General features: G+C 72.2%; 48 protein-coding genes and 1 pseudogene (2 of these 49 running past the window's edge). 22 read left to right on the top strand and 27 right to left on the bottom strand.

The genetic code is table 11. From position 1 onward, the window contains the following. Positions 1-974 carry the 5' portion of a helix-turn-helix domain-containing protein gene (locus ACRRSS_RS12540; protein WP_435971276.1) on the bottom strand. Its footprint begins 490 nt before the window's first position, so only the first 974 of its 1,464 coding nucleotides appear in the window; the start codon lies at positions 972-974; its stop codon lies off the left edge, out of view. Positions 975-1,160: 186 nt separating this feature from the next. Between ACRRSS_RS12540 and ACRRSS_RS12535 the strand changes: the two genes are divergently transcribed. The 3 genes from ACRRSS_RS12535 (at position 1,161) to ACRRSS_RS12525 (ending at position 4,752) form a co-directional block, all read left to right on the top strand. Next, a complete protein-coding gene (locus ACRRSS_RS12535) occupies positions 1,161-2,639 on the top strand; it encodes a long-chain-fatty-acid--CoA ligase (protein ID WP_435971275.1) in 1,479 nt (492 codons plus the stop codon). 90 nt (positions 2,640-2,729) lie between these two features. Beyond that, on the top strand, positions 2,730-4,271 hold the full coding sequence (locus ACRRSS_RS12530; protein ID WP_435971274.1) for a carboxylesterase/lipase family protein: 1,542 nt from the start codon (positions 2,730-2,732) through the stop codon (positions 4,269-4,271). A 40-nt stretch (positions 4,272-4,311) separates the two neighbouring features. Next, the gene (locus ACRRSS_RS12525) at positions 4,312-4,752 is read left to right on the top strand and encodes a CoA-binding protein (RefSeq protein ID WP_435971273.1); all 441 of its coding nucleotides are present in this window, start codon (positions 4,312-4,314) and stop codon (positions 4,750-4,752) included. Positions 4,753-4,945: 193 nt separating this feature from the next. Here the strand turns inward: ACRRSS_RS12525 and ACRRSS_RS12520 are convergent, their stop codons facing one another. After that, on the bottom strand, positions 4,946-5,518 hold the full coding sequence (locus tag ACRRSS_RS12520) for a helix-turn-helix domain-containing protein (protein WP_435971272.1): 573 nt from the start codon (positions 5,516-5,518) through the stop codon (positions 4,946-4,948). Positions 5,519-5,623: 105 nt separating this feature from the next. Here ACRRSS_RS12520 and ACRRSS_RS12515 point away from each other — a divergent pair, with 105 nt between their 5' ends. Then, positions 5,624-6,487: an EamA family transporter gene (locus ACRRSS_RS12515; RefSeq protein ID WP_435971271.1), complete on the top strand. Its 864-nt coding sequence runs from the start codon at positions 5,624-5,626 to the stop codon at positions 6,485-6,487. A gap of 31 nt (positions 6,488-6,518) precedes the next feature. Here ACRRSS_RS12515 and ACRRSS_RS12510 read toward each other — a convergent pair whose 3' ends face one another. Further along, complete coding sequence (locus tag ACRRSS_RS12510; RefSeq protein ID WP_435971270.1) at positions 6,519-7,265, bottom strand: acyltransferase; 747 nt, start codon at positions 7,263-7,265, stop codon at positions 6,519-6,521. A 131-nt stretch (positions 7,266-7,396) separates the two neighbouring features. Here ACRRSS_RS12510 and ACRRSS_RS12505 point away from each other — a divergent pair, with 131 nt between their 5' ends. Beyond that, positions 7,397-7,924 carry a gamma carbonic anhydrase family protein gene (locus tag ACRRSS_RS12505; protein ID WP_435971269.1) on the top strand — a complete coding sequence of 176 codons (528 nt, stop codon included), beginning with the start codon at positions 7,397-7,399 and terminating at the stop codon, positions 7,922-7,924. A 75-nt stretch (positions 7,925-7,999) separates the two neighbouring features. Here ACRRSS_RS12505 and ACRRSS_RS12500 read toward each other — a convergent pair whose 3' ends face one another. Together ACRRSS_RS12500 and ACRRSS_RS12495 are read right to left on the bottom strand one after the other, a co-directional pair. Further along, complete coding sequence (locus ACRRSS_RS12500) at positions 8,000-8,653, bottom strand: DedA family protein (protein ID WP_351898100.1); 654 nt, start codon at positions 8,651-8,653, stop codon at positions 8,000-8,002. A gap of 196 nt (positions 8,654-8,849) precedes the next feature. Continuing rightward, positions 8,850-9,287, bottom strand: coding sequence for a DUF4442 domain-containing protein (locus ACRRSS_RS12495; protein WP_435975310.1), 438 nt, complete (start codon positions 9,285-9,287; stop codon positions 8,850-8,852). Positions 9,288-9,408: 121 nt separating this feature from the next. On the opposite strand from ACRRSS_RS12495, the gene ACRRSS_RS12490 reads away from it, so the two are divergent. Together ACRRSS_RS12490 and ACRRSS_RS12485 are read left to right on the top strand one after the other, a co-directional pair. Continuing rightward, positions 9,409-10,560, top strand: a complete 1,152-nt coding sequence (locus tag ACRRSS_RS12490; RefSeq protein WP_435971268.1) for a hypothetical protein — start codon at positions 9,409-9,411, stop codon at positions 10,558-10,560. Positions 10,561-10,717: 157 nt separating this feature from the next. After that, entirely contained in the window at positions 10,718-12,037 is a 1,320-nt protein-coding gene (locus ACRRSS_RS12485; RefSeq protein ID WP_435971267.1) for an MFS transporter, read from the top strand. Here the strand turns inward: ACRRSS_RS12485 and ACRRSS_RS12480 are convergent. Next, positions 11,999-12,844, bottom strand: coding sequence for a spermidine synthase (locus tag ACRRSS_RS12480; RefSeq protein WP_435971266.1), 846 nt, complete (start codon positions 12,842-12,844; stop codon positions 11,999-12,001). The genes ACRRSS_RS12485 and ACRRSS_RS12480 overlap by 39 nt on opposite strands. A gap of 25 nt (positions 12,845-12,869) precedes the next feature. After that, complete coding sequence (locus tag ACRRSS_RS12475) at positions 12,870-13,595, bottom strand: DNA alkylation repair protein (protein ID WP_435971265.1); 726 nt, start codon at positions 13,593-13,595, stop codon at positions 12,870-12,872. A gap of 95 nt (positions 13,596-13,690) precedes the next feature. Between ACRRSS_RS12475 and ACRRSS_RS12470 the strand changes: the two genes are divergently transcribed. Together ACRRSS_RS12470 and ACRRSS_RS12465 are read left to right on the top strand one after the other, a co-directional pair. Beyond that, positions 13,691-14,440, top strand: coding sequence for a TVP38/TMEM64 family protein (locus ACRRSS_RS12470; RefSeq protein ID WP_435971264.1), 750 nt, complete (start codon positions 13,691-13,693; stop codon positions 14,438-14,440). A 337-nt stretch (positions 14,441-14,777) separates the two neighbouring features. Further along, positions 14,778-15,650, top strand: coding sequence for an undecaprenyl-diphosphate phosphatase (locus ACRRSS_RS12465; RefSeq protein ID WP_351898020.1), 873 nt, complete (start codon positions 14,778-14,780; stop codon positions 15,648-15,650). A 127-nt stretch (positions 15,651-15,777) separates the two neighbouring features. Here ACRRSS_RS12465 and ACRRSS_RS12460 read toward each other — a convergent pair whose 3' ends face one another. Then, positions 15,778-16,320: a GNAT family N-acetyltransferase gene (locus ACRRSS_RS12460; RefSeq protein WP_435971263.1), complete on the bottom strand. Its 543-nt coding sequence runs from the start codon at positions 16,318-16,320 to the stop codon at positions 15,778-15,780. A 75-nt stretch (positions 16,321-16,395) separates the two neighbouring features. Then, positions 16,396-16,989 carry a flavin reductase family protein gene (locus ACRRSS_RS12455; RefSeq protein ID WP_435971262.1) on the bottom strand — a complete coding sequence of 198 codons (594 nt, stop codon included), beginning with the start codon at positions 16,987-16,989 and terminating at the stop codon, positions 16,396-16,398. Positions 16,990-17,184: 195 nt separating this feature from the next. On the opposite strand from ACRRSS_RS12455, the gene ACRRSS_RS12450 reads away from it, so the two are divergent. Beyond that, positions 17,185-17,631, top strand: a complete 447-nt coding sequence (locus tag ACRRSS_RS12450; RefSeq protein WP_435971261.1) for a nuclear transport factor 2 family protein — start codon at positions 17,185-17,187, stop codon at positions 17,629-17,631. A 163-nt stretch (positions 17,632-17,794) separates the two neighbouring features. Next, the gene (gene lnt / locus ACRRSS_RS12445; RefSeq protein ID WP_435971260.1) at positions 17,795-19,441 is read left to right on the top strand and encodes an apolipoprotein N-acyltransferase; all 1,647 of its coding nucleotides are present in this window, start codon (positions 17,795-17,797) and stop codon (positions 19,439-19,441) included. Here lnt and ACRRSS_RS12440 read toward each other — a convergent pair. Together ACRRSS_RS12440 and ACRRSS_RS12435 are read right to left on the bottom strand one after the other, a co-directional pair. After that, on the bottom strand, positions 19,365-20,270 hold the full coding sequence (locus ACRRSS_RS12440; RefSeq protein WP_435971259.1) for a Gfo/Idh/MocA family protein: 906 nt from the start codon (positions 20,268-20,270) through the stop codon (positions 19,365-19,367). The genes lnt and ACRRSS_RS12440 overlap by 77 nt on opposite strands. A gap of 58 nt (positions 20,271-20,328) precedes the next feature. Next, the gene (locus tag ACRRSS_RS12435; RefSeq protein ID WP_435971258.1) at positions 20,329-21,516 is read right to left on the bottom strand and encodes an FAD-dependent monooxygenase; all 1,188 of its coding nucleotides are present in this window, start codon (positions 21,514-21,516) and stop codon (positions 20,329-20,331) included. Positions 21,517-21,607: 91 nt separating this feature from the next. Here ACRRSS_RS12435 and ACRRSS_RS12430 point away from each other — a divergent pair, with 91 nt between their 5' ends. The 3 genes from ACRRSS_RS12430 (at position 21,608) to ACRRSS_RS12420 (ending at position 23,574) form a co-directional block, all read left to right on the top strand. Beyond that, complete coding sequence (locus ACRRSS_RS12430) at positions 21,608-22,396, top strand: TetR/AcrR family transcriptional regulator (protein ID WP_435971257.1); 789 nt, start codon at positions 21,608-21,610, stop codon at positions 22,394-22,396. Positions 22,397-22,447: 51 nt separating this feature from the next. Next, positions 22,448-22,975, top strand: coding sequence for a DinB family protein (locus tag ACRRSS_RS12425; RefSeq protein WP_435971256.1), 528 nt, complete (start codon positions 22,448-22,450; stop codon positions 22,973-22,975). Between the two features lie 116 nt (positions 22,976-23,091). After that, a complete protein-coding gene (locus tag ACRRSS_RS12420) occupies positions 23,092-23,574 on the top strand; it encodes a hypothetical protein (RefSeq protein ID WP_435971255.1) in 483 nt (160 codons plus the stop codon). Between the two features lie 130 nt (positions 23,575-23,704). Here the strand turns inward: ACRRSS_RS12420 and ACRRSS_RS12415 are convergent, their stop codons facing one another. From ACRRSS_RS12415 to ACRRSS_RS12350, 14 genes and pseudogenes are all read right to left on the bottom strand, one after another. Further along, a complete protein-coding gene (locus ACRRSS_RS12415; RefSeq protein ID WP_435971254.1) occupies positions 23,705-24,178 on the bottom strand; it encodes a hypothetical protein in 474 nt (157 codons plus the stop codon). Between the two features lie 70 nt (positions 24,179-24,248). After that, complete coding sequence (gene ung / locus ACRRSS_RS12410; protein ID WP_435971253.1) at positions 24,249-24,932, bottom strand: uracil-DNA glycosylase; 684 nt, start codon at positions 24,930-24,932, stop codon at positions 24,249-24,251. An 82-nt stretch (positions 24,933-25,014) separates the two neighbouring features. Continuing rightward, positions 25,015-26,592 carry an ABC transporter substrate-binding protein gene (locus ACRRSS_RS12405; RefSeq protein ID WP_435971252.1) on the bottom strand — a complete coding sequence of 526 codons (1,578 nt, stop codon included), beginning with the start codon at positions 26,590-26,592 and terminating at the stop codon, positions 25,015-25,017. A gap of 148 nt (positions 26,593-26,740) precedes the next feature. Then, positions 26,741-27,508, bottom strand: coding sequence for an SDR family oxidoreductase (locus ACRRSS_RS12400; RefSeq protein WP_435971251.1), 768 nt, complete (start codon positions 27,506-27,508; stop codon positions 26,741-26,743). 29 nt (positions 27,509-27,537) lie between these two features. Beyond that, positions 27,538-28,299 carry a 3-oxoacyl-ACP reductase FabG gene (gene fabG, locus ACRRSS_RS12395; protein ID WP_030316526.1) on the bottom strand — a complete coding sequence of 254 codons (762 nt, stop codon included), beginning with the start codon at positions 28,297-28,299 and terminating at the stop codon, positions 27,538-27,540. 194 nt (positions 28,300-28,493) lie between these two features. Continuing rightward, the gene (locus ACRRSS_RS12390) at positions 28,494-28,877 is read right to left on the bottom strand and encodes a DUF3037 domain-containing protein (RefSeq protein WP_351898051.1); all 384 of its coding nucleotides are present in this window, start codon (positions 28,875-28,877) and stop codon (positions 28,494-28,496) included. Next, positions 28,874-29,716 carry a HipA family kinase gene (locus tag ACRRSS_RS12385; protein WP_435975309.1) on the bottom strand — a complete coding sequence of 281 codons (843 nt, stop codon included), beginning with the start codon at positions 29,714-29,716 and terminating at the stop codon, positions 28,874-28,876. Before ACRRSS_RS12385 ends, ACRRSS_RS12390 begins: the two co-directional genes overlap by 4 nt. A gap of 1,059 nt (positions 29,717-30,775) precedes the next feature. After that, positions 30,776-31,312, bottom strand: coding sequence for an SMI1/KNR4 family protein (locus ACRRSS_RS12380; protein ID WP_435971250.1), 537 nt, complete (start codon positions 31,310-31,312; stop codon positions 30,776-30,778). 35 nt (positions 31,313-31,347) lie between these two features. Continuing rightward, complete coding sequence (locus ACRRSS_RS12375) at positions 31,348-41,874, bottom strand: LamG-like jellyroll fold domain-containing protein (protein ID WP_435971249.1); 10,527 nt, start codon at positions 41,872-41,874, stop codon at positions 31,348-31,350. A gap of 1,127 nt (positions 41,875-43,001) precedes the next feature. Then, positions 43,002-43,112, bottom strand: a pseudogene (locus ACRRSS_RS12370) (HipA family kinase); the annotation flags it as partial. A 300-nt stretch (positions 43,113-43,412) separates the two neighbouring features. Then, entirely contained in the window at positions 43,413-45,431 is a 2,019-nt protein-coding gene (locus ACRRSS_RS12365; protein WP_435971248.1) for an ATP-binding protein, read from the bottom strand. 109 nt (positions 45,432-45,540) lie between these two features. After that, the gene (locus ACRRSS_RS12360; protein WP_435971247.1) at positions 45,541-46,323 is read right to left on the bottom strand and encodes an anti-sigma factor; all 783 of its coding nucleotides are present in this window, start codon (positions 46,321-46,323) and stop codon (positions 45,541-45,543) included. Continuing rightward, complete coding sequence (sigK, locus tag ACRRSS_RS12355) at positions 46,320-46,886, bottom strand: ECF RNA polymerase sigma factor SigK (RefSeq protein WP_435971246.1); 567 nt, start codon at positions 46,884-46,886, stop codon at positions 46,320-46,322. Before sigK ends, ACRRSS_RS12360 begins: the two co-directional genes overlap by 4 nt. 167 nt (positions 46,887-47,053) lie before the next feature. Next, entirely contained in the window at positions 47,054-47,659 is a 606-nt protein-coding gene (locus tag ACRRSS_RS12350) for an ATP-binding protein (protein ID WP_435971245.1), read from the bottom strand. A 279-nt stretch (positions 47,660-47,938) separates the two neighbouring features. On the opposite strand from ACRRSS_RS12350, the gene ACRRSS_RS12345 reads away from it, so the two are divergent. From ACRRSS_RS12345 to ACRRSS_RS12315, 7 genes are all read left to right on the top strand, one after another. After that, the gene (locus ACRRSS_RS12345; RefSeq protein ID WP_435971244.1) at positions 47,939-48,325 is read left to right on the top strand and encodes a hypothetical protein; all 387 of its coding nucleotides are present in this window, start codon (positions 47,939-47,941) and stop codon (positions 48,323-48,325) included. A gap of 339 nt (positions 48,326-48,664) precedes the next feature. Continuing rightward, positions 48,665-49,201, top strand: a complete 537-nt coding sequence (locus tag ACRRSS_RS12340; protein WP_435971243.1) for a GtrA family protein — start codon at positions 48,665-48,667, stop codon at positions 49,199-49,201. 87 nt (positions 49,202-49,288) lie between these two features. Continuing rightward, positions 49,289-49,849 (top strand): hypothetical protein, encoded by a 561-nt coding sequence (locus ACRRSS_RS12335; RefSeq protein WP_435971242.1) that lies wholly within the window; start codon positions 49,289-49,291, stop codon positions 49,847-49,849. A gap of 108 nt (positions 49,850-49,957) precedes the next feature. Continuing rightward, a complete protein-coding gene (locus tag ACRRSS_RS12330) occupies positions 49,958-50,794 on the top strand; it encodes a DUF4097 family beta strand repeat-containing protein (RefSeq protein WP_435971241.1) in 837 nt (278 codons plus the stop codon). Positions 50,795-51,196: 402 nt separating this feature from the next. Beyond that, on the top strand, positions 51,197-52,207 hold the full coding sequence (locus tag ACRRSS_RS12325) for an ATP-binding cassette domain-containing protein (RefSeq protein ID WP_435971240.1): 1,011 nt from the start codon (positions 51,197-51,199) through the stop codon (positions 52,205-52,207). After that, positions 52,204-52,995, top strand: coding sequence for an ABC transporter permease (locus ACRRSS_RS12320; protein ID WP_435971239.1), 792 nt, complete (start codon positions 52,204-52,206; stop codon positions 52,993-52,995). Before ACRRSS_RS12325 ends, ACRRSS_RS12320 begins: the two co-directional genes overlap by 4 nt. A 166-nt stretch (positions 52,996-53,161) precedes the next feature. Beyond that, positions 53,162-53,356 carry a lipopolysaccharide assembly protein LapA domain-containing protein gene (locus ACRRSS_RS12315; RefSeq protein ID WP_435971238.1) on the top strand — a complete coding sequence of 65 codons (195 nt, stop codon included), beginning with the start codon at positions 53,162-53,164 and terminating at the stop codon, positions 53,354-53,356. Positions 53,357-53,455: 99 nt separating this feature from the next. Here the strand turns inward: ACRRSS_RS12315 and ACRRSS_RS12310 are convergent, their stop codons facing one another. Further along, on the bottom strand, positions 53,456-55,666 hold the full coding sequence (locus ACRRSS_RS12310; protein ID WP_435971237.1) for a hypothetical protein: 2,211 nt from the start codon (positions 55,664-55,666) through the stop codon (positions 53,456-53,458). A 127-nt stretch (positions 55,667-55,793) separates the two neighbouring features. Here ACRRSS_RS12310 and ACRRSS_RS12305 point away from each other — a divergent pair, with 127 nt between their 5' ends. Then, positions 55,794-56,522 (top strand): adenosylcobinamide amidohydrolase, encoded by a 729-nt coding sequence (locus tag ACRRSS_RS12305; protein ID WP_435971236.1) that lies wholly within the window; start codon positions 55,794-55,796, stop codon positions 56,520-56,522. A gap of 34 nt (positions 56,523-56,556) precedes the next feature. Here ACRRSS_RS12305 and ACRRSS_RS12300 read toward each other — a convergent pair whose 3' ends face one another. After that, positions 56,557-56,904, bottom strand: the 3' portion of a protein-coding gene (locus ACRRSS_RS12300) for an alpha/beta fold hydrolase (protein WP_435971235.1). Its footprint extends 300 nt past the window's final position; 348 of the gene's 648 nt are visible here — the last part of the coding sequence; its start codon lies beyond the right edge, outside the window; it ends in the stop codon at positions 56,557-56,559.

Raw genomic sequence — 56,904 nt, 5'->3', positions numbered from 1 at the left:
GCCGCGAGGAGCGCGCGCGTGGCCGGGTCGGTTCCGCCGCCCGGACGAGCCCCGGGGGTCCGTCCGGCGGGGGCGTCGCGGCGGGGCAGCCGGACGATGCCCGCGTACCGGCCGGAGCGGGGACGCCAGTACGACCACATGCCCTGGGCCTCCAGGGCGGGAGCCAGGTGCGGGGGCGCGGCGGGGTCCTGGGCGGCGACCACGACGACGTACCGGTCGACCGGGGGCACGCCGAGCGCCGCCGCGGCCGCCGAGGCGACGGCGGGGTCGTCGGCGCGGCCGTCGAGCAGCGCCTCGAAGAGGGCGACGCGCCGGGTGTCCTGGCGGCTCTGGAGCTCCAGCTGGGCGATCCGGTAGGCGTCGGCCATCGCGACCGAGTAGCGGTCGATGGTCTCCCAGACTCCGCCGGCCATGTCGAGTTCGATGTCGCGGCCGTCGGACTCGCGGCCCGCCCGGACGCGCAGGTGCTCGGCCATGACCTGCCAGAGGACCCGGCCGCCGCGCCGGTAGGCCTGGAGCACGGTGTCGAGCGGCACGCCCTGCTCGGCGCGGCGGCGGCCGGTCTCCCGGGCCGCCCACTCGAAGTCGCCGCCGGTCGCCGCGAGGCCGCCGAAGTCCTCCAGGGCGCGCAGCAGGTTGTCGCGGCAGATCTCCCAGAGGTCCTCGCGGGTGACGGGGGCTCCGGAGGCGTACGTACCGGAGTGGGCGCGGATGTCGTCGACGGCGCGGTCGGTGAGCCGGTCGACGTCGGCGAGCATCGCCGTGGCGAGGGCGCGGCGGAGCGCGCCGGAGCCGCCGGCGCCGCTCAGGGGAGTGTGGGTCCCACCGGTGGCGCTCAAGGAGGTGCGGCCCGCGCCGGTGGCGCTCAGGGGGGTGCGGCCCGCGCCGGTGGTGCCGCTTCCGCTCGGGGAGGTGCGGCTCGCGCCGGGGCGCGCCCCCGAGGGCTCGCCGGGTGCCGCCGGGCTGTGGGTCATGGCTGGCACCGTAACGTTGGGATTTGGCGAATGCCACGGGGCGGACGTGACGGCGGGGCCGCTGCCCAGCTCGGCGGGCCGCATGGTGGGCACCCGCACATGGCGTCGGGGCGGGGTCGCGGCGGATTCTGTGCCGTGTCACCGATCGTCAACAGAGCTGTTGACTCCGCGTCCCTGGAGCGTGTCATGTCACTGAGCGTCGCCGGCGTGCTGGGCCAGTCCGCCCGCCACTTCCCCGACCGGATCGCGGTCGTCGAGGGGGCGACCCGGCTCACCTACGCGGAGCTGTGGACGGAGGCGCTGCGCTGCGCCGCCGGGCTGCGGGAGGCCGGGGTGAAGCCGGGCGACCGGCTCGCCGTGCTGCTGCCGAACACGACGGAGTTCCCGCGCGTGTACTACGGCGCGCTCGCGGCGGGCGCGACGGTCGTGCCGGTGCACGCGCTGCTCGTCGCCGACGAGGTGCGGTACGTCCTGGAGCACAGCGGCGCGGTGGGCATCGTGAGCGGCGGGCCGCTGTGGGCGGTCGCCGACGAGGCGGCGCGGGCGGCCGGAGTGCGCGCCTTCCAGGGGGCGCCCTCGGCGGCGGAGCCGCTGACGGCGGCCGAGCCCGCGGAGCCCTCGGACACCGCCGTGATCCTCTACACGAGCGGGACGACGGGCCGGCCGAAGGGCGCGCTGCTCACCCACCTCAACATCGTCATGAACGCCTCCGTGACCGCGCAGGACCTGCTCGGTCTCGGCGCGGGCGACGTGGTCCTCGGCTGTCTGCCGCTCTTCCACAGCTACGGGCAGACCTGTGCGATGAACGGCACGCTCCGGCAGGGTGCGACGCTCGTGCTGATGCCCCGGTTCAGCGGTCCGGCGGCGCTGCGGGTGCTCGCGGACGAGGGCGTGACGGTCTTCATGGGAGTACCGACGATGTACCACGCGCTGGTGGAGGCGGCGGCCGGCTCCGCGGTGCGCCCGGAGGCCCTGCGCGCCGCCGTGTCGGGTGGCGCGGCGCTGCCGGTCGCGGTTCTGGAGCGGTTCGAGGAGGCCTTCTCGACCCAGGTCCTGGAAGGGTACGGCCTGACGGAGACCTCGCCGGTCGCGACCTTCAACCAGCCGCACCTCGGCCGTCGGCCCGGGACGGTCGGGCATCCGGTCCGGGGCGTCGAGGTGGGGATCGCGGACGCCGCCGTCGAGCGGGAGATCGCGCTGCTCGCGGACGGCGTGATCGGGGAGGTCGTGGTGCGCGGGCACAACGTCTTCGCCGGCTACCTGGACGATCCGGAGGCGACGGCGGCGGCGGTCGTGGACGGCTGGTTCCGTACGGGTGACCTGGGCGTGCGGGACGAGGACGGCTTCCTGCGGATCGTGGACCGGAAGAAGGACCTGGTCATCCGGGGCGGCTTCAACATCTACCCGCGCGAGGTCGAGGAGGTGCTGGTGCGTCATCCCTCCGTCTCGGAGGTCGCGGTGATCGGCGTCCCCGACGAGGCCAAGGGCGAGGAGGTGTGCGCGGTGGTGGTACGCCGGGAGGGCGCCGCCCGCCTCTCCGAGGAGGAGCTGGTCGACTGGTCGCGGGAGCGGCTGGGCCGCCACAAGTACCCCCGGATCGTGCGGTTCGTGGAGGAGCTGCCGCTGGGTCCGACGGGCAAGGTCCTGAAGCGGGCGCTGGTCTGACCTGGTCCGACGGGGCAAGGTCCTGAAGCGCGCGCCGGTCCGACCTGGCCCGGCGGGACGACGAGAGCGGAACGAGGAAGGGTGGCGTCGATGGCGGAGCGGGGACCTGAGGTCCGCACGCGGTACGGGGTGCTGCGGGGCTCCCTGAAGGACGGTGTGGCGTCGTTCCTGGGCGTTCCCTACGCGCGGGCGCCCGTGGGCCCGCTGCGGTTCCGGGCGCCGGAACCGGCCGAACCCTGGGAGGGGGTGCGGGAGGCCAAGGCCTTCGGTCCGACGGCGCCGAAGCGTCCGTACGCGCCGCCGCTCGACGCGCTCCTTCCCGACCCCGACGTCCCGGGCGACGACTGCCTGAACCTGAACGTCTGGGCGCCGTGGGGAGACACCGGCTCGGGGCCCGACGGGGAGCCGGCCGGGGGCGAGGGTCCCGGGGCGGGCCGACGCCCGGTCATGGTCTGGATCCACGGAGGTTCGCTGATCCACGGCTCCTCGGCCGTCCCGGTCTACGACGGCACCGCCTTCGCCCGGGACGGGGTGGTCCTGGTCTCCGTCAACTACCGGCTCGGCGTCGAGGGCTTCGGGGTCTTCCCCGACGCTCCCGGCAACCTCGGCCTGCGCGACCAGATCGCCGCGCTGACGTGGGTGCGGGAGACCGTCGCGGCGTTCGGCGGGGACCCGGAGCGCGTGACGGTGTTCGGGGAGTCGGCGGGCGCGATCTCGATCGCCGCGCTGCTCGCCTCGCCGCTCACGAAGGGGCTGTTCACGCGGGCCGTGGTGCAGAGCGGCGCCCCGATGGCGCAGCCCCTCGCCGCGGCCCGCCGGACCACCGGGGCGGTGGCGGCGCGGCTGAAGGTGCCCGCCACGGCGGAGGCCTTCGCGCGCGTGGACCGGGATCGGCTGCTCGCGGCGCAGACGGAGGTGACCGGCAAGGGCTCGCCGCTGACCGGCGGCCACTCCTTCCAGATCGTCGTGGACGGCGAGGTGGTGCCGCGCGATCCGGCGGAGGCGCTGGCGGACGGGGCCTCGGCCGGGGTGGACCTGCTGATGGGCACGACCTCGGAGGAGTACCGGCTGTGGTTCGTGCCGAGTGGGGTCACGGACCGGGTGGGTCCCGTGGTCCAGCGGCTGCTGCTGCGGAAGGCGAGGGTGCCCGCCCGGACGGCTCGCGTGTACCGCGCGGGCCGGCCTGACGAGAAGCCGGGTGAGGTCCTGGGCGCGCTCGCCACGGACAGACTGCTGCGGATCCCGCTGAACAGGCTGGCGGACGCCCGGCTGCGGGCGGGCGGGCCCGGCGGAACGTATCTGTACGAGTTCGGCTGGCGCTCCCCCGTGCTCGGCCTCGGCGCCTGTCACGCGCTCGAACTCGGCTTCGTCTTCGACACGCTCGACCTGCCGGAGACCCGCGCCCTGACGGGCCCGGACGCGCCGGGCGACCTCGCCACGGCGATGCACGCGGCCTGGGTGGCCTTCGCGGCGACGGGTGACCCGGGGTGGCGCGCGTGGGACCCGGCCCGTCCGGTGATGACCTTCGGCCCGGGCCTCCCGGCCCTGGTCGAGGCGCCGAGGGAGGCCGAACGGCGCGCCTGGGAAGGCTCAGGCCCAGGGCGGGAATCAGGGCGCGGGGCGGCCCGTTGACCACGACGACGGGCCACCCCGAGGAGAGGCAGCAGCAGCGATGAGCGTCGACACCACGACCACCGGACCGACCGAGTACTCGGCGTCCGAGACGGTACGCCGGATCCTCACGTCCACGGGCGACACCTGGGCGGTGGTGGGCCTCTCCTCGAACCAGGCGCGGGCCGCGTACGGGGTGGCGGCGGTCCTGCAGCGCTTCGGGAAGCGGATCGTCCCGGTCCACCCGAAGGCGGAGACGGTCCACGGCGAGCAGGGGTACGCCTCCCTGGCCGACATCCCCTTCCCGGTCGACGTCGTCGACGTGTTCGTCAACAGCGAGCTGGCGGGCGGCGTCGCCGACGAGGCCGTGGCGATCGGCGCGAAGGCGGTCTGGTTCCAGCTGGACGTGATCGACGACGAGGCCTTCGCCCGCACCCGCGAGGCGGGCCTGGACATGGTCATGGACCGCTGCCCCGCGATCGAGATCCCCCGCCTGGGCTGACGGGGCGCGGTCCCGCGTCCGCCGATCCGGGTCCGGGCCTGAGCCGAGCTCCTCGCCGACGACGACCAGGTCGAGGCCGTCGGGGGCGGGCCGGGCGTCGCCGACGGCTCCGACGGGTGCGCGCATGGCCTCACGCTGACAACCCCCGCCCCTCGCACCGCGACAACCCCCGCCCCTCCAGCGGCCGCTCGTGTCAGCGTACGGGCGGGATGGAGACGGCCATGGTCATCTCGGCGGTCTCGGTGCCGTCGTTGCGGTAGGCGTGCGCCGTGTTGGCCTCGAAGACGGCGGAGGTCCCGGCCGGCAGGACGTGCTCCTCGCCGTCGACGACCAGGGTGAGGACGCCGGAGGTGACGTTCAGCAGCTCGACCGTGCCCTCGGGGTGCGGGTCGGAGGCGCTGCCGTCGCCCGGCATGAGGGTCCAGGACCACAGCTCCAGCGGGCCGCGGGCCTCGGTGCCGACGAGGAGGGTGGTGTGGCTGCCGGTGGAGGTGGACCACATGCGGACGGCCTGGTCCGGCGGGACGAGCCGGACCTGGGGGCCCTGTTCGTAGTCGAGCAGGGTGGTGATGGAGACGCCGAGGGCGTCGGCGAGCTTCACCGTGGTGCCGACGCTGGGGTTGGTCCGGGCCTGCTCGATCTGGATGATCATGCCGCGGCTGACCCCCGCCCGCGCGGCGAGGGCGTCCAGGGTGAGGCTCCGCTCCTTGCGCCAGCGCTTCAGGTTCCGGGCGAGCGACTGCGTGAGCTGATCGAGATCCGACACATTCCGTCCAATATTTTGGATGACAGAGTTCAATGAACTGAACTACGGTGGGATGCACCCGATGGTTCACCGAACTGTACTGCCGTCCGCGATCTGCGAGGACCCATGACCGCCCTGTTCGCCCTGGCCACCAGCCTTCTGTGGGGCCTCGCCGACTTCGGCGGCGGCCTCCTCACGCGCCGCATGCCCGCCCTCACCGTCGTGGTGGTCTCCCAGCTGATCGCCGTCCTCGTCCTCGGCTCCGTGGTCCTCGCGACCGGCGCCTGGACCGAGTTCGGCCCCCAGCTCTGGTACGCGGTCGGGGCGGGCGTCGTCGGCCCGGCGGCCATGCTCGCCTTCTACAAGGCACTCGCCCTCGGCCCGATGGGCGTGGTCTCCCCGCTCGGCTCGCTCGGCGTCGTCGTCCCCGTCTCGGTCGGCCTCCTCGTCGGCGACCGGCCCGGACTCGTGCAGTTCGCCGGGATCGGCGTGGCGATCCTCGGCGTGGTCCTCGCCGGCGGGCCGGAGCTGCGCGGAGCACCCGTCCAGCGCCAGGCGGTCCTGCTCACCCTGGTCGCGGCCTTCGGCTTCGGCTCGGTCATGGCCCTGATCGCCGAGGCCTCCACGACGGTCACCGGGCTCTTCCTCGCCCTGTTCGTCCAGCGCGTCACCAACGTCGTGGTGGGCGGCGGAGCCCTGTACGCCTCCGTGAAGCGCGGCGGCAGGGCCCTCCCCGAGGGCGGCTTCCAGGTGATCCGCGCGGCGCTCCCGGCCCTCGCCTTCGTCGGCCTCGCCGACGTCGCCGCGAACGGTACGTACGCGATCGCCGCCCAGCAGGGCCCGGTCACCGTCGCCGCCGTCCTCGCCAGCCTCTACCCGGTGGTCACCGCCCTCGCGGCCTACGGCGTCCTCAAGGAACGCCTCCGCGCGATCCAGGCGGCGGGCGCGGGGCTCGCCCTGGTGGGCACGGTCCTGCTCGCCACCGGCTAGCGCTCGCGGCTCCCGGCGGTGCCGGGCGGGCTCAGCCCGTCCGCTCGGCCTCCCAGGCCGCGAGCGCCGCCAACTGCTCCGACGTCACGTGTTCCGGGATCGGGACCGGGGCCGGGGTCCGCAGCGGCGGCTGCCACCCCTTCTCCGGGTCCCAGCCGCGTACGACCCGGGCCGGGGCGCCCGCGACCACCGAGTGGTCCGGCACCTCGCCGCGCACCACCGCGCCCGCCGCGACGACCACGTTCCGGCCGAGGCGGGCACCGGGAAGGATCACCGCGCCCGTGCCGAGCCAGCAGCCGGGGCCGATGGAGACCGGCTCCGAGCGGGGCCACTGGCGGCCGACCGGCTCGTCCGGGTCGTCGTAACTGTGGTTGGTCGAGGTGATGTAGACGTAGGGACCGCAGTACGTGTCCGAGCCGATGGTCACCTTCGCGTCGGCGATCACATGGCTGCCCCGGCCGAGGACCACCCCGTCGCCGAGCGTCAGGACCGTGTCCGCGCCGAGGTCAAGGCCCGGCAGCATCCCGGCCGTCAGCGTGACCTGCTCGGCGACTATGCAGCACTCGCCGATCTCGATCCACCGCTCCCCGAAGACCGTGCCCTGCGGGAAGGCCAGCCGGGTGCCCGCGCCGAGGCGGCGGAAGCGGAGCCCGCCCGGATGCTCGGCGGTGACGGAGCCGGTCTCCCGCACCCAGCGCCAGCCGCTCTGCACGGCACGGGCGAGGACCCTGCGGCGCCAGGCGGCGAGGGAGGAGAACGTGTTTCGGTTCCTGGGCACCCGGACACCGTAGTCGGCGCCGTCGTACCTGACTGGCGCGGTGCGCTGTGATGTCCGTCATGAGCACGGCATAGGCTGCGGCCGGGGCCACCCCCGGGCGTGACACGACGGCTGACGATCAGGAGCGAACCATGACAGAGGCGTTGATCAAGGGTGTGGGCGGCAAGGAGCCGCGGATCGACCCGAGCGCCTTCACCGCCCCGACCTCCGTGGTGCTCGGCGAGGTGACGCTCGGCGCCCGGGCCAGCGTCTGGTACCACGCGGTGCTGCGCGCGGACTGCGGTCCCATCGCGATCGGCGAGGACTCCAACATCCAGGACAACTGCACCGTCCACGTCGACCCCGGCTTCCCCGTCTCCATCGGTGACCGCGTGACCGTCGGTCACAACGCGACCGTGCACGGCTGCGTCATCGAGGACGACGTGCTCGTCGGCATGGGCGCGACCGTCCTCAACGGCGCGCGGATCGGCGCCGGCTCACTGGTCGCCGCGCAGGCGCTCGTCCCGCAGGGGATGCTGATCCCGCCGGGCTCCCTGGTCGCGGGCGTCCCGGCGAAGGTCCGCCGTCCGCTGACCGACGAGGAGAAGGCGGGCATCCAGCTGAACGCCGAGATGTACCTGCTGCTCGCCAAGGGCCACGCCGAGGCCTTCGAGGACTGAGCCGCACGGCGCCCGTACACGCCGGAGGGCGGCACCCGCTCACGGGTGCCGCCCTCCGCTCCGTACGTCGCGGGGTCAGTCCCCGACCGCGACCGGCTCCGGCGCGGGGGCCTCGGCCCGCTCCGCCGCCGCCTTCCTGGCGCGGTTCCTGATGACCAGCATCGAGCCGACACCGATCAGGACGGCGAGGACGAGGCCGAGCCAGGAGAAGCGCTTGAGCCAGGCCTCGGCGACGATCCCGACGGAGTAGATGACGGCCGTGGTGCCGCCGGCCCAGAGGATGCCGCCGAAGACGTTGGCGATGAGGAACTTCCAGTAGGGCATGTGCAGCACGCCCGCGAGCGGCCCGGCGAAGATGCGCAGCAGGGCGACGAAGCGGCCGAAGAAGACCGCCCACATGCCCCACTTCTGGAAGGAGCTCTCGGCGAGACCGATGTTGGCCTCGCTGAAGTGCCTGGGGAACTTCCCGCCGAGCCAGGCGAGCAGCGGTCGCCCGCCCTTGCGACCGATCGCGTAGCCGATCGAGTCGCCGATGATCGCTCCGGCGGTGGCGCAGGCGCCGAGCACCCACGGGTTGATGTCGCCGTGCTGGGAGGCGAGCAGCGCCGAGCTCACGAGCACGATCTCGCCGGGGAGCGGGATGCCCAGGCTCTCCAGCCCGATCACCACTCCCACAAGGACGTAGACGGCGACCGCGGGGATCGTCTCCAGCCACTCCTGGACGTGCAACGCGGTTTCCTCCCGTTCGGACTGCCCTGCCGCGTCCGGCCCGTGGTCGGGGGCCGTGGCGCCGGCGTGCACCTGCGGCGGGCACGCCGGGGCAGCCTACCCGGTCGGGAGGGGCGCCCCTCGACGCCCGCCGCGGGGGACACGGCCGCCCCCGCGCCCCTGGAGGGGTGCGGGGGCGGCGGCGGAGCCTTGCCGGTCAGGCATTCGGGCGGAGGGTCCAGACGACCGTCATCTCGCCGGTCACGGCGCCGTCCTCGCGGGTGATGTCGATCCGTACGGGGAACTCCGGCCGCTCACCCGCGTCGAGCTCCGCGACGACCTCGGCGGCCGGGCGGCCCAGGGTTGCGGTGGCGGTGACGACGCCCATGGCGAGCTTCTTGTAGCCGATCTCGGCCTTGACGGCGAGCGGCACCGCGCGGCTCAGCTGGTCACCGAACGCGGCGAGCACGATGGCGCCGCTGGCGGACTCGGCCAGCGTGAACATCGCTCCGGCGTGCGGTCCGCCGACGTGGTTGTGGTAGGCGGGCTGGTCCGGCAGGCGCACGACGGCACGCTCTGCGGTGGTCTCCAGGAACTCCAGGTTCAGGGTCCCGGCCATGGGAACCGTGGCGGCGAGCATCTCGCCGACGGTCATCTGGTCTGCGCTCATGGAGCGTGATGTTACCCGTGAGTAGCAGCCTTGGCCATCCCCCGCGCACCCGCGGTCCGGGGGCGGACGTGGTCGAGCGGCCTCCGCACCTCTATGGTTACTGGCCATGTGGCCAGGACAGCAGCCGCCCGGGGGCGAGCAGAACCCGCAGGACCAGAGTCAGAACCCCTACCAGCAGTCGGGGTACCAGCAGCCGAACCCGTATCAGCAGCCGCCTGCCCAGCCCGGGTACCCGCAGCAGCCGCCGACACAGCCCGGCTACCCGCAGCAGCAGCCGGGGTACGGCCAGCAGCCGCCCGCGCCGCCCGGCTACCCGCAGCAGGGGTACGGGCAGCAGCCGGGTTACGGCCAGCCGAACCCGTATCAGCAGCCGACCGTGGCGCAGCAGTACGGCGTGCCCGGCCCGGCCCAGCCCGGTGGCCCCGACGGCGGGAAGAAGAAGACGACGCTCGTGGCGATCGTCGCCGCGACCGCCGTCGTCGTCGCGGCCGGCGTCACCGGCTTCCTGGTGCTCGGCAAGGACGACGACAGGAAGCCGGTCGCCGACGACAAGAAGCCCTCCGCGACGGCCTCCGCGCCGACGGACCCGTCCGCGGTCCCGCCGGCGGACCCGAGCCAGTCCCCGTCCGGGATCGCCAACCCCCGCGACGGCGCCGCCCAGCAGCCGACGATCCCCGGCTGGAAGGTCGTCTACAACCCGAAGTACGGCACCCTCTTCGACGTACCGCCGGAGTGGGAGGTCCTGAAGCCCGGGATGATCACCTTCTTCGAGGACGAGAAGAAGAACGACGGCACCCCTCTGGTGACGATGTCGTCGCCGACGCGTCTGAAGAGCGAGTGGTGCACGTACGACAGCGACAAGAACGGCACGAACGAGACCTGGGGCCTCAGCACCGCCGGCACCAAGGGCGGCCAGGGCGCCAAGAACACGGCGGACGCCGCGTACAGCGAGGCCGGTACGTGGGTGTGGGGCGGCTACGCGCAGCACATGCCGCAGAAGACCATCAAGATCACCAAGGCGGTCCCCTACACGACCAAGTCCGGCCTCACCGGCCACATGGCGACCGCGACGGCGCCGGGCGTCAAGAAGCGCAACAAGTGCGAGTCGGACGGCAAGTCGATCGCCTTCACCTTCAAGAACGCCAAGGGGGACTTCTCCACCTGGGTGCTCTACGGCGCGAAGGGCGTCGCGGCCGAGCTGCCGGACGCCACCATCCGGCAGATCCTCTCCACGGTCCGCCTCGCCCCGGCGTCCTGACCGCACGCGACCCCCGTCCGGCCACCGGCCAACCGGCTCGTCCGGGGCCGGTGGCCGGACCGATGCCAACCCGATACACGGACGGCGACCGGCCACCGGACCCCGCCGTCCGTATATCGGGTTGGCATCGGGGAGGGTCGACAGGGATAGTCCCGAGGTGACCAGACCCGCCGCCTCCGCCCGCCGCGCCCCGCTCGGCTCCCGCCGCCCCGAGTGGGCCGGCCGCAACTACGTCCTCCTCACCGCCGCCACGATCGTGACGAACCTCGGCACGCACGGCGCGCTGATCGCCACGACCTGGGCGGTGTTCGAGGCCGGAGGCGACGCGGGCGACGTGGGGCTCGTGGCGATGGCCCGCTTCCTGCCGCTGGTCCTCTTCCTCCTGATCGGCGGCGCCGTCGCCGACCGGGTGCCCCGGCACCGGGTCATGGTCGCCGCCAACGCCCTCAACTGCGTCTCGCAGGCCGTGTTCGCCGCCCTCGTGCTCGGCGGCGAGCCCCGGATCTGGCAGATGATGGTGCTCACCGCGCTCTGCGGCACCGGCCAGGCCTTCTTCAACCCGGCCGCCGAGGGCATGCTGATGTCCAGCGTCACCGGGGAGCAGGCGAGCCGGGCCTTCGCCGTCTACCGGATGGCCATGCACAGCGCGACCATCGGCGGAGCGGCGCTCGGTGGCGCGCTCGTCGCCTTCGTGGGCCCCGGCTGGGTCCTCCTGATCGACGCCGTCGCCTTCGCCCTCGCCGCCGGACTGCGCGCCTTCCTGGACGTGAGCGGCATCCCCGAACGCGCGCCCGGCGGCGGTCTCTTCGCCGATCTGAGGGAGGGCTGGCAGGAGTTCGTCGGCCGCCCCTGGCTGTGGTCGATCGTCGCCCAGTTCTCCGTGGTGGTCGGCCTGCTCGGGGCGGTCGAGTCGGTGTACGGACCGCTGGTCGCGCGGGCCGAGCTGGGCGGCGCCCGTCCGTGGGGCATCGCGCTCGCCGCGTACGGCGTGGGAACGGTCGCGGGCGCCGTGCTCATGACCCGGTGGAAGCCGCGCCGGATGCTGCTGGTCGGAACCCTCGGCGTCTTCCCGATCGCGCTGCCCTCGGCGGCGCTCGCCGTTCCGCTGGACGCGGTGGGGCTCACGGCCGCGATGTTCGTGAGCGGCGTCGCCATCGAGATCTTCGGCGTCTCGTGGATGACGACCATGCACCAGGAGATCCCGGAGGAGAAGCTGTCCCGGGTCTCGGCCTACGACTGGTTCGGATCGACGGCGCTGCTGCCGCTGACGACGGCGCTCGCGGGCCCGGCGGAGAGCGCGTTCGGCCGGAGCACGGCGCTGTGGGGCGCGGCGGGCCTGATGGTACTCGTCACCGCGCTCGTCCTGCTGGTGCCGGACGTACGGAACCTGACCCGGCGCCCGCACTCCAAGGAGGTCATGGGCGCGCCCCGGACCGCCTCAGCCGATACCGAAGGCGCCCTCCGGGGGAACGGGTGACGGTACGGCCCCGCTGTCGAGGACCGGTTCCGCCCGGCCGGTGAACCGGGCGAGCGTCTCCCCGTGCTCCACGCGCGCGGGGAAGGCGTCCGCCGCGGCGCGGCGGACGAGACGGGCGATGTCGATCTCCCGGCCGGAGGCGACCAGGACCGCGTTCCCGAAGCGGCGGCCGCGCAGCACGGTCGGCTCCGCGACCAGCGCCAGCTCGGGGAAGACGGCCGCGAAGGTGGCGAGTTGGGAGCGGAGGAAGGCGAAGGGGGCGCCGTCGGCGAGGTTGGCGGCGTAGACGCCGTCGGGCCGCAGGACGCGCCGGACCTCGCGCGCGTACTCGACGGAGGTGAGATGGGCGGGGACGCGCGAGCCGCCGAAGACGTCGCCGATCACCAGGTCGGCGGAGGCGGTGGCAGCCGCCTCCAGCCAGCTCCGGGCGTCCGCGCCGTGGACGGTGATGCCGGAGCCCTCGGGCAGCGGGAGGTGCTCGGCGACGAGGCCGAGCAGACCCCTGTCGGCCTCGACGACGTCCTGACGCGAACCGGGGCGGGTGACGGCGACGTACCGGGGCAGGGAGAGCGCGCCACCACCCAGGTGCAGGACGTCCAGCGGTTCGCCGTCGTGGGCGGCGCCGTCGACGACGTGCGCGAGCCGCCGCGCGTACTCGAACTCCAGGTACGCCGGATCGTCGAGGTCGACGTACGACTGGGGTGCGCCGTCGACCGTCAGGAGCCAGGCCCGCTCCCGGTCCACGTCGGGCATGAGGCGCGCGGTGCCCTGGTCGACCTCGCGGATGACGGGGATGTGCTCGTTCACGCCCTCATTGTGCCGGGGCGCCGGATCAGAGGTGCTTGAGGGCCTCGCGGACGGAGAGGGGCGACAGGCGGCCGGTGTGCGCGGCGACGAAGGCACGGACCTCGGAGGGAGCGGTCCTGGCGTACTCGCGCAGGCTCCAGCCGATGGCCTTGCGGAGGAAGAAGTCGGTGTCAGCCGCGCGGCGCAGACAGTGGGCGAAGAGGCGGTCGGCGTCGGTGGACTCCTTGAACCGGAGCTGGTGGAGGAGGGCGGTGCGGGCCACCCACAGGTCCTCGTCCTCGATCCACTCGTCCATGCGGTCGCCGAGGGAGGGGTCGGCCGCGACCAGGCCGCCGACGACATGGGCGGCGAGGTGGTCGACCGTGTCCCACCAGGAGACGGTGGTGACGAGCCGCCGGGCGACGGGCAGGAAACCGGACGAGCAGCGCTTCACGTGGCGGCGCAGGTAGTCGACCGCGAAGTAGTGGTACTCCCGCTCGGGCAGGGCGAAACAGCGCACTGCGACGGCGGCGCAGTCCTCCTCGTCGGGGCGCGGTGTGCCGTCGAGGACGGTGCGGGACAGGGCGCGACGCTCGGGGGTGCGGATACCGAGGAAGGGGGCGACGCCCTTCATGTACGCGACCATCTCCTGCGCCCGGAAGGGGTTCCCCGCGGCCGGGTAGACCGTGGTGAGCCGTGTGAGCAGGGTGTCGGCGAGAGCGCTGTCGGGGACCGCGGCAAGGCGGCCGCCCGGCGGTGCGGCGTCGGTCATGGAACCCTCCCTCACGAGACGGGTGCGGAGCCCTGCCCGGGCGGACATGACGCACATTACGGCGATCATACGGACGCGTCCGTTACTCTCCCCGAATGCTCGCACCCGTGCCCCGGCCGCCGGGCTCCTTCGCCCTCCGCTGCTCCCGGGCCCTGCTCGCGCCCCGTGCGCGGCTCTCGATGCTCGCACTGCTGCTGCTCACGGCCGCCGCACTCGTGGTCCTCTACGAACCGCAGCGGCTGCTCTCGTCGGGGTGGCCGCAGCAGACCGGCGGCGCCGGGGCGGTGCTGCTCTTCGCTCTCGCGTACGGCGTGTGCACGGCGGCGTTCGTGCCGCGCCCGGTGCTCAATCTGGCGGCGGGCGCGCTCTTCGGTTCGGCCGCCGGGCTGACGGCGGCGGTCGCGGGGACGGTGCTCGGTGCCGGGATCGCGTTCACGCTCGGCCGGTTCCTGGGGCAGGACGCGTTGCGCCCGATGCTGCGGGGGCGCTGGCTGACGGCGGCGGACGGGCAGCTGAGCCGGCACGGGTTCCGTTCGATGCTGGCGATCCGGCTGTTCCCCGGGGTGCCGTTCGCCGCGGCCAACTACTGCGCCGCGGTCTCCCGCATGGGGTACGTGCCCTTCCTCCTGGCGACGGCGATCGGCACGGTCCCGAACACGGCGGCGTACGTGGTGGCGGGCGCGCAGGCGGACGAACCGGGCTCACCCGCCTTCCTCTTCTCCGCGGGGTTCATCGTCGTTTCGGGTCTGGCCGCGGCGGTGGTGGCCTGGCGCAAGCGGCACGGCCTGCGGGCCCCGGCGCCGGTGGTGACACCGGAGCCGGAGCCGGTGGGCGCCGCCCGCTAGGGTTTCGTGGCCAGACGGGAGAGGACGGCGGACGCGCCGTCGTTGACGGGGCGCCCGCCCGCGGTGACGGATAAGTCGATCTGCGGGAACCGGGCGGCGAAGCCGGGTCCTCGAAGGCGGGCTTGAGTGCGGGGACGAGGCCGACCGTGAGAGCCTCCCCGCCCATGTCCGGGCACCCGGCTGGACGACGGCGGGACCGGCCGCGGAGCCCGTGACAGGCCCGGACACGGAGCCGACGCCCCCTCAGGAGACCTGAGCACGGCCCCGTCATCTGGGGACGGTACGCTGCGCACGACCTTCTGACCGCACACGTACATAACGGGACGGCCCTAGCCCCATGAGTTGGTTCGAATCGTTCATCCTCGGACTCGTCCAGGGGCTGACGGAGTTCCTTCCCATCTCCTCCAGCGCGCACCTCCGTCTCACCGCGGCGTTCGCCGGCTGGCACGACCCGGGCGCGGCCTTCACCGCGATCACCCAGATCGGCACGGAGACCGCGGTACTGATCTACTTCCGCAAGGACATCGCCCGGATCATCTCGGCCTGGTTCCGCTCCCTCACCGACAAGTCGATGCGCTCCGACCACGACGCCCAGATGGGCTGGCTGGTGATCGTCGGCTCGATCCCGATCGGTGTCCTCGGCATCACGCTCAAGGACCAGATCGAGGGCCCCTTCCGCGACCTGCGGCTCATCGCCACCACGCTGATCGTCATGGGCGTCGTCCTCGGCATCGCGGACCGGCTGGCCGCCCGGGACGAGATCGGCGGCCGCCACCGGGCGATCCGCGAGCGCAAGACGCTCAAGGACCTCGGCGTGAAGGACGGCCTCATCTTCGGCGTCTGCCAGGCGATGGCCCTCATCCCGGGTGTCTCCCGCTCGGGCGCGACGATCTCCGGCGGCCTCCTCATGGGCTACACCCGCGAGGCGGCCGCGCGGTACTCCTTCCTCCTCGCGATCCCGGCGGTCCTCGCCTCGGGCGCGTACGAACTGAAGGACGCCGGCGAGGGGCACGTCTCCTGGGGGCCGACGATCTTCGCGACGATCATCGCCTTCGTGGTCGGTTACGCGGTCATCGCCTGGTTCATGAAGTTCATCACCACGAAGTCCTTCATGCCCTTCGTGATCTACCGCATCCTGCTCGGCATCCTGCTGTTCGTGCTGGTGGGAACGGACACGCTGAGCCCGCACGCGGGCGAGTCCGGGCACTGACGGGGCGCGACGCCGACCGACTCCGCCGGCGGACGCCCCGAAACAGCCGGCTCCGCCCGCGTCACCCTGGTCGCGTGACCCCGCTCTCGGGGACTCGCTGAAAACGAGGACTGTCGAGAGCGGTCGCCTAAGCCTTCGTGGCCGGCTTCCAGTCCTCGACGAGCAGCCCGAGCAGGACCTCGTCCAGGAACTCGCCCATCACCCAGGCCGAGGAACGCAGCACGCCCTCGCGGACGAACCCGTTGCGCTCGGCGGAGCTCAGCATGGCGGCGTTGTCCGCCAGCGTCTCGATCTGCAGCCGGTGCAGACCGCGCACGACGAAGCCGTACTGGCACAGCACGTCGACCACGTCGGTGCTGTAGCCCCTGCCCCGGAAGGCCGGCCGCAGTCCGAGGCCGATGTGCGCGCTCCGGCTGTGGTTGTCGATGCCCCACAGCGTCGCGGTACCGACCAGGGCGCCGCCGTCCAGCTCCACCACGGAGAACGGGACGTGCCCCTGCTCCGTGTCGTCCACCACGAGCGACGACTCCTGCGAGCCGGGCGTGATCGGCCGCCACGGCCGGCCCTGGGCACGCGAGTGCGTGACCGGGTCGTCGTAGAGCTCGGCCTGCAGGATCGGGATGTCGTCCTCGTGCCGGGCCCTGAGCCCGACCTTCTTGCCCTTCAGCATGAAGGCTTCCTATCCGACCGGTCCCACCGCCCGCAAACGAAATACGGGCGGCCCGACCGCCGGTCCCCGGGCAGGTCAGGCGCGGTAGGGGACCCGGGCCAGCTCCTCGATGCCGCCCGGGGTGCCCCACTCGTTCTTCCCGAGCCGGGACAGCGGCCGCATCAACGTCATCTCGGGGTGTCCGTCGACGAGGACGGACTCCTCCACGGCCGCGTGCACGACCCGGCCGAAGACCACCGTCGAGTCACCGATCCGCACGGTGCTGTGCAGCTCGCACTCGAGGGCCACCGGCGACTGGGCGACCCTCGGCGGCTTCACCCGCAGGCTCGGCTCCCGCTCCACCCCGCACGCGTCGAACTCGCTCACCCCGCGCGGGAAGGCGGTCGCCGTCGCGTTGATCCGCTCGATGAGGCCCTCGGGGGCGAGGCTCACCACGAACTGCCCCGTCTCCTCCACGTTGCGCAGCGTGTCCTTGCGTCCGACCGAGGTGAACTGCACGACCGGCGGCGTCACCGAGGCGATCGTGAAGAAGGAGTGCGGGGCGAGGTTGTCCGTCCCGTCGGCCGAGGTGGTGGACACCCAGGCGATCGGCCGGGGCACGACGGTGGCGGTGAGCAGCCGGTAGAAGGAGGTGCGGTCGGTCAGTTCGGGATCCACGTTCACGCGCATGTCGCTCAGTATGACCGGCGCTCGGACCGCCCTGACCTGTACGCGGACCGCCATGGTCGGATCCCAGGCCGCTGGACGGCGGGCCTTCGGGCGCCGGGCGGCCGGGGCACCGTGCCGGAGGAGTCGTCGCGGCCGTGCGGCGCCCGCCCTCGCACGCCCCTTGGCCCCGGGCGCCCGCTGACCGACACTGATCCGATGACGCAGCGTGTGGACCTCGCGACCGTGTTGGACCGACTCGCCGTCGACGACCTGATCACCGGGTACGCGGCGGCCGTGGACGACGCCGACTGGACCGCCTACCGGGCGCTGTTCACCCCGGAGGGCCGGGCCGACTACCGGGGTTCGGGCGGGATCGAGGGGCCGGCGGGCGAGGTGGCCGACTGGCTCGCCGAGACGATGACGCTCTTCCCCGTACGCCAGCACCTCATCGTGAACCGGCGGGTCCTCTTCCGGGAGCCGGCCGGGTATCCGGAGGAGGGCGACGCGGCGGACGTCCGTGCCGACTACGTCAACCCGATGCGGTTCGCCACCGGCGAGGACTTCGTCTGCGGGGGCCGCTACGCGTTCGCGGCGCTGCGGACCGCCGACGGCTGGCGGCTGAGCTCGGTGGTCGTCGACGAGCGCTGGCGCAAGCACCGCTGAGCCGACCCCGCACCACCGCCCCCGACCCTTGCCAGTCCCCCGGCCCCGTCCGAAGGCGAGAGAGTCCGACCGAGGCGAGAGGGTCCGACCGATTCGAGAGGCCCCACCGGCCGCGCCGGGCGCGGTCACGCCCGACACTGAAGACAGGGGCGGGAGGCACATCATGCGATCTCCGTTCGGAAGCCGGGGACAGGGCCGAGGGCCGGGCGCCGACTCGGCTCCCGGTCCCGCCCGCCGACGGGCGGTCGTACGCTCCCTGCTCGCCCTCGCCTGCGGCGCGCTCCCCGCGCTCGCCTTTCCCGCCCCCGGCCTGTGGTGGTGGGCGTACGGGGCGCTCGCCCCCTGGCTGCTGCTCATCCGCACGGCTCCCGGGGCGCGCCGGGCCGCCCTCGACGGCTGGCTGGGCGGGGCCGGTTTCGTGCTCGCCGTCCATCACTGGCTGCTGCCCAGCCTGCACGTCTTCCTGCTGCCGCTGGCCGCGCTGCTCGGCCTGCTGTGGCTGCCGTGGGGGTGGCTCGTACGGTCGCTGCTGGGGGGCGCGCCGTCACCGCTGCGGGCCGCTGTCGCCCTGCTCGCGGTGCCCTGCGGCTGGTTGCTGATCGAGCTGGTCCGCTCCTGGGAGGGCCTGGGCGGTCCGTGGGGGCTGCTCGGCGCGAGCCAGTGGGAGGTCCCGGCGGCGCTGCGGCTCGCCTCGATCGGCGGGGTGTGGCTGGTGAGCCTGCTCGTGGTGGCGGTGAACACGGCCGTGGCCCTGCTGGTGGCGTCGCCGGGGCTGCGGACCGTGGGGGTCGCGGGGCTCGCGGCCTGCGCGCTCGTGGCGGGTGCGGCGGCCTGGGGTGTCGGGGCGCCGCGCGAGAGCGGGACGGTGCGCGTGGCCCTCGTACAGCCGGGGGTGTTCGGCGGTCCTGACGGGGCCGAGCGGCGTTTCGACCGGGCGGAGGAGTTGACCCGCTCGCTCGCGGGGCAGCGCGTCGACCTGGTGGTCTGGGGCGAGAGCAGCGTGGGCGCCGACCTGACCGGCCGGCCGGATCTGGCCGCCCGGCTCACCGCTCTGGCGCGCGCGGTCGACGCGCCGGTCCTGGTGAACGTGGACGCGCGCCGGGCCGACCGTCCCGGCATCTTCAAGAGCGCCGTGCTGGTCGGGCCGGCGGGGCTCACGGGTGAGCGGTACGACAAGACGCGGCTCGTGCCGTTCGGCGAGTACGTCCCGGCGCGTGCCGTCCTGGGGTGGGTGACGTCGCTCGGCAAGGCGGCCGGTGAGGACCGGCGGCGGGGCACCGAACCGGTCGTGATGACGCTGCCCGCCACCGGCTCCGATGGCCCCGACCGCGTCCAGGGCCTGCGGATCGGGCCGCTGGTCTGCTTCGAGTCCGCGTTCCCCGACATGAGCCGGCGGCTGGTCCGGGACGGTGCCGGTCTCGTGGTCGTCCAGTCGGCGACCAGCACCTTCCAGGAGAGCTGGGCACCCGCCCAGCACGCGTCCCTCGCGGCCCTGCGGGCGGCGGAGACGGGCCGGCCCGTGGTGCACGCGACGCTCACCGGGATCAGCGCCGCGTACGGCCCCGACGGGCGCGTGGCCGGGCCGGTGCTCGGTACGGACGTGAGCGCCGTCGCCGTCCGGGAGCTGCCGCTCTCGGTGTCGGCGACGGGGTACGTCCGGTGGGGCGACTGGCCGTTGTACGGGGCGCTCGTCGTGGTGGGCGCGGTGTGCGCCGCCGAGGGCGCGGGCGCCCTCAGGAGGCCTGGGTCAGCGCCTCGCGGACCACGCGCTCGCACAGCTCGTGGGTCAGCAGGGCGTCGCGGGCGCTGAGCGTCCGCCTCTCGCGTACGGCGTCGAGGAAGGCGAGTACGGCCTGCTCGATGCCGCGCTGGCGGGCCACCGGCACCCAGTCGCCACGTCGCCGCAGCGTCGGCTGTCCCTTGTGGTCGACGACGTCGGAGAGGTTGAGGACCTGGCGCTTGGTGTCCTGTCCGGAGACCTCCAGGATCTCCTCGGTGGAGCCGTTCATCCGGTTCATCATGCCGATCGCGGTGAAGCCGTCGCCGGAGAGCTGGAGCACGACGTGGTGCATGAGCCCGTCGCGGATCCGGGCCCGCACGTCGACGTGCTCGATGTCGCCGGGGAGCAGGAACCGCAGGGTGTCCACGACGTGGATGAAGTCGTCGAGGACGAGGGTGCGCGGGTCCTCGGGGAGTCCGACCCGGTTCTTCTGAAGGAGGATCAGTTCGCGCGGGTGCTCGGCGCACTGGGCGTAGCTGGGGGCGAGGCGCCGGTTGAAGCCCACGGCGAGGCTCACCGCGCGCTTCTCGGCGAGCTCCACGATCCGCTCGGAGTCGGCGTACTCGTAGGCGAGGGGCTTGTCGACGTACGTGGGGACGCCCGCGTCGAGGAGCCGGCCGGCGATCTCGGCGTGGGCGGCGGTCGACGCGTGGACGAAGGCCGCGTCGAGTCCGGCGGAGAGCAGGGAGTCGAGGTCGCCGTGGCGCTGCGCGGCGGGCAGGTGCAGGGTGTCGGCGACCCGGTCGAGGGTGGCGCGGGTACGGGTCTGGAGGTGGAGCTCGACCCCGGGGAGGGTGGCGAGGACGGGGAGGTACGCCTTCTGCGCGATGTCGCCGAGTCCGATGCAGCCAACCTTCACGGGGTCTCCCTTGTCGTGTCCGCAGGCCCCGGGCCGGGGGCCGTTCGCGCTGGTCAGCTTACGCGGACCGGGCCGGGGCCACCGGCGGGTGCCAGTCGGCGATGCCGTCGAAGCCGCGCAGGACGAGCCCCGGGCCGAAGCGGGAGACGGCGCTGACGAGCGTGGAGCGCAGGGCGACGGCGGGGCGGGCCGAGAGCAGTGTGATCGCTCCGGTGCGGGCGGCCTTGCGGACGATGGCGGTGGTACGGGGAAGGCGGTCGGCGGTGTACGCGGCGAGCGCCCGGCCGGGGACGAAGTCGGCCACGGAGCGGGCGTGGTGGGCGAGGACGACCGCGTCCTCGATGGCCTGGTTACCTCCCTGGCCGAGGCTCGGCATCATCGCGTGCGCGGCGTCGCCGAGGAGGGCGACCCGGCCCCGGTGGAAGGCCGGCAGCGGGTCGGGGAGGTGGTGGACGTCGTGGCGGAGGACCTGGCTCGGGTCGACGGCGGCGAGGATCTCGGGAACGGGGTGGTGCCAGTCGCCGAAGAGGCGCAGGAGTTCGGCCCTCTCGTCGTCGGGGGCACGGCCGCCGGCGGGGGCGGCGGCCATGGCGTACGCGTAGATCCGGCCGTCCTTGAGGGGCTGGGTGCCCCACAGACGTCCGGCGCCCCAGGTCTCGTGGGGGGCGAACGGCCGCTCGGGGGCGGGGACGACGACCCGCCAGGTGGTGCAGCCGGCGTAGCGGAGGCCGGGATGCTCGGGGAAGAGGGCGTGCCGGGCGGCGGAGCGGATGCCGTCGGCGGCGACGACGAGGGCGGCCTCGATCTCTCCCTCCGGGGTGGCGAGGCGGGCCGGCCGGTGGTCGTCCCCGGGGTCGACGAGCGAGGCGGCGGTCGCGGTGCGGACGGTTCCTTCGGGGAGGGCCGAGGTGAGGATCTCGACGAGGGTGGCGCGGTGGAGGAGGACGAGCGGCCCGCCGAAGCGGGCGGCGGCGGCCTTGGCGTCGGTGCGGGCGAGCCAGCGTCCGCCGGGGGCGCGCATGCCGCCGTCGCCCTGCCAGGCGGCGAGGTCGCGGACGCGGTCGCCGAGGCCGATGACGTCGAGGGCGCGCTGGGAGTTGGGGGCGAGGCCGATGCCGGCGCCGACGGGGGCGAGGCCGGCGGCGCGCTCGAGGACGGTGACCCGCCAGCCGTCGCGGTGGAGGGCTACGGCGGCGGTGAGTCCGCCGATGCCGGCTCCGACGACGACGGCGCGGTGCTGTTCCATGACTGCTCCCCGGGACCGGAACTACAGGTGTAGTACGACCGACACCGTGACCGTACTACAGGTGTAGTCGGCTCGGTAGTAGGTTGTCCCCATGCCCGCATCGACCCCCTCCTCCGCCTCCTCCCAGGAAGCCCCCGCCTCCCGCGCCGAGCGGATCGGGGACGCCGCCCTCGACCTCCTCGTCGAGCGCGGCATGCGGGGGCTCACCCACCGCGCCGTGGACGAGCGGGCGGGCCTGCCGCAGGGATCGACCTCCAACCACGCCCGCACCCGCCAGGCCCTCCTGGAGACGGCGGTACGACGCCAGGTCGAACTGGAGGCCCGAGTCCTCACCCCGGCCGAGATCGCGGAAGAGATCGCGGGCGGGGGCGGAGCGGCGGGCGCCCCGGGCGGGGGCGGCGCGGCGGGCGGCACAGGTGCGGCAGGCGCTCCGGGCCGGGGCGGCGGCGCAGGCTCTCCCGGCGCTCAGGAAGACCCCGGCCGAGGCGGCGCTCATCGAGCCACCGGCCCAGGCGGCGCCCCCGGCGACCCCGGCCCCCTCGCGGACGCGCTCGCCCTCGCCCTGCACCGCTATCTCACCGACCACCGCGCGCTGCTCGTCTCCCGCTACGAGCTGGCCCTGGAGGCCACCCGCCGCCCCGAGCTCCGCGCCTTCTTCGACTCGGCTGGCTCCGTCTTCCACGGCCCGCTGGTCGCGGTGATGGCGGCGGCCGGCTCGCCGGAACCGGAGCGGCACGCCCTCTCCCTCATCGCCTGGAGCGAGGGACTGATGTTCTCGTGCGCCGCGGGCTCCTTCCACTCGTCCGTGCCGAGCCGCGCGGAACTGCGGACCGGCCTCGACGAGTTGCTGCGCGGCATGCTCGGGGCCCGGACCTCCTAGGACACCGGAAAGGGGTGGCGTGACGGGTGCTCATCGGAGACGATGCCGCGCATGACCACCCAACGCACCGAATCCGTATCCCGCGTCGACCCGTCCACCACCTCGGGCGAGCGCGAGGCCCTGGAGCAGTGGCTCGACTTCCATCGAGCGACCCTCGCGAAGAAGTGCGAGGGCCTCGACGACGCCCAGCTGCGCACCCTCTCCGCCCCTCCCTCCGACCTCAATCTCCTGGGCCTCGTCCGCCACATGGCGCAGGTCGAGCGGGGCTGGTTCCGCAACGTCCTGGCCGGCGAGAAGGCGCCGTGGATCTACTCCACGGACGAGGACAACGACCGGGACATCCACGTGACGGAGGAGGACACCTACGAGGAGGCCTTCGCGACCTGGCAGGCGGAGATCGCCCACGCGCGCACTCTGGCCGCCTCGCACGGTCTCGACGACCTGGGCGTGGGCACGCACCGCACCGGGCAGCCCTTCAACCTCCGCTGGATCTACCTGCACATGATCGAGGAGTACGCCCGCCACAACGGCCACGCGGATCTGATCCGGGAGCGGGTCGACGGCGAGACCGGCGACTGACCGACCCGCACGGGCGCCCGACCGGTCAAGCCCGGTCCCCCCGCGGCTCACCCTCGCGGGGCATTCCCCGCCGGTAGGGGCGCGAAGGTCACGGCCGGGCCAGCAGAGTGGCGCGGGTGCATGCAACCCGAACCACAGCGAAGATCCTGGTCGGGGCGGCCGTGGCCGCCCTCGCGGGCTGCGTCTCGGTGGACGCCCCGCGGACGGCGCCCGCTCCGGCGCCGGCCGCGGAGACCGTACGACCCGCGCAGGACGTGGCCCCGCAGATCGTCGAGGGCCCGGCCCGCGAGGCCCTCGAAACGGCACTTCCCGCTCCCCCGCCGTCGGCGACGCCCCGCGCGACGACCCCGTCCGAGGTACGCCGGCGTGCGGCGGCCCCGGCCCGTCCGGAGGCTCCGCGCCCGGAGGCCGTACCGCGCCGACGTGAGCGTCCGCGCCCGGCGGCCCGGCCGGCGCCGCCCGCACCGCCCGAGCTGACGGGCCTGCCGAGGAACCCGCCGGTCTCCCGGGCGGACGTCTGCGATCTGGGAGAGCGGTACGGGGGCTGGGCCCCCGGCAGCGACCCGTCCCGCATCTGTCACGGCACGTACGGCCGCTGAGGCCCCGCATCGCGCGAGGGCCGCCGAGCCCAAGGCGCTCCCGCACGCGCGGCCCGGACTCCGGTCGTTCACCGCGCGCGACCCGAGCCCCTGTCGCTCACCGCACGGCGCGCGGCCGGGGCCCCGTCACTCACAGCCCGCGCAACCTGAGGTCCAGGCGGTCGATCGCGGCCCGTACCCCGTTTCCGTAGCCGTCGTCGTCGAGGTGGTCCGAGGCGGCGCGGGCCCGGTCCAGATGGACCCGCGCGGCATCGGGCCGTTGGAGCTTGGCGTAGTCGGCGGCCAGGTTGAGGTGGAGCGAGGGGTACAGCGCCCGGAGCGCGACCGCCGAGCCGTGCTCGGCGGTCCGCTCGTCGGCGAGCCCCTCCGCCGCGCTCAGGGCCCGGAGGTCCCAGGCCAGTTCGGTGTCGGGGTCGTCCTGGGCGTCCGCCATGTAGTGCGCGAGGGTGCACCGGTGCAGCGGGTCCCCGTCGGGGCCGATCTGCTGCCAGAGGAGCCCGAAGCGATTGCGGGCCTCCTCGCGGTCGCCGCCGTGGAGCAGCATCATGGCCTGCCCGATCCTGGTCATGACACCGTCGTCCGACACCTGCTGCTGCTCGGTCACCGCGACCTCCACCCGCTCACCCACTGGGAGAGCCGACGCTAGCCGCACCCGGCCCGGATCGGGCCGAGGCTCAGCCGAGGTCCGGGACGCGCCAGTCGATCGGCTCGTGTCCCTGGGCCGCGACGGCCGCGTCGATCTGGGTGAACGGCTGCGATCCGAAGAACTTCTTCGCCGAGAGGGGCGAGGGGTGGGCGCCCTTCACGACCACGTGCCGCTCCTCGTCGATGAGCGGCAGCTTCTTCTGCGCGTAGTTTCCCCAGAGGACGAAGACGGCGGGGTCGGGGCGCGAGGCGACCGCGGTGATCACCGCGTCCGTGAACTTCTCCCAGCCCTTGCCCTTGTGCGAGTTCGCCTCGCCGGCGCGGACGGTCAGCACGGCGTTGAGCAGGAGGACGCCCTGTTCGGCCCACGGCATCAGATAGCCGTTGTCCGGGACGGGGTGGCCGAGCTCGGCCTGCATCTCCTTGTAGATGTTCCGCAGGGAGGGCGGGGTCCTCACGCCGGGCCGGACCGAGAAGCAGAGCCCGTGTCCCTGCCCCTCGCCGTGGTACGGGTCCTGACCGAGGATCAGGACCTTCACCTTGTCGTACGGGGTGGCGTCGAGGGCGGCGAAGACCTCGTCCTTCGGCGGGAAGACCGGTCCCTTGGCACGCTCCTCCTCGACGAACTCGGTGAGCCGGGCGAAGTACGGCTTCTGCAGTTCCTCGCCGAGGACACCCCGCCAGGACTCGGGCAGCATGTTGGTGTCGGTCACGGTCAACAACCTCCGGTGGACGTTCTCGTATCTCCGTCCGAAAACCTATCGGGGGCCACTGACAGTGGCCCCCGCAGGTCGTCTACCAGCTGGCCCGGCGGTACAGCTCCCAGAGCTGCATGACCGTCTGCGGGTCGAGGGCGCGCTCGCCGCCGCCGATGTCCTCACCGGCCGCGATGTACAGCTTGCCCTGCCACAGGGGCAGCAGCCGGACCTCCTGGACCATGATCTCCTGAGCCTCCACGAACTCGTCCGTGACGGTCCCGCGGTCGCTCTCGCGGCGGGACTTCGGGAGGAGTTCGCCGGTGATCCTGGGGCTCACGTACGGCGTACCGAGGACGTTCTCCTTGCCGATGAACGGCGCGACGAAGTTGTCCGGGTCCGGGAAGTCGGGGAACCAGCCGCGCCCGAAGACCGGGTACTCGCCCTTCTGGTAGCCCGCCTGGAACTCCTTCCAGGGCTTGCCGTTCAGCCTGACCGTGAAGAGTCCGGACTCCTCGAGCTGCCGCTTGAGCTCGGCGAACTCGGCGGCCGTCGAGGAACCGTACCGGTCCGTCGTGTACCAGAAGGTCAGCTCGACGGGCTCGGTGATGCCCGCGTCGCGGAGGATCTTCTTGGCCTTCTTCGCGCTCGGCGTGCCGTAGCGGTCGAAGAACTTGGTGGTGTGGGAGGCGATTCCCTTGGGCACCATGGAGTACAGGGGTTCGGCGGTGCCCTGGTAGACCTTGTTGACCAGTTCGTCGCGGTCGACGAGCTGGGCGATGGCCTTGCGGACGGGGAGCTTGGCGACCGTCGGGTCCTCGGCGTTGAAGACCAGGTACCGAATGTCCGCGCCGGTCGACTCGACGAGCTGGAGACCCTTGTTCTCGGGCTTGTCCTCCTGGAGGGCGACGACCTCCTCGGCGGTGAGGCCGCGGTAGGTGGCGTCGATCTCGTCCTTCTTGAGCGCGGCGACCATGGCGTCGGACGCGTCGTAGTACTTGATCGTCACGCCGCCGTTCTTACGGTCGGCGAAGCCCTTGTAGGTGGGGTTCTTCGTCAGCTCTGCCGTCTTGCGCTCGTCGTACGAGTCGAGGACGTACGGCCCCGAGCCGGTGAGCTTGCCGTCCTTGCGGAGCTGGTCGGCCGGGTACTCGGCGGGGTCCACGAGGGACATCGCCGGCGTGGCGAGGACGAACGGGAAGGTGGCGTCCGACTTGTTGAGCCGGAAGACGACGGTCCTGTCACCCACGGTCTCGATCTTGTCGAGCGAGCCGAGCATCCCGTTCGGGCCGCCCTTGTGGTTGATCGTGCGGATGCGCTCGATCGAGTACTGCACGGCCTTGGCGTCCAGCTTGTGCCCGTTGGAGAACGTGAGGCCCTCCACGAGCTTGCACTCGAAGACCCGGCTGGCGGTGTCGGTGAACTTGCATTCGGCGGCGTCCGAATCCGGTGTCGTACTTCCCGTCGGGAAACTCACCAGGGTTTGGAACACATTCCGGAAGAGCTCCCAGGAATTGTCCCAGGCGGCGGCCGGATCAAGCGTGGTGGGAGAGCTCGTCGTGCCGATGACGATTCTCTGATCCCCGGCGGATTCACTGTCCGAGAAGACACTGCATCCGGACACCAGGGATATGGACACAAGGGCTGCAGCGGCCTGCAGACTGGTCCGGTTGAACACGTGCACGCTCCTCGTTCAGCCAGGGGTCGGCCGACGATACCGCAGCACCCCGTCAGGTCAATGTTCGAGCCTGACGGGGCACTTGAGGCATTCATTGCAGAACCGGTCTCAATCCGGACACCAGATCAAGAAAGTGTCCGATTATCGGTCACCCGACTCCGGCGTTCAGGAAAATCCCGCCGTCGACCACGAGCGTCTGACCAGTGATCCACTCCGACTGCGACGAGGTGAGGAAGGCCGCCGCGCCGCCGATGTCCTCGGGCTCGCCGAGCCGGCCGAGCGGGTAGGCGGCGGCCGCCTCCGCTTCCCGGCCCTCGTAGAGCGCCTGCGCGAATTTCGTCTTCACCACGGCCGGGGCAATTGCGTTGACCCGCACGAGCGGCGCGAATTCATGCGCCAATTGCAGAGTGAGGTTGACCATCGCGGCCTTGCTCATTCCGTATGCGCCGATGAAAGGTGAGGCGGAGACGCCCGCGACCGACGCGATGTTCACGATCGCGCCGCCGTGCTCCTTCTGCCAGGCGTGCCAGGTCCGCTGGGCGAAGCCGAGCGCGGAGACCACGTTGGTCTCGAAGACCTTGCGGGCCACCCCGAGGTCCAGGTCGGCGATGGCCCCGAAAACCGGGTTCGTACCGGCGTTGTTGATCAGGAAGTCGACGCGGCCGAAGCCGTCCATCGCCGCCTCGACGGCGGCGGCCTGGTGGGCCTCGTCGTGGGCCTTGCCGGGGACGCCGATCGCCCGGTCGGCGCCGAGCCGCTCGACGGCCTCCTTGAGGGCCTCCTCGCCGCGCCCGGTGATGACGACCCGGTCGCCACGGGCGACCAGAGCCTCGGCGATGCCGTAGCCGATGCCCCGGCTCGCGCCGGTGACGAGTGCGACCTTGCCGGACAGCTCCGGCCGTACCTGTGCGGTCATGCGCTTCTCGCTCCTCTGTCTGCCGGTGGTCAGTTGAGCGGGCCGCCGGCCACGTACATGACCTGGCCCGAGACGAAGCCGGCGTCGTCGCCCGCGAAGAAGGCGATCGCGTTGGCGACGTCCTCGGGGCGGCCGACCCGCTGCACCGGGATCATGGACGCGGCGGCGGCCTGGAAGTCCTCGAAGCCCATGCCCACGCGCTCGGCGGTCTGCGCGGTCATCTCGGTGACGATGAAGCCCGGGGCGACGGCGTTGGCGGTGATGCCGAACTTGCCGAGCTCCTTCGCGAGGGTCTTGGTGAGGCCCTGGAGCCCCGCCTTGACGGCCGAGTAGTTGGCCTGGCCGCGGTTGCCCAGCGCCGAGGAGGAGGAGAGCGAGACGATCCGGCCGAAGCCCGCGTCCACCATGTGCTTCTGACAGGCCTTCGCCATCAGGAAGGCACCCTTGAGGTGCACGTTCATGACGAGGTCCCAGTCCGACTCGGACATCTTGAAGAGGAGGTTGTCGCGGAGCACACCCGCGTTGTTGACGAGGATCGTCGGCGCGCCGAGCTCGGCGGCGACACGCGCGACGGCGGCCTCCACCTGGGCGCTGTCGGAGACGTCGCAGCCGACCGCGAGGGCGGTGCCGCCCGCGGCGGTGATCTTCTCGACGGTGTCCTTGCAGGCCGCCTCGTCGAGGTCGAGTACGGCGACGGCGCGGCCCTCGGCCGCGAGGCGGAGCGCCGTGGCGGCCCCGATGCCCCGTGCGGCACCCGTGACGACGGCTACGCGCTGCTCGGTGGTGGACATGCTTGGTTCTCCTCGCCCTTGGATCGTCCCTGGTCGCGGTCGAACCGGTCACCCGCTCCTGCGTCCCGCACATGAGCGACCGCTTAGTATCGTCCGCAGAACGAGACGCTAGAAGCCCTGGCACCCGGTGTCAACGGCCCACCGGGTGCACCGGGTCACTCCCCTCGCCCGGACCGGGAAGCGGGCGGACGCGCTCAGCGCACCAGCAGGCCGAGCAGCCGCTCCACCTCCGCCTCCGGGTCGGCGGTGAGCCCCGTGTGCACGGGCCCCGGCTGGACGACCGTGGAGCGCGGCGCGATCAGCCAGCGGAAGCGCCGCCCGGCGTCGTCCGGCGCGGCCTGGCCCGCGGCGTCACCCCCCAGGCAGACCCCTTCGACGGCACGCAGCGCCGCCCGGACGCCGGCCACGTCGGCGGCTGGGTCCAGCACCGACAGCTTGGCCTCGTCCAGATGCGTACGGGCCGCCACGAAGGAGCGGGCGCGGCAGTAGACGACCACCCCGGCGTTGAAGCACTCACCGCGCTCGACCCGCGGCACCACGCGCAGCAGCGCGTACTCGAAGACATCGCGGTCGGTCACGGGGTGCTGTCCTTCTCGGTGGAGTGCGGCCGGGGCGCGAGGCGCTCGGCGAGCCAGCCGGGCGGGCGCTGCGGCCTGTTCTCACGGCGCGGTCCGAGCGTGATCCGCTCGTGGATGGTGGCGGCGCGCGGCAGCAGCGCCTCGACGTACGCGGCGCGCAGCTCGTCCGTGGTGTCGAAGCCCGGCTCGTCGACGAGCCACTCGTCGGGTACCTCCGCGGCGACCTCGTCGAGCAGCTCGCGCGTGACGAGCGGCGCCAGTTCGGCGGCCGCGGCGGCGACGTCCGGGGCGAAGGGGGCGAGCGCGTGGTCGGACGCGTCGTACGGCTTGGCGGCGGAGGCCTGCGCGCCCGGCCAGTTGTGGTGCCAGATCATGGTGGCGCCGTGGTCGATGAGCCACAGGTCGCCGTGCCAGACGAGCATGTTCGGGTTCCGCCAGGAACGGTCGACGTTGTTGATGACCGCGTCGAACCAGACGACCTTGCCGGCCTCCACGGGGTCGACCTCGTACGCCAGCGGGTCGAAGCCCAGCGAGCCCGGCAGGAAGTCCATGCCCAGGTTGAGCCCGCCGCTCGCCTTGAGCAGCTCCTGCACCTCCTGGTCGGGCTCGGAGAGCCCGATGACGGGGTCGAGCTGGAGGGTGACGAGCTCCGGCACCCGCAGCCCCAGCCTGCGGGCGAGCTGCCCGCAGACGACCTCGGCGACCAGGGTCTTGCGGCCCTGGCCCGCGCCGGTGAACTTCATGACATATGTACCGAGATCGTCGGCCTCGACGATCCCGGGGAGCGATCCGCCCTCACGCAGAGGCGTGACATAGCGGGTCGCTACGACCTCTTGCAACACTTCGCAGGCCACCCATCTCTTCAACCTTGCAATCCACGGACAACTCATCCGGAGTGTGGAGGCGCAGTTCACCGGTCAACCGTGCTGGGGAGATTCTGGGGAGCTTCGGCCGGCGGGCCATTCATCCCCGCTCCCCCAAGCAGACCATCGATGGTGCCACGCCCCTTGCTGCCAGCTTCCGGCATGAAGTGAGCATAGTAACCGAGAGTGATCGCCGGTGAGGAGCGCCCGAGCTACTTAGCCGCCTACGCCGCCGCATAGCTTGCACGGAACAGGTCATGGGCACGCTCCAAGTCCCGTCCGGTACGCAGCCGCACCTCCAGGTCGCCCGTTCCGTGATGCCCCAGGTCCGCAACGTTCCTGCTTACGCTGGACCTTCGTGATCGCGTCGACGAGACCGAGCAGGATCTCGTCCGCCGCATTCGCCAGGGGAGTCCCGTTCGCGTCGAGTCCCAGCGAATCGATTTGGCCGGCATGAACCGGGCCCGTGCCGTACTCGGACGCCAGGAACCGGACCCCCAACAGCTCCAAGGGGGACCCACAGCGAAAAGCCGCCCCTCCAGCCGAATGTCATTCCGGTTGGAGGGGCGGCTCTCCGCTGCCCCCGGGTCAGGCGCCTTCTTGGAACGCACGACCCTTACCATGCGGGAGGCGAACGAAATCCCGGCCCGCCGGAGGTCATAGGGCCTCTTGGCGAAAAGCGCTTGGCGCAATGCCGAAGCGATCGATGTGGTTTCGCAGCGTGTGCACGAACGCCGGCGGTATCGGCACGGGACACGTAACCCTGACGGCCCGCCGCTTCAAGGAGTGCACTTCGTGGACCGAGCCATCGTCCGTCCACTCCTTGCCGGCTGCGACGACACCTCCACTCAGGTTGAGCATGCCCCAGCCGCTCTTTCTGTAGTGAGACGGAAGCAACAGAGCCCCCGGGCTGTCGGTGGTGTGCAACGCAATCGTCACCGCCGACATCCAGGGACTCTGTCACGCCACTACCCCAGTGGATCAGGTCTCACAGCCCCCCAGGGAAGGGATGGAACCTGTCACTGTGACCTGGCCTTACACCCGACGCCAAGTCAGGAACTCGTGCCGATCCCCCGCTGAAAGCCGTTCGCTGAACGGGTTCACCTTGCCAGTCAGGACCGCCACGCAGAACGACGCCATTCCGCCATCGAACACGGTCCAGCGGTTCATCCCGTACGGCGTCTGCCTCCGAAAGATGGCCACGCGCCAGTCCTCGGGAGCGCCCTCGCACAGCCAGAATGCCACATCGCTGCTCGCCGAGTCCGCGAAGGGCAGCAGTGACGGCAGCTCACTTCCAGGCAAGAGCGCAATGAGATGTTCACGGTCCGGGGGCGAGAGGACGGAATCTCTTCTGTCCAAGAGGTCTCCGTACGCCGACCCGGGGACGGGCGGCGTACTGATGGACAGGTACTCGTCGATCTCTCCACCTCCGTACGACTCGACGAACTCGCGGTAATCGACAGGAAACGTCAGACCTGCCGTCCGCTCAATTTCCTGCCAGTCGATCGAGTCGCCGCCGGAGACGGGCGGCGGGAGAACTTCACGCAGGCGCGCGACAGCGCGGTGAGGCATATCAGTTTTCCTTCGCGTGGTGGTGGAAGGCCATCTCATGGCTGCCCCGGGAGGGGCACGTCTCCACCGGTGCGGCTGTCGATCGCGGTGCCCAGGTTCTTCCAACCCCGGCCAGCAGTGTAAATCAGGTTGGATACTGCTGTGGCATCAGAGCCCACGTAGCGTCCCTTGCTGTCCCATGCCGTGTAGGACATGCGGAATTCGTAGGGCACAGTTCGGCCGTCTTTGTAGACCGGTGTCACCTTGTATCGCACGACATGCTTTGAATCAATGAGGGACCGGACTGTGTCCTCGAAGTTCAGCATGCTGTCCATGGGAGGAATCGGCGACTGGGGCTTGCCTACGTAGGAGTTCGCGTCAGTTCCACAGGTCGCAAGGTTGGCCAGGTCGGTCCCCGATCCGCTCAGCTGGGCGCCGAGGAGATGGCAGGCGTTGACGTCGCGGGGCCGACCTCCCAGATATCCGACGTAGGACCGGGCCCAGTCATACCCAGGTGGCTTGATTCCGGCACGAGTCTCGGTGGGGGTGCCGGGGTTGGCGGTTACATAGGAGAGATCGAGGCATGCCTCCACCCCGGTGGCTCGATTCCCGTTCTTGCTGTCGACAGGACTGGGATCGACCCAACCCTTGCCTCCACGCCTGCAGTCCTGCGCCCCGTCGTCACTGCCGCCTGACCCCGGATCCGCGCCGGGCGCGCCCTGCGTGTCCGGGACCTGGTCCGGGTTGAGGACCGTGTCGGCGCCGCCCGCCAGCATGGCGAGGAGGTTGGCGCCGCTGACGACCATGTCGACGGCCTGGGTGGCGTTCCAGACGGCCTGGGTCGGGTTCCAGTCCGGCTTGGGGATGTGCTTCGGTGCCGGCGGCGGGTTCTTGCCCGCGTAGGGGTTCTGCGGCGCTATCGGCCTGGGGGGTACGGTCGGGCGCTTCGGGCGGGTCAGCGTGGTGGTGCCGCCACGGTTTCGCCCGCCGCCCGAGTAGTTGTGGCTGCGGCTGGGCGTATCGCGGATTACCGTGCGCGTTTCGCCGCGCATGTCGATGAGCCGGCCGCTGCCCTTGTTGCGGTTGTACGCCCGGTCGCACATTTCACGCATGTAGGCGTTCGAGTAGCACATGTCCTGGCTGGTGACGCTGTGCTCCCCGTTGAGGAAGGCCTCCTTGAAGACGCAGAGGGGGCTCCCCTTCATGAGCCAGCCGAGCTTGGTCTTCGCCGGCTTGAAGCAATTGAGGATGGTGTGATGGCCCGACGGGTCGGTCCCGTTCATCGGGCCGGCGTTGGCGTACGTGTAGCGGTTGGCCTGGACCGAGGGGTTGGGGTCGAGCTGCCAGGTGTCGCGGCTGGTGAAGCCGCCGGTGCCGGGCTGGTACCAGCGGGCCGCCATGTTGACCTCGCCCGTGGCCGAGTCCGTCCAGCCCGACTGGTAGCCGACCGACGGGGTGGAGCCGTTGCTCGCGGTCACCTTGCCGTACGCGTCATAGGCACGGGACGAGGTGACCGACGTGCCGTCCGGAGACAGGCTGGCGACCAGGTCAGTGTGGCCGTCGGTGACGGCCAGGCCGGCCGACCCGGGCGTCCCGGTGGTGGCGCTGGCGAGCAGCGTGCCGCCGGGGGTGCGGCTGTAGGTGGACGTGCCGTCCTTGACCAGGTTGTTGGAGCCGCCGTCGTAGCTGAAGGCGGCGCCGTTGTGGGTCATGACCCGGTCGAGCGAGTCGTAGGTGAAGGTGCTGGTGCCGTTCGACACCGTTCGCTCGAAGGCGTCCGAGTTGATCGTGCGGGCCGGGCCGGCGGTGTCGGTGATGCCCTTGACGGTTCCGCGGGCGGAGTAGTCGAAGGTCTGGGTTCCCCAGGCCGTGACCCGGTTGCGGGAGTCGTAGGTGCCGGTGATGTCTCCCTTCTTGGTGAGGTTTCCGGCCTTGTCCCACTCGTAGCCGGTGGTGGTGCCCCCGCTGCTTTCGGAGGTCATTCGCCCGGCGAGGTCGTAGACGTACGTCTCCGCGCCCGCCCCGGCCGTGCCCGAGGTGGTCTTCTTGACCAGGCGGTCTTCGAGGTCGTACTCGTAGGCAGTGCCCTGTACCGCGGCACCCGTGCCGGTCTTCTTGACGCCGTCGTCCGCGAGGCGGCCGAGGGAGTCGTAGGTGTACGAGCGCTTCGCGCCGATCGTCCAGGTGCCGCCGGCCGTCGGGCGTGCGTACTCGTCGGCGGTCGGGCGTCCGGCCGCGTCGTAGTCGCTGCGCACCTGGGTGCCGGTGAGCGGGTCGGTCGTGGTGTCGAGACGTCCGGCCGTGTCGTAGGTGAAGGCCGTCGCGCCCGCCGCGTCGGTGCGGGAGGTCATCATGCCGTCTGCGTCGTACGCGTAGGACGAGGTGCCGCCCGGACCGTCCGTGGAGAGCAGCTGGCCGCGGTCGTTGTAGGTGTAGGTGTTGTTCGCCAGGACTCCGTCGCCGCCGACGCCGGTCAGCCGGCCGGCGAGGTCGTAGGACAGGGAACGGGGGCGGGTGGCCACGGAGGTCCCGGAGCCCGTCTCGGCAGTCATTCGGCCGAGCGCGTCGTACGTCTTCTGGCGCCTGACGTTGCCCGGCAGGAGCTCGGTGACGAGCTGACCGGCCGCGTCGTAGACGTTCGTCCAGGTGCGGACGTCGGGGTTCCAGTGCTGGGTGGTGGCCGGTTCGATCGTCGACTCAGGCAGGCCCCACCTGTTGAACGTGTAGTACGTGGCCTTGCCGCGGCCGTCGGTCAGGCGCGTGCGGTTGCCCGCCGCGTCGTAGCCGAAGGTCGTCGTGATCGAGTCCGTGGCCGTGCCTGTGACCGGTTCGACCTGCTTGGTGAGTTGGCCCAGCGCGTCGTACGTGTACGTCGTGCGCGCACCGCCGGGCGAGACAGACGCGGTGACATTGCCGTCGGCGTCGTACTCGGTGGTGGTCGTGCGCAGGGCGGTCGTGCCCGTGCCGTAGTCCGTCACGGACACCGGCTGACCCGCGAGGTCGTACGCGGTGACGGTCTTGCGGCCGGTCGCGTCCTTGCTCTCGGTCTGGCGGCCGAGGCCGTCGTAGACGGCGCTGCTGGTGCCGCCGGCGGGGTCGGTGACCGTCAGGGTCTGGCCGGCCTTGTCGTGGGTCGCGCTCGTAACCCGTCCGCCGGGCGTGGTCGAGGAGACCTGGTTGCCCGCGTCGTCCCAGGTGAAGCGGGAGACGAGGTTCTGCGGGGCGGGCTTGCGCTCGATGGTGGTGGCGGTGAGCTTGCGGCCCAGTTCGTCGTAGGTGGCTTCGGTGCGTGCTCCTGTCGGATCGGACGCGGAGAGCGGCAGACCGGTCGGGGTCCAGGTGTAGGCGGAGATTCCGCCGCCGGACAGGGCGGTGGAGGTCCCGTTGAAGTTCGCGGCGCCCGGGGCCGTCAGGCCCTGCGCACCGGCGATCGCCGGGTCGGTCTTGCTGACCAGCTGGCTCAGCTGGTCGTAGCCGTAGTACGTGACGCGGCCCAGCGGGTCGGTCGTGGAGGCCGTGTTGCCGACCTTGTCGTACGTCGTGCGCGAGACGGCGGTGATGGCTGCGGTCGCGCCCGGCGGGGTGTAGTCGGGCAGCGTGAGCGCGACGGTGCGGCCCAGCTTGTCGGTCTCGGTCCGGGTGATCAGGCCGCGCGGGTCACGCGACTCGGTGGTCTCGCCGAAGGTGTTGTAGCCGACGAGGGACTTGGGGGTGACGGCCGTGGCCGCACCGCCGTTCTCCTCGGCCTGCACCTGCGGCGCGGTCTGCTCGACCAGGCGGCCCAGCTCGTCGAACCGGCCCGTGCTGGTGATGCCGCGCGGGCTGGTCTGCGTGAGTGGGAGGCCCCGCTGGTCGAAGGTGGCGGAGGAGACCCGGGTGGTGGTGCCGTCGGTGACGGTCCGCTTCGTCGGGTTGCCCGCCGCGTCGTACTCGGTGGTCGAGGTGATCTTCTTGCCGGTGCGGTCGACGGACTGGGTCGACTCGGTGATCCGGTCCTCCGCGTCGTACGCGAAGGTGGCGACCCGGTTCAGGCCGGTCGGGTCGAACACCGAGCGGGTGGTGCGGCCCAGGGCGTCGAGCGTGTTCACGGTGGTGGCGCCACCGTTCGCGGTGGCCGACACCGGGTTGCCCGCGCCGTCGTACACGGTGGACTCGAGGACGATGTCCTTCTTCGAGCCGTCGGACTGGGTGACCTGCTTCGCCGTCGTCGTGGCCGTCAGGCCGTCGTCGTAGTAGGTGAAGGCGATCGTGGCGCCCATGGCGTCGGTGCTCGAGGCGAGCCGGCCGGCCGGGTCGTACGCCTTGGATCCCAGGACCAGGTCGCGGGTCTGGCCGGAGGGGTCGCCGGTCCAGTTCTTCAGGACGGTCTCGGCGACCTGGCCGCGCTTGGTGTACGAGGTCGTGACGACGTTGCCCGCGGGGTCCGCCGCGCTGATCACTCGGCCCAGGGCGTCGTGGGCGTACGTCGACTCGTTGCCGGCCGCATCCGTGACGCTGTCGTTGAGGCCGCGCGTGTTGTAGCGGTAGGTGGTGGTACGGGTGGCGTCGCCGCCGGTGGTGTCCTCCATGGATTCGGTGAGCAGGTGGCCGTCCGCGTCGTACGTGCGGCTGATCCTGGCTGTGTGGGTGACGCCGGTGATCTCGTTCTTGACGCCGGGGCCGGTCTCCGCGGTGACGCGGGACATGGCGTTGTAGGCGTACGTCGTGGTGACGCCGGCGGGGTTGGCGTCGGAGACCTGGGTCTCGGTCAGCTTCCGGCCGATGCCGTCGTAGGTGTACGTCGTGACCGCGCCGGAGGGCGCCGTCGTCCTGGCCAGGTCACCGCTCTCGAAGTACGCGTACGAGACGGTGGCGCCGCCGGTGGACTTCTTCGTGGCGACCAGGCCCTTCGGCGTCACTCCGCCACCGACCGCGAGCTCGGTGCCCGTGGTATAGGTGGTCCTCGCCGTACGGCCATCGACCGAGGTGACCGTGTCGGTCAGGCCGAGGTCCGTGTAGGAGGTCGTCGTCCGGTAGCGGGTGTCTGCCGGCCCCGAGGAGCGGCCATCGAGGATCGCGGTCTGCTTGCCGTTGCGCAGGTCCAGCTTGTCCGCGGGGTTGTTGTAGTACTCCGCGAAGGAGGTCCAGCAGGAGTTGGCGTCCCGGCAGGTCGTGGTCGAGACGGTGTTGCCGCGCTCGTCGTGACCGGTGATGGTCGCGTGACCGTTGGGGTCGGTGACCGTGTGCAGGAAGCCGCCGGTGTCGTACGCGTACGTGGTGACACCGCCGTCCGCGTTCGTCGAGGCGGTACGACGCTGGCCGCGGACCGCGTCGAAGGTGCTGGACGTCTTCGCGCCCGTCGGGTCGGTGACCGTCACCGTCGCCGACAGCGAGGAACCCGAGGCCTGGGCGCGGGCGCCGTAGTGGCGCGCGACCTGGTCACCGGTCAGGGCGCGCGGGTAGACCGCGACCTCGTCGATCTGGCCGGTGAAGTACTGCACGCCGTCGCCCGGGGACGCAGGCCACCACCTGGTGTAGCCGGCGCCGATGTACGTGCGCTGGTTGTTCTCGTGGGTTACCGGCACGGTGGTGGTCTGGGCGACCTGGGCGCCGTCGAGGTACAGCGTGTGAGTGGCCCCCTGCGCCGTCACCACGGCGTGGTGCCACTCGTTGTCCGTGACCGTGTTCGGCGAGGTGTTGGTCGCTTCGGTACCTCGGGTGAAGTACTGGCCGTGCAGCTTGTTGTCCGAGCCGACGTACAGGACCGGCGCGTAGCTGTAGGCGTCCGGGAGCGGCTTCTCCTGGTCGCTGAAGAGCACGCCGGGCTTGGTGGTCTTGAACCACAGCTCGGTCGACAGGTCGGTGCTCGCCTGATGGCCGCCGGGCAGCTCGGCCCACCCGTCGCCCTTGAACTCGGCGGCGGTACCGTCGCCTGTGCCGAACGCGCCGGAGTTGCCCAGCGTCGCTTTGGTGTAGGTCCCGTTGACACCGGCCGCGGCGACCTTGTTGACGACGGTCGTGCCGCCGGTCTCGTCCAGCTGCCAGTAGCCGGCAGGGGCGTCCGCCATCACGACGCCCTCGTACTGGTCGCCGTTGCCGGACACCAGGCGGTTGCGGGCCTTGAAGTGGTCCGCGACGGTCGCCGCGTCCAGCTCCTTCGTGTAGAAGGCGGCCTCGTCGAGCTGGCCGTTGAAGTAGCGGGTCGCACGGGCCTGGCCGTCCCACTCCTCGCTGGAGTAGCCGGCGCCCAGGTAGGCGTGGACCAGGGTCTCCGGCTTGACCACGCCGGCCTTGGAGCCGATCTTGACGCCGTCGAGGTACAACGACTGACCGGCGGGACCGCCGGTGATGACGGCGTGGTGCCACTTGTTGTCGGTGACCTTGGCGCCACCCATGACCGGCCAGCCCGCGGAGGGGCCGTCCCACAGGTGGCCGCGCAGCTTGCCCTCGCCGTCGACGAGGAGGCTGGCGTTCCACATCGTCGGGGTGGTGCCCAGCTCGGTGTTCTGCAGACCCAGCAGCACACCGCTGGGCTTGTCCGTGCGGAACCACAGCTCCGCGGAGAATGCGGTGGCTTCACTGATCGACTCGGACGGTACTTCGATGACGCCCTTGGTCCCGTCGAGGGTGACCGCGCCGTCGTCGCCGTCGAGGAACGCCCCGACGCCGCCGAGCGCGACACCGTCCCGGTAAGAGCCGTTGCCGCCGCCGGATATCTCGTCCGCCGCCGAGGCACCGCCGCTGTCACCGAGGCGCCAGTAGTTGACCGGGCCCGATGCCCGGACGGCGTCGCTGTAGGCCTGCGAGCCGGCGGCGTAGCGGGGCTCGGATATCTGCCAGAGGCCACCGCTCTCGTCGGTGACCTTCGTCGCGCGGCCGGTGTCGCCGTCGTACTCGACCTGGGCGCTCACCCGGCCCGACGGCAGGGTGGAACCGGTCAGCTTCGACGATCCCGCACGAGCCTCGAAACGGGCCTTGACCGCCCCGGCGTCGAGGGCGCGGTGGTAGACCGCGACCTCGTCCATGGCACCGGTGAAGCGGCGTACCCCCGCGGGGCCGCCGTCCCAGCTCGGGTTGGAGTAGCCGGCACCCAGGTAGGTGTAGGTCTTGCCGAAGTGGTCGACCACTCCGGGGATGGCGCCCAGGCGCGCGCCGTCGAGGTAGAGGACCTGCTCGGTGCCCGTGGCGGTCAGGACGGCGTGGTGCCACGCGTTGTCGGTGACCGTGCCGGGCGAGGTGACGGGGGTGGTCCCCATGCCCTTGAGCTCGAAGCCGCCGTGCAGCTTGCCCGCCTGGTTGATGCCCAGGACCGGGTTCCAGCGGATCGGCTGGCCTTCCGACAGTCGCTTGTCCTGGAAGCCGACGAGTGTCCCCGCCCGGTCCGTCTTGAACCACAGCTCGACCGAGAGGACGGTCGAGGCGGACAGGGAGGTCCCCGGCAGCTCGATGGAGGAGTTGGTGCCGTCGAAGGAGGCCGCCTTGTTGCCGGTCGCGCCCAGCGCGCCCGCGGCCCCGAGGGTGACGTCGCGGTAGTGGCCGGCGTTCATGCCCGTGCGGGAGACCGCCTCGCTGGCCGCGGACTCGCCCTCGGCCTCGTTCAGCCGCCAGTACCCGACCGGGCCCGCGTCCTGCACCAGGCCCCGGTAGTACGAGCCGGCCGTGTACGCGTAGGTGGAACACGCGGTGGCGGAGTCCGGCGGGCAGACCTTCACCAGGCGGTCGCCGTCGTAGGTGTACGACCAGGTGAGCGCCGGAGCGATCGGGCCGACCGCGTCGGTGGACACCGACGCGACGTGCGCGCCCGACCAGGTGAAGGTCAGCGCCCGCTTCGACAGCGCGTCCGTGGCCTTCGTCAGCTTCCCAGCCGTGTAGGTGAGCGTCTGCTCGCGCCCGTGGCCGTCCCTGACGTTCGTCAGGCGGCCCGTCGCGTCGAAGGTGTGAACCGTGGCCGCCGCGTCGCGCAGCGTCCAGCCGCCGCCGGCAACCTCCGAGAGGACATCTACGGAACCGGCCGGCGCGCTGTAGGTGCCATCGGCGTTGCGGCCGAACCGGACCTGGCTGCCGCTGTCGAGGGTGACGACGACGCTGCCGTCGGGCTCGGCGACCGCCCGCATGTCCCAGCGGGTGGCCCAGCCGGCGCCGAAGGCGTTCGTCTGGCGCGGGTCCTGCGAGTTGTACGTCCGCGTGACCGCGAGCTCGGGGCCCGCGCTCGGTACGGCTGCGTCGGTAGCGGCGGTGGCGTAGTTACCGGCCCGCTCGCCGAAGGTGCGGCCGCTGTCGGCGCCGCCGAGGTGAGAAGTGATGACGGGTTGCGGTACCTGGGTGGTCAGGATCGACGGTGCGGTGCGCGAGGACTGGTCCTTGCCGTCGTTCGCGTAGGCATACCAGGTGTACGTCTTCGCCCACTTCAGCCAGTCCGACGGAACGGTCCAGCTCTCTGACGCGGCGTGCGTGTTGCCCCGGCAGTTCTTGCGGAGGTCCTTGCCCTCGACCTCGCAGACCTCAAACTGGTAGGTCAGCGCGCCAGGGGACTTGTCCTGGTCGGTGGCCGTGGCCCAGAGCGTCGGGGTGAGGGTGTCGACGACGGTGCCGCTCGGCGGAGCTGCGCCGGTGATGTACGGCGGGGCGTTGACTGCGTCGAAACGCACGGTCGGGCCCGGCACTCCGTCGTCGACGAAGCTGCGGACGCCGTACTCGTCCATGGTCCACTGGAGCGTGTACGTGCCGGGTGCCAGCGGGGCGATGTGCGCGTCGACGGTGGCGGAGCCTCCGGGCCCGACGTCGTAGGGCATGTCCGTCCACCGGATCTTGCTCCAGTAGTCACCGCCCACCTTGATGCCGTTGGCGTCGAACAGGTCGTAGCGCAGCTTGAAGTTGCTGTTCCTGCCCCAGGTCTGCTGGCCCTGGTTGGTGACGGTGACCTTGAAGATGCCGTCGGCAGTGGCCGTCGGGGGCTGGACGAAGCCGCCCAGCTCGTACGCGGCCCCGTACTTCGACCAGGTCACGTCGAGGCTGGGCTTGCCGTTCGGGTAGTTGTCGGAGCCGAACTTCTTCCAGGTCCTGGAGTCGTCCGTGGCCGCCTTCACGGCCAGGCCGTAGTTGGCCTTGCGGCCGTGCGTCCAGTCGTTGACCAGTTTGCGGCCGGCGTCGCCGAGCGGGATCGACTCCCACGTGGCGGCGCCGCAGTGCCAGGGGGAGTTGCCGTCCTGGCGCCAGGCGTGCGCGAAGGACTTGGAGCCCAGCGCGCCGCCGGTCGCGGGGCCGGGGTAGCTGTTGGTGCTGCCCTCGGACCAGTTGGAGGTGATCTCGTGGACCGTCACGGGGCGTGCGGTGCAGGAGTAGGAGTAGGTGTTGTAGAGGCTCAGGTTCGCGTTGATGACGAACGCGTTCCTGAGGGTGGTGTCCAGGCCGTTGAACTTCAGGAACGAGGCCGCCTTGTGGGCGCCGCCGTCGTACGTTCCGACCTTGAGCTCGGTGGAGCCGGAGAAGTTCTGAGTGTACGGCGACTCGACGTACGTGCCGGAGGCCGCCTCCAGGCCGTTCACCGAGGGGTCGACCTTTACGGGGAAGACCCGCTCGGGGGCCGACAGCCACTTCTGGTCCAGCTTGACGACCAGGATCTGGCGGGCGCCTTGCCGCGCGAGACCGTAGGTGACGCCGGAGGAGATGACGCCCTCGTCGGAGTTCGGCGCCTTCTTGGAGTCTTCCATCCAGCCGGCCGGCATCCAGCCCTGCTGACGGCCCGCCGCGTCGTTGAAGACGACGCCGCCGAGGCCGTCGAGCTTGGCCGTCAGGCCCTTGAGGGCCAGCGGGAAGCGCCATTCGGTCGGCGCGTTCTTGTCCTTGAGGATCAGCGTCTCCTTGACGGAGTCGCTTCCTGCGATCAGTTCCACGTCCGTCGAAGGACGGACGTCCGGGTAGGTGATCACGTTGCCGTTGACACGGCCCTGCGAGCGGGCCGCACCCTCGATCGAGTAGCCGATCGCGGTGCTGTCGTCGATGCCGGTACCCAGGCGGACAAACGTTTCCGCATCGGCGAACTCGGAGAAGTAGATCTCGTCCTCGGTCGACTTGGCCTGCCAGCCGGATCCCGGAGTCTCCTCCGTCAGCGCCAGTGGCGACGACTTCGCCAGCCGGGTGTCGATCGCCTTCCACTTGCCGTCGTCACCGAGGAAGTTGACCGGCTCGTTGTAGTAGCGGGTCGTGAAGGTGCCGTCCGGGTTGACGAACGTCCGCGCATCGGCAGCCCGCTTGCCGGGCACCTCCGAACTGGCCTTGGGGTCGAACCCCTTGGGCGCGGCCCGGCGTGGCGACGGGACCTTGCGGTAGGAAGGCACCTGAGTCTTGGGCGCTTTACCCAGCTTCAGCCGGGTGGTGCCGAAGTCCGGCGCGAGTTCGCCGCGCCCCTTCAGGGCGCCGGTGCGGCCGCCGGACGCGTCCGCGTCGGTGGCATCGCCGGAGGCGGCGTGGCCGCGCCCGCGGGCCGACCCCCAGCCCTGTTCAGGGATTTCACCGGCACCTGGGCCGGATCTGGAAGCAGACCACAGGCCGACGGCCTGCGCTGCTTGTTCCGTGCCCGCGAGCACGGTCATGGTGATCGCCATGGATATGACGAGTGTTCGGGTGATATGCACCGTTGTGGCCCCCGCAGAATTGATCAGCGGAGCAGTCCTATCCTGGCTCACAGGAAATGCACAAACTCCGCCCGAGACCCGATGAACTGGACCCCAGGCCGGGAGTGCGGCCAAACGCTCATGTCGTGATGGATTCATCGAACTCACCGCCGACGACGACGGCCGGACCCATGACGAAGGTCACCCCGGCCCTGCGGGATCGACGGGTTTGCCGTGGCCGTGCGCGTGCCGCCCACGAGCTCACCGGGCTGTTCGTCGAGCTCTCAGGTCAACCGTTCAGGGGCGGATGACGTCGCCCCGTAGGTGGAGTCCGGCCTCGTAGTCAGCTGCCCCCGAGCACGCCTGGCGAGGTGGACGTTCTCCGCCGGATGGGGGCGAGAGACGCTGGTGATCACGCTCGTTGAGCCCGAGCAGGTGGCTGAGATCGGCGGAGACACGGCTGTGGAAGAGGGCCGCTGGAGACATGCCGTCCTCATTCATGCGACGGGTCCAATAGGGCGACGACGGCGGACCCCGCCGCTGGTGCCATACCGCAGAAACTCCTGTCGCGGCCCGCTGGTGGGAGAAGCGCAGGTTCAGGCGTGGGTGAAGCTGCGCTGCCAGGCCGTGTCGATCTCGGCCAAGCCGGGCTCCGGTGGCGTGCCCCGCGCGGCGGCGTGCCGCCGGCGGGCCCGCCACCCGAGGCGGGCCGCGGAGCCGTCTCCTGCCGCTGCCCCAAAGTTTCGGGCAGCGCCCCTTCAGCTGCGCGGCGGGCGCGCTCACGCCCTCCACATCGGCATGTGGCTGTTCATGGCCGGATTCGGGGCCCATGCAGGGTGCTGTGATGAGGCCCCGACAGCGGGCCAGGCTTCTACTGGCCCCGCCGGGCAGTCACTCACCGTACTCAAGGAGGTGCTTGCTATGGGCTGGCCTCCTCGCCACACAGCCCGCCGCAGGAGCTCCTCCTGGGGAGAATCTGGGGAGTATCGACGGCTCTGGGGAGCGCGTGGGGAGAATCGACCGCGCAACGCAGCACAACCCTGAAAGACGCTGAAAGACTCATCCGCCCAGGCCAGGGGCGTGTGCCGCCGCATCGATGCAGGTCAGCGCCACCAGGTAGACAACTTCATGACATACGTGCCGAGGTCGTCGGCCTCCACGATCCCGGGGAGCGATCCGCCCTCACGCAGGGGCGTGACGTAGCGGGTCGCTGTCACTTCTGTAAGCATCCGCCCAGGCTATCCGCCGATCGGGCCGTGGAGCGGCGGGGATCTCCCTGATCGCCGGCCGGTACCGCCGCGGCCCCCGCGTCCGCCGAGTGCCCCGATCAGTCCGCCGAGGGGCCGAGCCCGCCGCGTCAGCGTCGAGCGCGGCGGCGCCGTCGGCGACGGGCAGGTCCAGCCCCCGCGCCCGGTGCTTCTCGACCCAGCGGGCCGCGGCCGTCTTCCGGCCGGAGAAGGAGAAGGCGTGCACTTCACTCGCGGTGGCAATACGAGTGCGAGAGGGTGAGGGGCGGGGACGAGGCCCGCTCAGTCGGCGGCGAGCAGGCCGCGCAGCGTGTGATAGGGGTCGGTGAGGGTGGCGAGGACGTAGCTCTCGTCGTACGCGGCGTCGCCGATCCGGCGCCGTGCGGTGCTTTCGGAGAGCGCGCGCAGGGGTTCCAGCTCCGGCGTCCCCCGCTGGGGGTGCCCGACCATGTCCCAGAACGCCTGCCCGGCCCCGTAGGCCGTGGCGGACCGCTCGGCCTCGTCGAGCGCCGCCAGCGCGGCGGCGAGGAGGTCGAGACCCAGACCGAGCCCGAAGGCGTCGCCGATCGCCTGCTTGTCCCGCAGCATGGCGCGGGCGTGCGCGGCGGCGTCCGCCGACCGGTCCTCATGGAGGGCCATCACCGCGAGTTGGTACTCGGTGTAGGACCGGGTCCAGTGCTCCCCGGCCGCGACGGACTCCGCCCGCAGGTCCTCCGCCGCGGCCCGAGCCCGGAGCAGGGAACCGGACGCGGTCAGGGCGAACACGCGCACCAGTCGGCACCGCGCCACGGCGGGTGAGGCGCCGAGCGGCCTCGCCAACGCCCGTTCCGCCGTGTCGAGGGCGCGCAGCGGTTCGCCGCGCAGCAGCATCACCAGGCCCCGCAGGTACGCGGCGTCCGCGATCAGCCCGTCGTCCGCGGCGAGCAGCGCCGCCCGCCGCGCCCGCTCGCCCAGGCGGTCCGCCGCCTCGTACTCGCCGCGCAGGCAGCGCACCACGCCGAGCGCCCAGCAGGCCTTCGCCACCACGGCGGCGGGCTCGGCGGTCAGCCGCGCGCACTCCTCCAGATAGTGCCCGGCCTCGTGCAGATGGCCGCAGCACGCCCAGAAGAAGCCCAGGCTCCCCGCCATGGCCGCCGCCCGGCCCGGGTCCGTGGCCAGCAGATGCTCAAGGGCTGCGCAGAGGTCTCCGTGACAGGAGGCGATCCGCGCGTACGCGGCGGCCTGGCCGGGTCCCCACCAGGCGCCCTCGGCGGAGACGACCACCTCGTGGAAGTACCGTGCGTGGCGGTCGGCCGTCGCGGCCGTCTCGCCGAGCTCGTCGAGCCACATCGCCCCGTACTCGCGGACGGTGTCCAGCATCCGCAGCCTGCCGTCGTGCAGTGTGAGTAGACTTCTGCGCCGCAGTCCGTCGAGGGCCTCCACCACGACCTCGTCGGTGAGGGGACCGCCGCGGCACACCCGTACGACGTCCGCCACGGACGCGTCGGAGCGGAACACCGAAAGCCGTGCCCACAGCAGCCGTTCCCGGGGCTCGCACAGTTCGTGGCTCCAGCCGATGGTGGTGCGCAGCGCCCGGTGGCGGGACGGCTGGAGCGTGCTGTCGGCGGGCTCGGCGAGCCCGAGCCGGTCGCGCAGCAGCAGGGCCATGTCCCGGACGGGCTGGTCCGGGAGGTGTGCGGCCGCCAGTTCCAGCGCCAGCGGAATCCCTTCGAGCCGTTGGCACACCTCGGCCGCCGCCACCTGGTCCTCCGCGCTCCCCCACGAGACGCCGGCGGCGGCCGCCCGCTCGGTGAAGAGGTCCAGGGCGTCCGTGTCCGGCGGGAGGGGTGCCACGGGGAACAGCAACTCGCCGGCCACGCCCAGCTGTTCGCGGCTGGTCGCGAGCACCACGAGCCCGGGGCAGCGCCCGAGCAGGGCTTCCACCAGCTCGGCGCATTCGGCGACGAGGTGCTCGCAGGAGTCCAGGATCAACAGGACGCGACGCTGTCCGATCCATGCGCCGAGCGCGTCGACGGGCTCCCGCGAGGAGTGGTCGGACAGACCGCAGGCGTCGGCGACCAGCGTGGTCAGGAGCGCTCTGCTCCCCAGCGACCACAGCGGGCACCAGTGCACGGTCTCGAAGGAGTCGACCGCCGGACCGTCAGCGGCCCGGGCCGCGAGCCGGGACTTGCCGACGCCCCCCACTCCGACCAGCGTCACCAGCCGGTGATGCCCCAACCGCGCGACGACGTCCGCGACTTCACTGTGCCGTCCCACGAACGGCCCGCGCTCCGGCGGCATCCAACTCTGCACACCTGTCATTGTGCGTGCGCGGAAAGGGTGTTCAGGACGGGACCCCCGCCCCCGACGACCGGTGGGGCGCCCCGCCCCCGTTGGGAGCCCCGACCCGACGACCGGTGGAAGCCGCGGCTCACGTCCCGATCGGGATCAGGCCGAGGGGCTCGCTGGTGGGCTGATCGGAGCCGCCCGCGGGTTCGACCGTGATGCCGACGGCGACGGCGTCCCCCAGGGGGCCTTCCAGGAGCCGGGTCGACTCCTCGCCGCTGCCCGGCAGCAGGCCGGCGGGGCGGAGGTCGCCCGCGGCGGCGGCGTACCAGAGTTCGTACACCTGGTCGCCGGTGAGGGCCGGCAGGCTGCGGGCCGTGAAGACCGCCCGGTCCTCGCCCCGGGAGACGACGACGGCGACGGTCGCCCCGTCGGACAGCTTCTCCGTGTGGAGTGCCGCGTCGGGTGCCGTGAGCACGTCGGCGACGGCCGTGCCGTCGTCACGCGCCCGCTCTTCGGCCTGTACGGCCCTGGCCCGGGCGTCCTCGGCCTCGGAGTGCTGCCACAGGGCGATGCCGCCGAGCGCGGCGGCCGCGGCCAGGGACGCGGCGAGGGCCATGCTCGCCACCCGGCGGCGCCCCCGGGGCTGCGGGAGGCGGGCCTGCGACAGGTGGGGCCGCGGCGGGCGGATGTCGTGGTCCTGGGGAGTGGCCCTGATGCGGTCCAGCGTCCGCTGCCGCAGTTCGGGGGGCGCGGTGACGCTCTCGGCGGCCGCGAGCCGGGCCGTCGTGCCCCGGAGTTCGTCGACCTCGCGGCGGCACTCCTCGCAGCCCGCGAGATGGTTCTCGAACGCGGCTTCCTCGGCCGGGGGGAGTGCGTGCAGGACGTACGCGCCGACGGCCTCGTGCGGGTTCTCGGCAGGCGTCATGATCCGCCCTCCAGACAGGCGCGGAGCTGTCGCAGGCCCGCGCGCATCCTCGACTTCACCGTACCCGCGGGGGTCGACAGGGACCGGGCGACCTCGAGATAGGTCAGTCCCTCGTAGTAGGCGAGCACCAGCGGTACCCGGTTCAGCCGGCCGAGCCGGCCCAGGCAGCGGTACACCCGTCGACGCTCGTCCCGGCCCTCCACGGTCTCGGCGACCTCGTCGAAGGCGCGTCGGGGGGACAGCATCGCGGCGCGCTGCTCGCGCTCCGTGCTCGCCTGCGCGGCGCGGACCCGGTCGACGGCCCGCCGGTGGGCGAGCGTGAGGACCCATGTCCTGGCCGTGCCCCGCTCGGGCCGATAGCGGTCGGCGGTGCGCCAGACCTCGATCATGACGTCCTGGGTCACCTCCTCCGCCAACGCGGTGTTGCGCAGGATCCGGCACGTCAGCCCCATCACCGAACCGACCAGCGCGTCGTACACGCCGGCGAACGCCTCGTGATCGCCCTCGGCGGAGCGGATCAGCAGCTCCTCCACGGCTGTGTGGTGCCCGTTTCCCTGCGGCAAGCGCTGCTCACCGTCCTCTGCTTCAGCCGGCCGCCACGCCTGCGGCGCGGACCTGGTGCGTGGGGTGCGTTGGCTCTGCCACTCCCCGACTCTGCCCGCGATCCCGTGCCGGTGCCGGGCGGCGGTGGCAATCGGGTGAGGGTCCCGACGGCGGGCCGAGGAGTGGTTCATCCCGATTCGTCCGGACCACCTCCACCGAGGTCGAGAGTGGGGTCGAGGGCGGGGTCGAGGGCGGGGTCGAGTTCGAGAAGGAGGTCGGAGACGGGGTCGCGGTCGGGAATCGGGGCCAGGTCGCAGTGGAGAACGGGGGCCGGGTCGCGTTGGAGAACGGAGGCCAGGTCCGGAGCGGGGTCGAGGCCGAGCACCGGGTCGAGGTCGAGCGCGACGTGCAGGGTCTTGCCCCCGAGGGCGGGAACCACCTTGACCCGACCGCCCAGCCCTCGGATCACCGGGAAGCCGAGGCCGCCCCGCTCGTCGACCGGCGGATCCCAGGACGTCTGCGGCATCTCCTCGCTCTCGTCGGCGACGGCGATGTCGAGGAGTGTTCCGCGGGTCGTCAGCGTCAGCACGCAGGGCCCCCACGTATGACGAACGACATTCGTGACCAGCTCGGAGACGATCAGCACGGCGTCCGCCATACGGTCCGGCCGGCCACACGAGCCGGCGAGCCAGCGCGCCGCGACGCGACGGGCGACGGCCGGAGTCCTCCAGTCGAACGGAAGGGCGACGCTGTGACGTGTCACGGCGGAAGCCGACACGGTGATGGTGCTCATGACCGCCCCCTGGAGGGCTCGGACCGGATAGGAGTTTCTGCTGGGTATTCGGAGCCGCACCCCTTGTGGATGACGCCTGTACGCGGCCCCGTTCGCCGCGATCCGATTTTCTTCGCCCTCGGTTCATCCACGGCGCCTTCGACTTCGAACCCCCTACATCGCGCGCAGCGGGGCCGGTGGCCCTCAGGCAGCCGTCACCGAGACGGATCCCGCCCGGACCATCACGCGGTTCCCCGTACGTGCGCGTCGATGCCGATGTGTTCGAAGGAGGTGTGTGCGATGACCACGTCCATACGAGTCCGTCGCCTGGTGGCGGGCGCCGCGGCGTCCGGCCTGCTGGCGGGCGGTGCGGCGTTCGGCCTGTCAGGAACGGCGGCAGCGGCTCCCGCGCCGACATCCGTCGCCACGACGGTCGTGACGGGTGACCACCACGACCGGCACGACCGGTGCGAGTGGAAGAAGGGGCACTGGGAGAAGAAGTGGGTCAAGGGCCACTGGGAGAAGAAGTGGACCCACCACAAGACCTGGCAGCAGGGTCATCACGACAAGCACGGGAAGTGGCACAACGGGAACTGGGACCATGACCACTCCTACAAGTGGGTCTACGTTCCCGGCCACTGGGACCACGACTGGGTGAAGGGCCACTGGTCCTGCCACCACCGGTGATCCGAGGTCCCGCGACGGGGACCGGGAGCCTGGCTCCCGGTCCCTTTCCGCTGCTCGTCATTGCCGAAACGTGGCGCCACCTTCCGCTGCTCGTCATTGCCGGAACGTGGCGCCACCTTCCGCTGCTCGTCATTGCCGAAACGTGGCGCCACCGCCCCTACCTGCGGCTTCTCCCACCTCACCCCCACCTGGGCGCCACCAGCGAGCATCATGGCGCCATAATGACTTGCGATGGCGCCACACATTGCGCCATGCTGGCGGCACAGGCGATGCCCCCTCCGTCCCACCCGGGCCGAGAAGTTCGGGTTTCGCGGAGTCGGTCATCGGAGGGGTCGGATCATGAAGCCGGAACGGCACCACCGGACCGAGGCGGCACCCACCGCCTTCGCCGCCTTCGCGCGGTTCGCGCTCTGCGGCGGCGGCATCGGCGTCGCCTCCAGCTTCGCGGTGGTGGCGCTCGCCGACCGCATGCCATGGGCCCTGGCGAACGCCCTGATCACGATCGCCTCGACCCTCCTCGCGACCGAGCTGCACGCCCGCTTCACCTTCGGAGCGGGTGGACGCGCGACATGGCGCCAGCACGTGCAGTCGGCGGGGGCCGCGGGGGCCGGGTACGCCGTGACCTGCGTGGCGGTGTTCACCCTGCACCTCGTGGTGGCGATGCCGGGGGCAGCGCTCGAACAGGGCGTCTACCTGACCGCCTCCGCGCTCACCGGTGCCGCGCGGTTCGCCGTCCTGCGGCTCGTCGTCTTCGCGAGCGGACGCAGGACGTCGACGGCCTCGACGGCCGGGGTACTCACCCCCTCGGGGGTCCGGTTCCACGGCGTCGACCTCAGCGAGACGAACGCCGCCGCCACCCTGCGCCCCGCCGCCTGACCCCGTACCCGCCCCAGGGGACCCTCTCCACGCCAGCGTGGCGCCATGCGAATTGCAATGGCGCCACGATGGTGCCATTCTGGGAGCATGGACCTCACTCCCTACGTCGACAGCCTCCGGCACGAACTCGGCGTCGCCGCCGAAGCCGGTGGAGACGAAGCCCTCGCCCTCGCCAAGCGGCTCACCGCCCCGCTCGAATCGGCGGCCCGGCTCACCTTGCTGAACGCGCTCTCCGACGCCATGGACGAGGTCACCCGTGACCTGGCCCCCGGCTCGGTCGACGTACGGCTGCGCGGGCTCGACCCCGAGTTCGTGGTCACGGCCCCGCCCGCCCCGGACACCTTCGGCGAGGCCGAGGTGCCGGTGGCACCACCGGCACCCATGCCGCCGGCGCCGGTGGACGTCGAGGACGGCGCCACCTCGCGCATCAACTTCCGTCCGCCCGCCCAGCTCAAGGTCCGGGTGGAGGAGGCCGCGAACCGCGAAGGGCTCTCCGTCAACGCCTGGCTGGTCCGGGCCGTCGCCGCCGCCCTGGAACCCACGGCGGACCGCGGGACGGGCGGATCGGGCCGCGCGCCCTCGACCGCGCAGGGACACACCGGCAGGACGACCTCGGCCGGACAGGGCTTCACGGGCTGGGTGCGCTAGCCCGACCCCGCAACCCCGATCCCGCACCCCCACCCCGCACCCCGTCACTCCTCACGCCCGACGAAGCAGCCAGCAGCCAGCGACCCACACCCGAAGGACGGCTCAGCCATGCCTACGTTCGACACGCCCGAGCCCCTCTCCGCGACCCTCGAACTCGACTTCGGCCGGGTCCGGATCATCGCGGCCGACCGCACCGACACCGTGGTCGAGGTGACACCGAGCGACCCCGGCAACAAGCAGGACGTCCAGGCCGCCGAGGACACCAAGGTCACCTGCACGGGCAGGGAGCTCACGGTCAGGGGCCCCAAGAAGCGTTCGCCCTTCGGCAAGATCGGATCGATCGACGTGACCGTCGAGCTGCCCACGGGCTCGGACCTGGCCGGCCGCACGGGCCTCGGCGACTTCATCGCCGAGGGACGGTTCGGGAAGTGCCGCCTGACCACGGCCACCGGCGACATCCAGCTGGAGGAGGGCACGGACGTACGGCTGAAGACCACGCACGGGGACGTCCTCGTGGACCGCGCGACGGGCGAGGTCGACATCCACGGGTCGGGGCGGGTACGGGTCGGCCGGGCCGACGGAACGGCCACCGTCAAGAACCTCAACGGCGAGACCGCGCTCGGGGAGATCCGCGGCGAGCTGAACGTGCGCTCGTCCAACGGACCCATCAGCGTCGCGCGCGCGGACTCCTCGGTCACCGCCAAGTCCGCGAGCGGCGCCATCCGGCTCGCCGAGGTGGTGCGCGGGCGGATCACCCTGGAGACCGCCGCCGGGGCGCTGGAGATCGGGATCGCCGAAGGGTCCGCCGCCTGGCTGGACGTACGGTCCACCGCGGGGCGCGTGCGGAACGAGCTCGGGGCGGCGGACGGACCCCAGGCATCCGAGGAGACGGTCGAGGTCCGGGGGCGGACCAGCGCCGGTGACATCGTGATCCGCCGCGCCTGAACCGGCCCAGGGGGACAAGGCCCCCGAGCCCCTCCCGGAGTCGGCCCACCACCCGCCACCCGCCACCCGCCACACAGCCCGTGCCGACGCCCGCACCACGCGGGGCGTCGGCATCGTGCTGAACGGGCCCGCCGATGCGGCCCCACCCCGCATATGGCGCCACCATGGCACCTCCGCGCCAGCTCACAGGTCAGCGAGGAGGCGCCCTTGTTGTGCCACACATCCCCGCAGGTCAGGTACACAGCGGTACACGCGCGGCACACTTGGCGCCACAATGGCCTCGCCATGGCGCCACACTTGTGCCATCATGGTGATGCGAGCGGGAGGCAGCGACTCTCCTGACCGGCAACCCCGTGGACTCGCCCACCCCCAGCCACCCACGCCTCCGAGAGGGAGGGCCCCATGCCTTCGTTTGCCATGCCTACGAGCAACCGGGCGGACGGCTCACCGTCCCCCGCCGCCATCTCCGCCGTCGGCCTGCGCAAGTCCTACGGCGACAAGACCGTCCTGGACGGCATCGACCTGAACGTCCCCGAAGGAACGGTGTTCGCCCTGCTCGGCCCCAACGGCGCCGGCAAGACCACCGCCGTGAAGATCCTCTCCACCCTCATCACCCCCGACGCCGGCCAGGCCCACATCCTCGGCCACGACCTCACCACCACCCCCCAGGCCGTCCGCGCCCGCATCGGCGTCACCGGCCAGTTCTCCGCCGTCGACGGCCTCATCACCGGCGAGGAGAACATGCTCCTCATGGCCGACCTCCACCACCTGCCCAAGCACGAAGGCCGCCGCGTCACCACCGAACTCCTCCACCGCTTCGACCTCACCGAAGCCGCCGCGAAACCCGCCTCCACCTACTCCGGCGGCATGAAACGCCGCCTCGACATCGCCATGACCCTCGTCGGCGACCCCCGCGTCATCTTCCTCGACGAACCCACCACCGGCCTCGACCCCCGCTCCCGCCACACCATGTGGCAGATCATCCGCGAACTCGTCACCACCGGCGTCACCGTCTTCCTCACCACCCAGTACCTCGAAGAAGCCGACCAACTCGCCGACCGGATCGCCGTCCTGAACAACGGAAAGATCGCCGCCCAAGGCACCGCCGAAGAACTCAAACGCCTCATCCCCGGCGGACACGTACGACTCCGCTTCTCCGACCCCACCACCTACCGCACCGCCGCCCACACACTCCCCCACGCCACCCACGACGACGACGCACTCACCCTCCAACTCCCCAGCGACGGCAGCCAGCGCCAACTCCGCACCATCCTCGACCACCTCGACACCCACACCATCGAAGCCGACGAACTCACCGTCCACACCCCCGACCTCGACGACGTCTTCTTCGCCCTCACCGCCACCACCAACCCCACCACCGCCGCCCACGCGTCCAAGGAGTCCGTCCGATGAGCTCCCTCTCCCTCGCGGTCCGCGACTCGGCGACGATGCTGCGCCGCAACCTGCTGCACGCCCGCCGCTACCCGTCCATGACCCTCAACCTGCTGCTGACGCCGATCATGCTGCTGCTCCTCTTCGTCTACATCTTCGGAGACGTGATGAGCGCGGGCATCGGCGGCAGCGGCGCGGACCGCTCCGACTACATCGCCTACCTCGTCCCGGGCCTGCTGATGATGACCATCGGCAGCACCGTGATCGGAGCCGCGATCTCCGTCTCCATGGACATGAACGAGGGGCTCATCGCCCGCTTCCGCACCATGGCGATCCACCGCGGCTCCCTGCTCATCGGGCACGTCGTCGGCAGCGTGCTGCAGGTGCTCGCCAGCCTGGTCCTCGTCGGCGCCGTCGCCGTGGCCATCGGCTTCCGCTCCACCGACGCCACGGCGCTCGAATGGCTGGCCGCTTTCGGGCTCCTCGCGCTGTTCGCCCTGGCGCTCACCTGGATCGCGGTCGGGATGGGCATGGCCAGCCCGAACCCGGAGGCGGCCAGCAACATGGCCATGCCGCTGATCCTCCTCCCCCTCATCTCCAGCGCCTTCATCCCGGCCGAGACGATGCCCGGCTGGTTCCGGCCCATCGCCGAGTACCAGCCCTTCACCCCCGCCATCGAGACCCTCCGCGGCCTCCTCCTCGGCACCGAGATCGGCCACAACGGCTGGCTCGCCCTCGCCTGGTGCCTCGCCCTCACCGCCCTCGGCTACTCCTGGTCCAAGTCGATCTTCAACCGCGACCCGAAATGACCCGGAGGCGCACAGCCCGTCCCTCGCGGGCCGGAGTTCCCGGCGGGAATCCGCCGGGAACTCCGTGCAGTCGAGGAAACGGCCCTACGCTCCGATAATGGAACGTATGCAACAAAAAGGATCGTCTCGGCACGGCCCTTCGACGCTGACGGTCAAGGGCCGGGACATGCGGCTGCGCACCGTCGGATTCCTCGTGCTCGCCGGCCTCGCCATCTGGTTCATCGCGGCCAACACCGGGTCCGTCAGCATCAGGCTCTGGATCCCCACCGTCACACTGCCCCTCTGGGCCGTGCTCACGGTCACCCTCCTCGTGGGGATCGTCCTCGGCCTGATCATCGCCCGCCGACGCGCCAGGCGCTGACCCGCTCCCCCACCCCGGGCGAGGCTCGGAGACCCGGACCCTGCGACCCGGTCGAGCCGCCCGGTCGGCGCCGTCGAGACCTGGCGGACCTCGGTGCCGTCAAGGCCGGGAAGGTGTCGGTGCCGTCAGGGCCGGGAGGGTGGAGCCGTCGGCGAGTCGGCCCGTGAGGCGTACGGCCCCGGCGCCCGGGTCCGCCCCCTCCGCGCCCCCCGCACCCGCCCTGGCCGACAGCAGCGGACCCCGCGCGGTGGCCGCGACGGCTCCCACGGCGGTCACACCCGTCAGGCGGCGGCTGCCCGCCGCGAGCAGGTACCGGGTGCCCGACGGCGCGGTCCAGTAGGCCCCCGCCAGCACGTGCTGGCCGAAGCGGCTGCACGCGGCCGTGTCCCCCAGCTCCGCGACCATGCGCGCCCCGGCCGGTGCCTCGAAGGAGACGGACACCCGGCCGCTCCCCTCCCAGGTGTCCACGCGGGAGCAGACCCACACCGCCCGCCCCGCCCGCTCGGGCAGCGGCTGCTCCGCGTACTCCCAGCGGTTGACCGAGCGGACGCCCGTGCCGTGCAGAACCGGCAGGGAGCAGGCCGAACGCGCCCAGGCGGCGAGCCCCCGCTCCCCCGTGGCCTCGCGCGGCTGCCGCGCCGGGGCTCCCGTACCGGGCCCGGGTGTCCAGGTCAGGTGGGCCGGGGTCAACTCCCCGAGGTCGACGAGGAGGAAGGCGTGATCCTCGACGATCCGGGACGAGGAGGTCAGCTGGAGCGCGGACACCCGCGAGCACCCGCCCTTGCCGTCGTACGGCACGGGCGCGGTGACGCCGTCCGGGGCGACCTCCAGCGGGCGGGCGGCGGTGCCGGGCGCCCGGAGGTCCCGTACCCCCGCCTCGGCGATCCAGGGCGCGAGGAGGTAGCGCGCACGCCCCGGGGTACGGCTGAGCACGACGGCCGCTCCCGTGGTGACGTCGGCGTCGTCGGCCCGCGCGAGGTCGAGGGCGGCGGGCCCGTCTCCGTCACGGGGTTCGGCGTACCGGGCGAGCCTGCGCCCGTCGTGGAGCAGGACCACGACGGCGTCGTCCACCGTTCCCGCGTAGAGGAGTCGGGGCGGTTCGGCGGGCGGCGCGGACGCGGTGCCCGGCGTGGCGGTCCGCCGGACCTCGGCGCCCGTGTCCCGGGACCAGGCGTCGAGGGCGCGCCGGAGCAGCGCGGTGTCGCCGGTCCTGGCGCCACGCGCGGGCCAGGCGGTGTGGTCGACGCGCGAGGTGTCGGCCCAGCGCTCGGCGGGGGTGCGCTCGAGGGCGACGGGGTCGAGGGCCCGGGCGAGCGCGGCGGCGGAGAGGTCGGTCGCTGACACGGCGTGGCCGGAGGCCGTCCCGGAGCGGAGGCCGACGGTGGTGACGAGGGCGGTCGTGGCGAGGAGCGCCGCGCCCGCGAGTGCGGTGAGCCGGAGGCGTCGGCGTCGGCGCAACAGGTCGGTGGGGCGGGTGTGGACGGTGCACGGGTCGAACTCGGCGCTGCCGAGGAGGGCGGTGACATCGGTCCCGGTCGCGGCGCCGAGCCGGTCGGCCGCGCGCAGGGCGGCGGCGGGATCCGCGACGCCGGCGGAGGCGAGCAGACGGCCGACCGCGTCCGCGGGAAGGCGTTCGAGCGTACGCAGGGCGAGGGCGGCCCGGACCTCGGGCGTCGCACCGGCCAGGGCGCGGTCGAGGGCGAGTTCCTCGGAGCCGCCGGCGCGGGGGAAGAACCTCAGGCCGAGGACGACGGGCAGCGTCAGGGAGGGTGCGAAGCGGCGCGGCGGGCGGAGCGCGGCCCGGACGACGGTGGCCCGCAGCCAGGAGTAGGCGGGCCGCTCGCTCCCCCGCTGCGCGGGAAGGGAAGGCTCGGGCGGCCGGACTTCCCCGGAGGCGCCCGGCGCCCCGAACCCGTACTCGGACTGGGACTCGGACCGGGATTCGGCGGGCTCGGACATGGAGGAGGACTCGGAGGAGGACTCGGAGTCAGACCCGGCCCCGGCCCCGAACCCCGTCTCCGTCACACCCTCCACCCTGGTCCCCGCTCCCCTCCCGGTCGCGGTGCGGGGCGGCTCCGACCAGCCGCGCCGGCCGCCGGACTCCGCGAGGGCCTTCTGGACGAGACCGTGGGCGGTGAGGACGCGGCGGTGCCGGCCGAGCGCGGGCGGCAGGACGAGGTACGCGAGCCGGACGAGGCCGGGGTAGTTCTCGACGAGCGCGGCCTCGGCGGCGTCGAGTGCGGGACGGTCGGAGCGGTCGGAGCGGTCGGCAGATATCGAGGTTCCGGAGGCGATATGACGGGACGACATGACCGGCCAACGAGCCCGGGGCGGTCGCGTCACCTCGGACCTGTGACCGTACGACCCCCCGGAAGCGGCCCTTGCCGACCGGCGTCTCGTCAGGGTAAGCCGGAGAAGTCGCGCGTTAGGGTGTGGGGTGCCTCCGCGAACCCCCCTCACCTGCCCCTCCCTTGCCCACGCGGCTCTCCTCGCGCACACGGAACAGGGCCGGGAATGGCCGCTCCTGGTGTGGGCTCCGGGACCGGGCGTGCGCATGGTGTCGAGCGCCGTGCTCGGCGGAGGCATCGGCCCACGGGAGTGGGTCCTCAACGCCCAGGTCCCGCCCGGCTACGACCGTCTCGATCCGGTGGCCCACCTCCGCGACCTGGCGACCGGCGCGGGGCTCGCCGGCCCCGGCGTGGGGCTGATGACGGCGGCCTCGGTGGCGGACCGGCGCCAGGCCGTGGACGGCGGTGCGCGCGCCGTGGTCACCGCCGGGATAGGGGTACGGGGCTGGGCCGCCGCGCCGGGCACCGGCGGGGTGCCGGCTCCCCGGCCCGGCACGATCAACATCATCGTGTCGCTGCCCGTGCCGCTCACGGACGCCGCCCTGGTCAACGCTGTCGCCACCGCGACGGAGGCGAAGGTTCAGGCCCTGGTCGAACTGGGCGCGGACGCCTCCGGAACGCCCACGGACGCCGTCTGCGTCGCCGCTCCCACACCGATCGGGGGCGAGGCCGAACTGTTCGCGGGGCCCCGCTCGCTCTGGGGCGCGCGGCTCGCCCGCGCGGTGCACCGGGCGACCCGGGACGCCTGCGCGGGGCTGCTCGCCGCCGAGGGCTCGGTCGCCGGCGCCGAGGCCCGGAGCCCCGGCATCGCCACCTGACGCACCGGGGCGCCGGACGGCACCCGGCCGACCCTCAGCCGTGCGCCAGCAGAGAGGCGGTGAGCTCGGCCGCGCGGCGGTGCCAGAGGTCCGCGCCCCGGAGCATCGCGTGTCCCCCGGTCGACATCGGGATGCCCGCCGCGTCGGCGCCCGCCGCCCGGGCCCTGCGGACGAAGTCCCAGGACTCGCGGGCCGAGGTGACCCGGTCGGTCTCGTCGTGGAGCAGGTAGAGACGGCGGCCGCCGAGATGGTCGACGGGCTCGCCGGCGGGGCACCAGGGCGCGAGGGCGACGACGCCCCTGACCGCCGGGTCGCCCGCCGCGCGGAGCGCGGCACGGCCGCCCATCGAGTGGCCGAGGAGGACGACGGGCACGGGCCCCGC

The organism is Streptomyces sp. Qhu_M48 (assembly GCF_051305195.1).
Lineage (GTDB): Bacteria > Actinomycetota > Actinomycetes > Streptomycetales > Streptomycetaceae > Streptomyces.
The sequence above is the reverse complement of the archived record's forward strand: the minus strand, read 5'-3'. Positions and strand labels throughout refer to the sequence as shown.

Excerpts from the sequence above, each read along its gene's own strand:
- ACRRSS_RS12425 (WP_435971256.1), top strand. The coding sequence starts at position 22,448 with ATGACCACCCAACGCACCGAATCCGTATCCCGCGTCGACCCGTCCACC.
- ACRRSS_RS12345 (WP_435971244.1), top strand. The coding sequence starts at position 47,939 with ATGACCACGTCCATACGAGTCCGTCGCCTGGTGGCGGGCGCCGCGGCG.
- ACRRSS_RS12315 (WP_435971238.1), top strand. The coding sequence starts at position 53,162 with ATGCGGCTGCGCACCGTCGGATTCCTCGTGCTCGCCGGCCTCGCCATC.
- ACRRSS_RS12470 (WP_435971264.1), top strand. The coding sequence starts at position 13,691 with ATGCTCGCACCCGTGCCCCGGCCGCCGGGCTCCTTCGCCCTCCGCTGC.
- fabG (WP_030316526.1), bottom strand. The coding sequence starts at position 28,299 with ATGTCCACCACCGAGCAGCGCGTAGCCGTCGTCACGGGTGCCGCACGG.
- ACRRSS_RS12530 (WP_435971274.1), top strand. The coding sequence starts at position 2,730 with ATGGCGGAGCGGGGACCTGAGGTCCGCACGCGGTACGGGGTGCTGCGG.
- lnt (WP_435971260.1), top strand. The coding sequence starts at position 17,795 with ATGCGATCTCCGTTCGGAAGCCGGGGACAGGGCCGAGGGCCGGGCGCC.
- ACRRSS_RS12400 (WP_435971251.1), bottom strand. The coding sequence starts at position 27,508 with ATGACCGCACAGGTACGGCCGGAGCTGTCCGGCAAGGTCGCACTCGTC.
- ACRRSS_RS12535 (WP_435971275.1), top strand. The coding sequence starts at position 1,161 with ATGTCACTGAGCGTCGCCGGCGTGCTGGGCCAGTCCGCCCGCCACTTC.
- ACRRSS_RS12495 (WP_435975310.1), bottom strand. The coding sequence starts at position 9,287 with ATGACCGTCGGCGAGATGCTCGCCGCCACGGTTCCCATGGCCGGGACC.
- ACRRSS_RS12330 (WP_435971241.1), top strand. The coding sequence starts at position 49,958 with ATGCCTACGTTCGACACGCCCGAGCCCCTCTCCGCGACCCTCGAACTC.
- ACRRSS_RS12325 (WP_435971240.1), top strand. The coding sequence starts at position 51,197 with ATGCCTTCGTTTGCCATGCCTACGAGCAACCGGGCGGACGGCTCACCG.
- ACRRSS_RS12490 (WP_435971268.1), top strand. The coding sequence starts at position 9,409 with ATGTGGCCAGGACAGCAGCCGCCCGGGGGCGAGCAGAACCCGCAGGAC.
- ACRRSS_RS12360 (WP_435971247.1), bottom strand. The coding sequence starts at position 46,323 with ATGACGCCTGCCGAGAACCCGCACGAGGCCGTCGGCGCGTACGTCCTG.
- ACRRSS_RS12380 (WP_435971250.1), bottom strand. The coding sequence starts at position 31,312 with ATGCCTCACCGCGCTGTCGCGCGCCTGCGTGAAGTTCTCCCGCCGCCC.
- ACRRSS_RS12475 (WP_435971265.1), bottom strand. The coding sequence starts at position 13,595 with ATGACCGACGCCGCACCGCCGGGCGGCCGCCTTGCCGCGGTCCCCGAC.
- ACRRSS_RS12450 (WP_435971261.1), top strand. The coding sequence starts at position 17,185 with ATGACGCAGCGTGTGGACCTCGCGACCGTGTTGGACCGACTCGCCGTC.
- ACRRSS_RS12365 (WP_435971248.1), bottom strand. The coding sequence starts at position 45,431 with ATGACAGGTGTGCAGAGTTGGATGCCGCCGGAGCGCGGGCCGTTCGTG.
- ACRRSS_RS12320 (WP_435971239.1), top strand. The coding sequence starts at position 52,204 with ATGAGCTCCCTCTCCCTCGCGGTCCGCGACTCGGCGACGATGCTGCGC.
- ACRRSS_RS12310 (WP_435971237.1), bottom strand. The coding sequence starts at position 55,666 with ATGTCGTCCCGTCATATCGCCTCCGGAACCTCGATATCTGCCGACCGC.
- ACRRSS_RS12335 (WP_435971242.1), top strand. The coding sequence starts at position 49,289 with ATGGACCTCACTCCCTACGTCGACAGCCTCCGGCACGAACTCGGCGTC.
- ACRRSS_RS12460 (WP_435971263.1), bottom strand. The coding sequence starts at position 16,320 with ATGCTGAAGGGCAAGAAGGTCGGGCTCAGGGCCCGGCACGAGGACGAC.
- ACRRSS_RS12515 (WP_435971271.1), top strand. The coding sequence starts at position 5,624 with ATGACCGCCCTGTTCGCCCTGGCCACCAGCCTTCTGTGGGGCCTCGCC.
- ACRRSS_RS12430 (WP_435971257.1), top strand. The coding sequence starts at position 21,608 with ATGCCCGCATCGACCCCCTCCTCCGCCTCCTCCCAGGAAGCCCCCGCC.
- ACRRSS_RS12340 (WP_435971243.1), top strand. The coding sequence starts at position 48,665 with ATGAAGCCGGAACGGCACCACCGGACCGAGGCGGCACCCACCGCCTTC.
- ACRRSS_RS12435 (WP_435971258.1), bottom strand. The coding sequence starts at position 21,516 with ATGGAACAGCACCGCGCCGTCGTCGTCGGAGCCGGCATCGGCGGACTC.
- ACRRSS_RS12465 (WP_351898020.1), top strand. The coding sequence starts at position 14,778 with ATGAGTTGGTTCGAATCGTTCATCCTCGGACTCGTCCAGGGGCTGACG.
- ACRRSS_RS12350 (WP_435971245.1), bottom strand. The coding sequence starts at position 47,659 with ATGAGCACCATCACCGTGTCGGCTTCCGCCGTGACACGTCACAGCGTC.
- ACRRSS_RS12455 (WP_435971262.1), bottom strand. The coding sequence starts at position 16,989 with ATGCGCGTGAACGTGGATCCCGAACTGACCGACCGCACCTCCTTCTAC.
- ACRRSS_RS12505 (WP_435971269.1), top strand. The coding sequence starts at position 7,397 with ATGACAGAGGCGTTGATCAAGGGTGTGGGCGGCAAGGAGCCGCGGATC.
- ACRRSS_RS12525 (WP_435971273.1), top strand. The coding sequence starts at position 4,312 with ATGAGCGTCGACACCACGACCACCGGACCGACCGAGTACTCGGCGTCC.
- ACRRSS_RS12375 (WP_435971249.1), bottom strand. The coding sequence starts at position 41,874 with ATGGCGATCACCATGACCGTGCTCGCGGGCACGGAACAAGCAGCGCAG.